This window comes from Lysinibacillus sp. NPDC097195, from assembly GCF_044762075.1.
Taxonomy (GTDB): Bacteria; Bacillota; Bacilli; order Bacillales_A; family Planococcaceae; genus Lysinibacillus.
The window spans coordinates 1-54269 of the sequence record NZ_JBIWDP010000010.1 but is presented as its reverse complement, the minus strand read 5'-3'; the positions used below and the strand labels follow the sequence as shown (position 1 = coordinate 54269).

Below are 54269 nucleotides of genomic sequence, written 5' to 3'. Positions count from 1 at the left end.
AGGATCAAACTCTCCATAAAAGAAATTTGATTAGCTCAAATTGTTTTGCTGGCATCAATTTTGATGTCCAAAATTTTTGTTTCGTTCACTAACCGGAGTTAGCTCAGAAACTATATTGATTACGTTTTGCTTGTTCAGTTTTCAAGGTTCATTATGTTTCAAGTTATTTTCAGTAACTTTTATATAATAACATTTTCGATTTTCTTTGTCAACAACTTTTTTGAAATATTTTTTCTTTAAGAAGTGACAACTTTTATATCTTATCACTTTGAAATGTTGATGTCAACATTTTTTGTGATGTTATTACTAGTTTGTGATACTTATGTTGTGTCATCTTAGCGACAAGTAATAATTTATCACGATTCTACAATCTACGCAAGTGTTTTTTCTATAAAAATATTATTTTATAAAAAAAACGTCATTAGTAAGCTATATATAGCTTATTCAAGTTTCAACGCTATTGTATTTGTTGTTGCAATAAACATTGTTATTACTATACCGCTGTTTTTGTCTTTTCACAATAAAATAAAGAGACTCTTCTATATAGAGTCTCTTTATTAAATATTATTTTGAAGTGTGGCGCATTGTAGGGAATAATAATACGTCACGAATTGATGGAGCGTTTGTAAGAAGCATGATTAATCGGTCAATCCCTATACCTAAACCACCAGTTGGCGGCATACCGTACTCTAAAGCTTCAATAAAGTCATTATCCATTTCGTGGGCCTCATCATTGCCAGCTTCTTTTTCAGCTAATTGCGCTTCAAAGCGTTCGCGTTGGTCGATTGGGTCGTTTAGTTCCGTAAAGGCATTGGCATGTTCACGACGTACAATAAACAGCTCAAAACGATCTGTGAAACGCTCGTCCTCCGGATTTTTCTTCGCTAAAGGAGAGATTTCAACCGGATGTCCGTATACAAATGTTGGTTGCACAAGAGTTTCTTCAATCTTTTGTTCGAAGAATTCATTGATAATATGACCGACTTCATGTGTCGGCTTCACTTCAACACCGTGCTCTTTAGCAAGTGCTTGCGCTTGTTCTTTTGTCATTGGCTGCCAGAAATCGACGCCTGTAGCTTCTTTAACTGCATCTACCATATGAACACGTCTCCAACCTACAGCAAGGTTGATTTCATCTTCACCGTATTGCACTGTTGTTGTGCCAAGTACTTCTTGTGCTACATGAGCGATTAAATTCTCTGTTAACGACATTATATCTTGGTAATCTGCATACGCTTCATACAACTCAATCATTGTGAACTCCGGATTGTGACGAGTTGAAATACCTTCGTTACGGAATACACGGCCAATCTCATAAACTTTTTCTAGTCCACCCACGATTAAACGTTTTAAGTGCAACTCAATCGCGATACGCATATATAGTTCCATATCAAGCGCATTATGGTGCGTAATGAACGGACGAGCCGCTGCACCACCAGCAATCGTATGCAACATTGGTGTTTCCACTTCTAAATAACCTGCGTTATCTAAATAGTTGCGAATAGCACGAATAATTTTAGAACGTGTAATAAATGTTTTTTTGCTATCTTCATTCGTCATTAAATCTAAATAACGTTGACGGTAACGTTGCTCGACATCTTGTAAGCCGTGGAATTTCTCAGGCATAGGACGTAGTGCTTTTGTTAGGAATGTAAATTCTTCAGCCTTCACTGAAAGCTCTCCCACTTGCGTACGGAATACGTTACCACGTATACCTACGATATCACCAAGGTCAGCTTGTTTAAATAACTCATAGGCTTCTTCACCAACATGGTCCTGACGAACGTAGATTTGAATTTGTCCACCTAAATCTTGAATATGTGCAAAGCCAGCTTTCCCTTTACCGCGCTTTGTCATAATACGACCTGCGATAATAACCTCTTGTAGGTTTTCTTCTAGCTGTTCTTTCGTTTGATCTGCAAATTGTTCACGCACTTCTGTAGATAAATGCGTACGCTCAAATCGACTACCGAATGGATCTTGACCGTTCTCTTGAATCGCAGTCATTTTTTGACGTCTCACCAAAAGCTGATCATTTAACTCTTCTATGTTTGACACTTGTTTCACTCCTTATTAAATTGTCCGCGTTTACGTCCATAATATTTCTATTGTACACAATTTTAATGCTGTATTCATCTGTTTCGGTTTAATTTCCAAAAGACTTAAAATGATTAATAATTCCAAAAATTAAAGTTGGCTGTAGTAGATTTATACTTATATTCACTCTATCGCTCCATTTTCACCTTTCTATATCACCATATAAAAAAAGAGACGCTCTATTTTAATCGAGACGTCTCTTTTCACATTATATAATGAGTTGCTTCTGTTCCGGAACAATAATTCCTGACGCAATTTCTTCATAGTCTTCTACAATACCATTTAGTATAGCGCGTAGCTCTACAGCAGTTTCTGTTTGGTTAATAGCACTACGAGCTTTACCGTTACCACGAATTCCTTTTAAATACCAAGAAGCGTGTTTACGCATTTCACGCACTGCTACACTCTCACCTTTTAGTTGTAAGAGGCGTTCAAAATGTAATAAGCAGACATCCATTTTTTCGCGAACGCCAGGCTCATCTTTTAATTCACCCGTTTCCAAGTACTGAACTGTACGATAAATCATCCACGGATTACCTAGTGCTGCTCGTCCTATCATAACAGCATCTACACCTGTTGTATCAAGCATACGTTTTGCATCTTGCGGTGTTTCAACATCCCCATTGCCGAGCACCGGAATATTAACATTTTCCTTTACTTGACGGATAATATCCCAATTTGCTTTTCCTTCGTACATTTGCACACGAGTACGACCATGGACTGCCACCGCAGAAGCGCCTGCTCGTTCAACAGCCTGCGCATTTTCTATAGCAAAGATATGTTCATCGTCCCAGCCAATACGCATTTTTACACTGACAGGCTTTTTTACAGCATCTACTACTGCTGCTACCATCTCATATACTTTACTTGGATCTAATAATAAACGAGCGCCGGCTTCACATTTAATAATTTTATTAACTGGACAGCCCATATTGATATCAATAATATCAGCTGTTGTATTTTCATCTACATACTTCGCCGCTTCTACTAATGTTGTTTTATCTCCGCCAAAAATTTGTAATGAAAGAGGGTTTTCACGCTCATCGATGTAAAGCATACCTAATGTTTTTTCATTTTTATTAACGATCCCTTTATCACTAATCATTTCGGCGTATACAAGCCCTGCTCCGAATTCTTTTACGGTTAAGCGAAATGCAGAGTTACAGATGCCAGCCATCGGTGCTAAGACGACACGGTTGTCCATAACAATATCGCCAATTTGAAACGGCTTTTCAGTTGTCTGACTCAACGTCAATTTCCTCCTTCTATGGGCTTCCACCCGTCATTGCTAAAAATCTATTATCACTGCTTTGGCAGTTATTATTACGCTCACCACAAAGACCAACTCAAAGCATTACTTAAGAGACGGCATAAATTTCGTATCCACTGATTCCTTCCAGAGGGTTATGCCCTCTTCTTGGCAATTCATCTGTTGCAGTGTCTCATGTGCAAGTTGTAATTGCTCACTGTTAGGTACAGGGGTAATTTCGATTAGTGGTACTAATACGAAAGCCCGTTCATACATTCTTGGATGTGGCACAAGCAAACTCTCTGTTTCAATATTTTCGTGATTGTAGAGTAGAATGTCAAGGTCAATGATTCGAGGACCCCATCGAAATTCCCGAATACGTCCTAGCTCATTCTCTACCGACTGACAAATCTTGAGCATTTCAGAAGATGAACTACTTGTTCTAACATGAACCGCAATATTTAAAAAATCTGCTTGGTCAGTGTAGCCTACAGCCGCTGTTTCATAGATAGAAGAAATCCGAATAACTTCTAGCCCTTCTTTTTCCATCAAAAGCTCAAGAGCACGCTGGAGATTTTCGTAGCGTTCCCCAATATTTGTGCCAATAGAAAGATATACATCATTCATTAGAAATCACCTCTAGTGACTTCAACTGAAACCTCTTTATAATAACCATGGATTGGAGGATCTGGTTTGATTAGCTCGACACGTACACCTTTCACTTTATCAGGATATGCAAGGAGTATGCTGTTAGCAATTTTTGAAACAAGTGCTTCGATTAGCTTAAACGGCTCACCCTCTACAATATCACGACATAGCTCATACACTTCCGCATAATTTACTGTGTACGTTAAATCATCTGTTTCCCCCGCCTCGGTCATATCAACCGCAAGTGAGACATTGGCACGGAAGCGTTGACCAAGTGTTGTTTCTGCTGCCAAAACACCGTGATAACCATAAAACTGCATGTCCTTTAAATGAATATAGTCCATCATGCTTCCTCCTTGTAAATACGTTTCCCTACTAATACATCTGCCATATGCGAAGCACGTGCCATTTCTTTCACATCATGTACACGAATCATATGACACCCTTTTTCAATGCCATAAACAACTGTTGCACTTGTACCTTCTATCCGTTCTTCCACAGGTAGTTGCAAGACATTGCCAATCATCGATTTGCGTGATGTAGCTAAAAGCACTGGGTAACCCATATCTACTAAATCAGCAAGGTGCTGCATCATTGCAATGTTTTGTGCCGTCGTTTTGGCAAAACCAATACCTGGATCCAATATAATATGTGCATCTGGCACACCCGCCTTTTTAGCAATCGCAATACTTACTTCTAAATCTGCTTTTGCCGATGCCCAAAAATCAATTCCATAATCCATGTTTTCACGATTATGCATTAAAATAATAGGCACATTTAGTTCCGCAGCGACTTCTGCAATTGCAGGTTCTGATTTCGCACCCCAAATATCATTAATGATATGGGCTCCCGCTTCAATCGCCGCACGTGCCACTTTCGCTTTATACGTATCAACCGAAATAATAGCCGGCACTTCTGCTACTAATGCCTGAATAACCGGTACAATGCGCGCAATTTCATCTTCATCTGAAATACGCTCATAACCAGGGCGTGTGGATTCGCCACCTACATCAATAATCTTCGCACCATCAGCTACCATCTTTTTCGCTTGTTCGACCGCAGCCTTGACGTTATTGTATTTTCCCCCGTCTGAAAAAGAATCTGGCGTGACATTTAAAATACCCATCACGAATGTTTCGCTTGTATAATCTAATGTTATCCCGTTAATCGTTAACGGTGTTGTATATTTTTCTAGCATTTTGACGCTCCTTCTATTCTTGTTCCACTTCTTTGATAAACGCTTCCTGTAAACGCAAATAAATAGGTCCTTTATTGCCTAAAAACCACCTATCTTCTAATCTACAAATTGGAACAAGCTCTTGCACAGAGTTTGTAATAAAACATTCGCATCCTTGCTCTATATCTATTTTAGTAAAGAGACCTTCTTGCACTTCAATTCCTAGTGTTTGGGCATGTTCAATTACCCATGCACGCATTATTCCAGGTAAAATACCCGTTGCTAAAGAAGGCGTATATAGTATATCATTTTTCACCCAGAAAATATTTGATGTCACACCTTCAGCCACATAACCGCACTCTGTTAAAAAGAAACCTTCCTGCACAGCTAATGACGGCATTTCAAATCGGCCTAGCACGTTATTGCCATAGTGATGCGATTTTACTCGAAAAGCGCCTTCAGGAGTATTGCGCTTTGTCTCTAACCATTGTGCTGTTTTTTCTTGTCCACGAGATATATCTGGTAGCTCTTTGCGAAAGACAATAACATTAGGTTGTCTATACTCCATCGGTTGCAAACCGATACCATGCTCACCCGCAGATACATTGACACGAAAATAACCATCTTTTCCACCCGCAGCTACATCTAATTGTTCAATTACTGCAAGCAGGTCTTGTCTAGTATACGGCATATATATATGGTATTGAGAAAGTGCAGATTGTAACCTTTCCATATGCGCATCCCAAAACAGTACTTTGCCGTTGTAAGTGCGAAACGTTTCAAAAAAACCTAATCCATATAAAAAGCCATGGTCAAAAGGTGAAATTCGCAAATCCTCTGCTGCTACGTAGTTGCCGTTAATCCAACACTGCATGCTTCTTCGCTCCTTCTACGTACAATTCGATAAAATGACGCAGAAGCTTTTTCCCTTGTTCCGTCATAATAGACTCTGGATGGTATTGCACACCTTCAATTGGATAGTCTTTATGACGGATGCCCATTATTTCACCTTCTGCTGTCCACGCTGTAACCTCAAAGCATGCCGGTAAGGATTCTTTCTCCACAATAAGCGAATGATAGCGCGTAGCTTGAAACGGATTGGGCATTCCTGCATGTAACCCTATTTCTGCATGCAACACAGGCGACGTTTTACCATGCATTAATCGCTCAGCCCGAATTACATGACCACCAAATACTTGGGCAATTGCTTGATGTCCAAGACACACTCCTAAAATTGGAATATTTCCCGCGAAATATCGAATAATATTTAAACTTTCTCCGGCTTCGTTCGGACTACAAGGGCCTGGAGAAATAACAATCATATCCGGTGCAAGTTTTTCAATATCTGCAATCGTTAACGAATCATTTCTTTTCACCATTAATTCATGTCCAAACTCCCCAAAATACTGCACAAGATTATATGTAAAAGAATCATAGTTATCAATCATTAATATCATTTTGCTCGCTCCTCCGCCATAGCTTTTGCTTGCCACATTGCTTTTGCTTTATTTAGAGACTCTTGGTATTCTCTTTCTGGAACAGAATCTATCACAATCCCTGCACCAGCTTGTATATGAGCCATGCCATCTTTAACAAATGCCGTTCGAATCACAATATTGAATTCCATATCCCCTGTAAAGCCAAGCCAACCAATAGAACCCGTATACAATCCTCGACGCACTGGTTCCAACTCTTCAATAATTTCCATCGTACGAATTTTCGGTGCGCCAGTAATCGTACCGCCTGGGAACATCGCACGCACAACATCTGCATTCGTCTTCCCATCAGCTATCTCCCCGCGCACATTGGACACAATATGCATGACATGCGAATAACGCTCGATGACCATAAACTCATCCACTTCAACCGTACCGTATGCTGAAGCTCTGCCTAAATCATTACGCTCTAAATCTACTAGCATTACATGTTCAGCGCGCTCTTTCTCGTTATCAATTAACTCCTGCGCCAAAGCCATATCTTCCTCTTCAGACTTTCCTCTAGGACGTGTACCTGCTATCGGGCGTGTTGATAACTCTTTTCCATGACGCTTGACCAACAATTCAGGAGATCCAGACACAACAGCAAATTCAGGTGCTTCAATATACGCCATATACGGAGAAGGATTAAAGGCACGTAAAGCCTCATACACATCCATTGCCGTAGCCGTTAATTTCTTCGATTGACGCACGGATAAATTGACTTGAAAAACATCACCTTGCGCAATATATGTTTGAATTTTACTGACCGCGGCTTCAAAGTCTGTTCCAGCGAATGACACTAGTAATTCACTTTCATCATTTACCACTTCAACAGCACTTGTCTTTTCAAATTTCCGTAACTGTAAACCTTCTTGAGCCGCTTCTTGCCAAGCTTGTGCACGCTCTTCTAAATTGACATTACAGTCCGCTAACTTCATAAGTGTCACTTCATTTGTCGTGACATCATGCACGGCCCAGCAATCAAATAAATAAAAATATATATCCGGCACTTTTAAATCATCTGTTGCCACTATAGGCAGTTTTTCAATCTTTCGAGCATAATCGTACGACACAAAGCCGATTGCCCCTCCTTGGAAAACGGGTAGCTTAGAGTCATAAACCAATTGATAAGTCGCGATTAATTGTTCTAATAAATCAAGTGGCTCACCGTATAACTCTTCGCTATGCCCATCTCTCCAATTAATAAGCAAACCACCCTCAATTGATTGTGCAGTCGCTAATGGGTGCCAAGCAGCAATTGAAAAATGCCCACCCCGTCCACTTTCTAAAAACACATGGGCTTGTTCATGTTGTGTTTGCTTTTTATAACTATAATAAAACGCATCTGCGTCCATCTTCACGGTTGTAGTCGATAATGTATTCACGTTGCACTTCCCCTTTGAATCATATGATGTGATTCCATCTTAACTAGAAAAATGAAAAGATGCGAATGTTTTTGCTAATAAAAAATAACATCCCACTTACTACATCCGTTTGCATGCAGGCGCATATATAGTTCATGTGCTACTGCATCTTCTTACTCTCAAAAATCGCCAAAATAAAAAGGCTCCCACAATAGAGGGAGCCTGTCATGTTATGTTTAATTAGTCTTCAAATTGATATAAAGGTGTAGATAGGTAACGTTCACCATTTGAAGGTACGATTGCAAGAACATTAGAACCTTTGCCCAAACGTTTAGCTGTTTCAATAGCTGCATAAATTGCCGCACCTGAAGAAATACCGCATAGGATACCCTCTTCACGCGCTACTTTACGCGCTACATCAAAGGCAACTTCATTTTCTACAGGAAATACTGATGAATAAACATCTGTATCTAATACAGCAGGTACAAAGCCAGCACCAATACCTTGAATTTTATGTGGGCCTGGCTGACCACCTGAAAGTACTGGAGAATCTTTTGGCTCAACAGCAATAATTTCGATTTCTGGGTACTTCTCTTTTAATACGGCACCCGCACCTGTGATTGTACCACCTGTACCAACACCTGCTACAAATGCATCTAATGTTAAGCCATCAAATGCTTCCACGATTTCCGGACCCGTTGTTAGACGATGCACAACTGCATTTGCTGGGTTTGTGAATTGTTGTGGTAAAAAGTAGCCGTGCTCTGCAGATAATTCTTCTGCCTTGGCAATTGCACCTTTCATTCCTGCTGGTCCTGGTGTTAACACTAAATCAGCACCGTATGCACGCAATAGGTTACGACGCTCTATACTCATTGTTTCTGGCATTACTAAGATTGCTTTATAACCTTTAGCAGCTGCGATCATTGCTAATCCAATCCCCGTATTACCAGAAGTAGGTTCAATAATAGTGCCGCCTGGTTTTAATGTACCGTCTTTTTCCGCTGCTTCAATCATCGCTAATGCCAAACGGTCTTTAACAGAACTGCCTGGGTTAAAATACTCTAATTTAACATACACAGTACCTTCGTTCTCACCTGTTGCATGATTTAATTTAACAATTGGTGTTTTACCAACTAATTCAGCTACCGAGTTCGCTAATCTACTCATCTACTCATCCACTCCTAATCCCTACTATTTTTATAGGTTTTACTTATTTTGTATTTTACCAATTTTTTAGTTGAATTGTCAATCAATAAACTTATATTTTCAGAATATTTATTAGAAGCCAGAAAGTATGCTACTTTCTGGCTTCCATTTATCATTTCTTTTCTTCACCATAATACCAAGTTGCCTTAAACTCCGACCAAAATGCTTCCGGTGTTATCGATTGTTGCAATTGCTCCAGCGCAAGCTCTCGTTCAATATGTTCTTTCACATCGTCATATGTAAAGGATTGACCTTCTATTACCTCTTGAACTTGCACAATTCCGTAATGTCCGTTATCCAACTTAAATACTTTACTCACTTCATTTGCCGACAAAGCCTTAGCTGCCTTCACAATAGCTGGATCTATATTGCTCTGCTTTTCAGTTAAGAAACCAATATCCCCACCTAGACTAGCTGATGCACTATCAATTGAAATTTCGCGTGCCAACACAGAAAAATCAGAACCATTTTTCAGTTCACTTAATGCTTCATCAGCAGCCTTCTTAGAATCCACTTCGATGAAATTCGTACGATAGCTCGTTTCAGTATTGTATAACGCTTTATTTTCTTCATAGTATTTTTGAATACTATCTTCTTTGATGACTACATCTTTTGTCAGTACTTTATCTAAAATAAGGTCTGAGCGGATTTTCTGCTTCAACTGATCGGCAGAAAGATTTTGCAATGCTGTATCAAATTTATCTTGAGCCGAGCGCATTAACGCAAGCTCTAGATTAATTTCTTTATCCGTCACTTTTAATTTATATTTTTTAGCTGCCTTTTCCATTACAGCTTCATTCACTAAATTTTGAAGTGTTTCTTTACCATAGCGTTCTTCCATAGCAATCATCCACTCCTGGCGTGTGATAACATCATCACCAACGGCAGCGACTTGTTCGTCGCTACCGATTTCCTGACCGTTATTTGGTAATAACCAGGCAATGAACCACAAAAGATTCCCTAGTAATAATACAGAGAAAACAATTAAAGCCGGCTTCGTTTTTAATCGGCGTTGCAATAAGGGCGTTTGGTTGGGTGTTGCAGATGGCTGCGGTCTTCGATTACGCGTTGAGCTCATCAATGAATCCTTCTAATTCTTCTTTTGAAAAATGGTATGTTTCTAAGCAGAAGTGACATTGCGCTTCAGCCTCACCATCTTCATCAATCATTTCTTGTATTTCTTGTGAACCCAAACCTAAAATTGCTGCACCAAATCGCTCTTTTGAACATTGACATTTAAATTCAACCGGCATTGAATCTAAAATTTGGACTTTTCCTTCACCTAATACAGCTTCTAAAATTTGCTCTGGTGTAAAGCCTTTTTCAATCATTTTCGAAACGGGCTCGATTGTTGCCAAATGCTGTTCAATTGCGTCAATCGTTTCATCTTCACAACCTGGCATAAGCTGAAGAATAAAGCCACCCGCTGCAAGTATTGTATTATCCGGATTTACTAATACGCCAAGCCCAACAGATGAAGGCACCTGTTCAGATGTAGCAAAATAGTAAGTAAAGTCTTCTGCAATTTCACCTGACACAATCGGCGTTTGTCCAGAGAACATATCTCGTAAGCCAAGGTCTTTAACAATCGTTAATGCGCCTTCTGTACCAACACCAGCTCGCACATCTAGTTTACCTTGTTCATTTAAATCAAAATGCACATGAGGGTTTGTTACAAAACCACGTACTTCACCACGAGCATTACTATCAATTACCATAGGACCGATCGGACCATTGCCCTCTACTTTAATCGTAATTTTTTCTTCACCTTTAAGCATAGCGCCCATCATTACACCAGCCGTCATTGAACGACCAAGTGCAGCTGATACAACCGGCCATGTATTATGACGACGTTGCGCTTCTCCGACTGTCGCTGTTGTGCAAGCTGCAAAAACACGCACCTGCCCATTAAATCCTAAACCTCGAACTAAATAATCTTTCATAAATGAAAAGTCCCTCTTTTCCTATTGGTTACGTTTATATAATTTATATAAACCTTTTAATGTTAAAAATGGATCGACCACATCAATCGCTTGTGTCTCCCCAGCAATTAAATTTGCTAATCCACCAGTTGCAATCACTAGCGGCTCTTCTTTACTTTGTGCTTTCATGCGATTAACAATGCCCTCAACTTGTCCAACAAAACCATAAAAAATGCCCGCCTGCATGGCAGAAACGGTTGTTTTCCCGACAATATGTGTCGATCGCAATATTTCAATACGTGGTAAACGAGCTGCTTGTGTATACAGCGCCTCTGTTGAAATCGAAATGCCTGGAGCAATAGCACCACCCATGTAATCGCCTTTTTCATTTAAATAACAATATGTTGTCGCCGTGCCGAAGTCCACAATAATTAACGGTGCTTTATAAGCATCCAAAGCTGCTATTGCGTTGACGATACGATCCGAACCAACCTCGCGTGGATTCTCATATTTAATATTTAAACCGGTTTTCACACCTGGCCCAACAACCAGTGGTTTTTTGCGAAAATACTTTTGACACATCGATTCTAATGAAAACATAATTGGCGGTACAACCGAGGATATAATAATGCCCGTAATTTGTTCAAATGAAATGCCTGCATGATTAAAAAAAGCTAATACTTGCATTGCATACTCATCTTCTGTTTTATGAAGATCTGTTACCATTCGCCAGTGGAAGGCTAGCTGGTCATTGCTATCATAAACTCCTAATACGATATTTGAATTTCCTGCATCTAATACTAATATCATGGTTGATGCCTCCATATCAAATTCGCCCCTATTCCTGCAGTAGAGGCACTACCTTTATTTTAAGAAGGCGCTGCGATGAACACCAATTAAAGTTTGAACACTTTAGAAAATGATACCACACTTTTAAGGCAATGAAATAGCATTCCTACTCACAACAGAAGGAGCTACCTACATTTGAGAAGGTAGCTCCTAAAACATTATTTAAAATTGAATTTTTCTGGATCTGGTCCACATCGCAGACCGTCGTTCATCGCGTCTAACTGTGCCATTTCTTCATCCGTTAAAGTAAAATCAAAAACCTGTAAGTTCTCTGCCATACGTGCTGGTGTCATTGTTTTCGGAATCGTTACAACACCATGTTGCACATCATAACGTAAAACAATTTGTGCAGGTGTTTTACTGTATTTAGTTGCTAATTGTTGAATCAACTCTTCCTCTAACAGTGAACCATTCATTAAAGGTGACCACGCTTCCACTTGAATACCGTGTTCCTTACAGTATGCACGCACTTCTTCTTGCGTCAAATGGGGGTGAAATTCAATTTGGTTAATAACCGGGATAAGCGTCGTTTCTTTTAGCAAATGTTCTAAGTGGTGTACATGGAAATTGCTCACACCTATTGAACGAACACGCCCGTCCTGATAAATTTTTTCAAGCGCTTTATAGGCCTCGATATAGTTTGTATCTAAACCTGGCCAATGAATTAAATACAGATCTAAATAATCTAAACCTAATTTCTCTAAACTGCTATCGTATGCAGCAAGTGTCTCTTCATAAGAAAGTCCGTCATTCCACACTTTAGAAGTGACAAAAAGTTCATCACGCGAAACTAACCCTTCCGCAATTGCTGCGCGAATTCCTCGTCCAACACTTTCTTCGTTACGATATACTTGTGCAGTATCTATGCTACGATAGCCTTTGGCAATCGCCGTTTTAACAGCTTCTGCTAAATCATCTCCATCTGGCACTCGGAATACACCATAGCCGACTAAAGGCATCTCTAAACCATTGTTCAATGTTACTTTTCCCATGTTCAACACTCCTATCCATTATGCACATACATAATATTCTATTTATATCCTAATGCTTCACACTAAATAAAGGCAAAGAAAAAGACTGCTTATGAAAATCCATAAGCAGTCTTTCAAGTAATTACTGACGTTTTTCGTCAATACCTTTAGGCGCATCATTTTGCTCTAAACCTTCTTTTGGTAACTCCGCTGTTGTCGGATTCGGCTCATCGCTTAGCAATTCTTTTTCAAGAACAGGTTTACCAACCTTTTCTAATGATGGTTGTGCTTCAGCTTTTGGCGCATCCTCATCAACGTTTTCTACCGCCTCAGGTTCTGGTAAAACACCATGATCACGTAAATGTTCGATTTCTTGCGCATTTAATGTTTCTTTTTCCATTAAAGTATTCGCAATTAAATCAAGTAAATGACGTTTTTCTGTCAGAATACGTTTAGTACGTTCATATTGCGTATCGATAATTTTTTGCATTTCTTTATCGATTTCGTAAGCAATTGAATCTGAGTAGTTTTGATCTGAATTAAAGTCACGACCAAGGAATACATTCCCACCTTGACTTGACCCAAACTGCATCGCACCAAGATTTTCACTCATACCATATTCTGTAACCATTGCACGTGCAATGCTCGTTACTTTTTGGAAGTCATTGTGAGCCCCAGTAGATACTTCGCCTAGCACAATCTCTTCTGCCACACGTCCACCAAGAAGTCCCGCAATACGGTCTAAAAGCTCTTGTTTCGTAGTGAAGAAACGTTCTTCCTTCGGTAACATAATTGCATAACCACCCGCTTGACCACGAGGTACAATCGTTACTTTATGAACAGTATCCGCTTCATCAAGTTCTAGACCAACAACAACGTGACCAGCTTCATGGAAGGATACAAGCTTTTTCTCTTTTGCTGAGTAAACACGGCTAGCTTTCGCTGGACCTGCAATAACACGGTCAGATGCCTCATCGATATCTGCCATATTAATTGACCGTTTACTTTTACGAGCAGCTACAAGAGCAGCTTCGTTTAATAAGTTTTCTAAATCGGCACCCGAGAAGCCCGGTGTACGTTGTGCTACAGCTGCTAAATCGACTGAATCCGAAAGAGGCTTATTGCGTGCATGCACTTTTAAAATTGCTTCACGACCTTTTACATCAGGATGTCCTACTGTAATTTGACGGTCAAAACGACCTGGACGTAATAACGCTTTATCTAAAATATCTGGACGGTTTGTTGCAGCGATAATAATAATCCCTTCGTTTGCACCGAAGCCATCCATTTCAACTAGTAATTGGTTCAATGTTTGCTCACGTTCGTCATGACCGCCGCCAAGACCAGCGCCACGTTGACGACCAACTGCATCGATTTCATCAATGAAAATGATACACGGAGCATTTTTCTTCGCATTTTCGAATAAGTCACGCACACGTGAAGCACCTACACCGACAAACATTTCTACGAAGTCAGAACCTGAAATCGAGAAGAATGGTACGCCAGCTTCACCTGCTACCGCACGAGCAAGTAATGTTTTACCTGTACCTGGAGGACCTACAAGTAAGATACCTTTTGGAATACGAGCACCAATTTCAGTGAATTTACGGTGATCTTTTAAGAAATCAACGACTTCTACAAGTTCCGCTTTCTCTTCATCTGCACCCGCTACATCAGTAAAACGAACTTTTTTCTTTTGGTCATCGTAGAGCTTAGCTTTACTTTTACCAAAGCTCATTACTTTATTGCCGCCACCTTGAGATTGACTCATTAGGAAGAAGAATAAGAAGATGATAATGATGAATGGAATAATACCTGTAAAGAACTGTACCCATCCACTCGTTTCTGGTGCTTTCAAGAATTCTATATTGCTATTCTTATCCTTAGCAGCTTCATCGATTCGGTCCATTAATAATTGGTTTTCACGCGGAAGATTTACTGTGAAACTTTCGCCTTTTTCATAACCTTTCATCTTACCTTCAGCGATGTATACTGATTTATCAGGTTGAATTTTTGCTTCTGTAATTTCATTCTTATCTAGAGCTTCTAAAAACTCTGAGTAAGTAATTTCTTTCGTCGGTGACTTACCACCATTGAAAGTACCAAATATACCAATGATCACTAGGAAAATCAGTAAATAGAATATGGTATATCGAAATATTCGATTCATCTCCAGCCTCCTCATTACAAACAGAAAAATTATAAGTAAAATCTTAACATATCATGATTTCATCATACAACGAAAAGCCTTACTTAAAAAAAGTTTCGTTTGAATTTTGTCGAAATCTAAACATATTTATTCCTACTAATTACATTCCCAGCGTATTTGCACTCGGTGATTATTTTTAGGCACAGCTAATAATGCTGTCATGGCCTATATCACCCGCTGGAGGCTTTACCTGATAACCAGTCATTTATTTAACTGGTTATTTTAGCATTAAAACGAATAAACTTCTGGTTTTAAAATACCGATATATGGTAAGTTACGGTATTTCTCAGCATAGTCTAAACCATAACCAACAACAAAGCCATCTGGCACTTTGAAGCCAACATAATCAGCTGCAAGGTTTACTTTGCGGCCTGAAGGTTTGTCTAAAAGCGTAACAATTTTGATTGATTTTGCTTTACGGTATTTAAATAGGTCTACTAGGTAGCTAAGCGTTAATCCACTATCGATAATATCCTCGATAATTAAAACGTCACGCCCTTCCACACTTGTATTTAAATCCTTTAAAATCTTTACTTCACCAGATGAAACAGTGGCATTACCATAGCTAGATACATCCATAAAGTCTAGCTCAATAAAAGAATCGAAACGTTTCATCAAGTCTGTCATGAAAGGCATCGCACCTTTCAGTACACCGACAGCTAACGGGAATGAATCTTGATATTCCGCTGTTAATTGGGCACCTAATTCAGCGATTCTTTCTTGCAGTTGTTCTTCTGTAATCATAATTTTTTCGATGTCATTTTGTAACATATCGATTCCTCCTCGTGTTGTTTCAAAAATTTTCAACCTGTATGTAGGTGAAATATTTTACAAAGACCATTAGTCTACGATGAGCACTGTATCATCGCCTGGTTGCGGTGTAGTGGAAAAGTAAATCCCCATACGCACACCAATTACCGCTACGACCTCGTCAGATTGAGAAATCAGTAACGGCCAGCTATTTCGCTCATTCAAAGGAATCTTTTCATCTATAAAAAGGCGCGATAAACGCTTTGGCTTATCCATTCCTTTTAACAGCATTCGGTCTCCTTCCTTACGTGCCCTAATAGAGAGTGGAAGTGTAAGTTTATTAGCGTTAAAGTAAAAAAGATGTGCAGTATCCGTAAGCAATTCTGTTGCTAATTCAGATAGCTTAACGACAGCTAGACTTATACCATTTGTCAATATTGTCTTCCCATTAGCAGCTAAAACAAATCCATTTTCCGGATATATTTCACTTTCTAATGTGTCGCTTTTCTGAATCGTTAATTTGCCGTAACGGCGAACTGCTATAAAACCTTCTGGCAAGTGAATTTCAGCATACCCAGATGTTGTTTCACAAAGCTTTAAAAGCGAGGTTAAGATTGCATAACTTTGTAGCGTATTTGAATCTTTGTAAAGATAGTTTAATAGTATTAAAATGAGCCTCCTTTGTAAAGCAGGTGCTACCATTTCCAATGCTTCTATCTCCATACTATACATATTTTCATTGCATTTTTTGACTGTTTTTGAAAATATGTCTTGCGCAAGCGTCATTAAGAAAGCATCATCCTCTTGCAAATGCTTTGTAAAACGACTCGTCTGCTCTGCTACACGTGGGTTTTCTGCCTCTAGCAGTGGTACTACGTGGTGTCTAAAACGATTTCTTGCGTAGGAATCTTTCGTATTACTCGCATCTTCACGATAATTCAAGCCCTGCTCCTGTAAATATTCCCTTATTTCGGACTTTGTAACCGTTAAAAACGGACGAATTAATGATTTTCCTTCAAAAAAACGCTGCGGGCGAATGCCTTGCATGCTATTCATCGTGGCATTTTTCGTCAGGGCCATTAATACTGACTCCAGTTGGTCATCCGCATGATGTGCAGTTACAAGCTTGGTGGCCATCGTTTTATGTATGACTTCTCCAAAATAACGATAGCGCTCTCTGCGGCAAATCAACTGCGAGTTACCATTTTCCTGCGCTATAATTTCAGGAATTGGAATCGCCGTTGCATGCAAAATAATGCCGTATTGATCACAATACCTTTGCACAAAAGCTCTATCTTCGGCTGATGCCTCTCCTCTTAACATATGATCGACATGTACTGCCTCGATTTTAATGCCCCACTGTTCTTTGGTTGTCACAAAGTAATGCAGGAGTGCCATTGAATCTACACCACCCGAAACGGCGATGAGAAGATGATCGTCTTGCTGTAATAATTGCTCTTCATCAATAAATTGTTTAACCTTTAATTCAAATGACAAACGCTTCTCCTCCCCTTTTCGTTTTCTGTTAAGAAGATTTACTCATGGAATATTGAACCGGTTTAAAAACGGCCCAAGTTGGTACGACGTGGGTAACCTCTAACATCAATACAGTACAGTCATCCTCTATTTCGTAATATGTTTGGAAGGACTGCATAATGGTTGTTAATTTATCTTGTATTGTTTGATTAGTGCTGGCCACCTGCTGCGCAAAAGTTAAAAATGCTTCCTCCTGCTCATCCCAATCTGCGACACTTGAAAACAGACCATCTGAATGCATGAGAATCACATCGCCCGCTTTTAATTTTCTTTTTTCAGCCTCAACCGCCGATATCGACAAAAAGCCAACTGGCGCTGCGTTACTTTCAACTTTCAACACTTCTTTACCTCGTAAAATATAGGTGGACATACCTCCCGCTTTCCACGACCATAAATCACCATGTTGTAAATCGACAAGTGCAAAATCAAGTGTTGCATACATATCGTCCTGTTGCTTCAGTGACATCACATAATGCAAAGTATGCATCGCTGTCTCGGGATTCATATTAAAATTCAAGCATTCGCGCATTAAATGAATTAATTTTCTACTCTCATGCTGTGCTTCTTTACTCTGTCCCATACCATCGGACAATAAAACCGCAAACAAACCAGGATGCAATTGGAATAACGCATGAGAATCCCCAGAATATAATGTTGCATCTTTTGACATGCTATATATATCATACTCTACTTCAAAGCTAATAGCTGATCTAAAGCTTACTTGAATGTGACGAAATGGTACATCACACGCCACGACCTTTTCAATCTCAAATGGTTCATCGAAAGTATCATATAAAATCGGTAAAATCATACGTTCCGCTACTGTCGTATCCTCTTCCCAATCGACACGAGCAGGTGCGAGCGCACATACAATTTTTCTTGCGCCTGCCTTATTGCTTAGCACATCAAGTTGAAAACATTCTATATGCGCGTCCTTCAAGCGTTGAATAATATCCTTCTCCACACTGACGAAAGAAATTGTTTCTTCTTTCATTTCCGCAATTAACTGATTCAGGTGATTACTCATATCGCGTAGCTGGAGTGCAATCATCTTTTTGCCGTGGAAATACTGCCCATTAATTTTCTCTCGATAAAGTTCAGTATCCAATTCCTCGAATATTTTCGTTGATTTCACACATTTATAGCGTATTTGTTCTTCCACCCGGTGGATAGCCGATTCCTTCCCTACACCTTTCATATGGAACCAATCTGTCATAAGCTTGTCCATACCATTATTTTGCGCGCCCCAGCACCGATCATGGCGAAAACAACTTAAACATGTATTCATAGGCGATACTTCTTCTTTCGACGCTACAGGAGCCGTCATAAAACGTTCGAATACAAGTTCTTTCATGAAATGAACAAAGTGCTGAAAATGCTCTAGCTTAAATGTCACATGATCTGTTAACCAATGTTGCCTTGCTAATAGCACTTCTTCCCGTTGTGGAAAAAGCTTATTTCGCACTTTCTCGGAATAACTCTTCGGTATCACTAAGAAAAGAATACTGCCTATGGCAATGGAAGTGAAGTACACGCTATCTAGCGGTAAGGTCGCATCGTAAAATAAAAAAAACACACTAGGCAAAATACTACCTATTGCCACACCTATTCTCCCTGCACGCGCCCCCATACCTGCACACAGCCCTGTTAAGGTGGCCACCGATAGCATTCCAGTAAACGATAACTTGGCTACCCCAATAAGAGCGCCAAGTACTGCTCCGATTACGGTCGCTAGTGGTACACTTCCTACTAATGCGCCAAAACAAATGAATAACTGCAATAAGAATATTGGCAGCGAAAAATAGCTGATAACTACCGCTTGCATCCCTGTTAGCATGGCTGCAAATACTACTAATGCGGAGCCAAGTCTTTCATATGTCCAATGGCTTGTAAACCACTCATACGAGTTGACGAAAAGCCCTTGCATAAATAACGTCATAATGAGTGCTAATGCTACCTCGCAACCTACATAAAATTGCACAAGTACCGGTGGAAGCCCTTGATACATAATGCCCTGCCATAAAAATTGGACACTTAAAACAGCAAGAGAAACGGCAATGCTTTGGGGTAGCCGCCAATATCGAAAACGCATAATACATTCATACATGCCTATTTGTAATGCTAATATGAGGACTTGTCCAAAACCTAGGAAATAGCACCCTATTAGGCTTCCTAATAATACGAATTTCGCATATTCTTTATATTTACTGCGAATAATTGCCCAAAAAGGGACAGAGAAAGGTACAGCTGCTTCAAACACAACAGATTGAGCTAAAAAAAAGGCTGTGAAAAAAAATAGGGAACCTATAAGCAATTGCCTTTTTCTCGCCCCCGATTTTTGGTCGTCTACATTTGCTGCTTCATACCATTCAACACTAGTCATTCCATAATCCCCTTTCTACACTTTTTCGTTATTATAAGAAATTATGTGTGGAAAGATTGTCTGACGATGGCAAAAAAAAATATAAACATTTCGACGAATACATATGCATAAATACGATAAATGTCAGTAACTACTAAAAAAAGTGGGCTCCGGTGCAAATGACCATGATTAGTTTTCGCAATATTCCACTATTAACAGTATTTTATGGAGTTTACGTCTATTTACATGTTCATTTGAATACGAAGCATGTCCTTTTATATAACGCCAAAAAAGGTTTTTTCATTTTTATAAGATTTTTATTAAACTTTTTTCATAAAGGTGTTGACACTATACGCAATGGATTGTATTATTTAACTTGTCCTTAAAAAAAGACATGCGGAAGTAGTTCAGTGGTAGAACACCACCTTGCCAAGGTGGGGGTCGCGAGTTCGAACCTCGTCTTCCGCTCCAATCATATTTTGGCGGCCTAGCTCAGCTGGCTAGAGCGTACGGTTCATACCCGTAAGGTCGGGGGTTCGATCCCCTCGGCCGCCACCATATCGGCCCCTTGGTCAAGCGGTTAAGACACCGCCCTTTCACGGCGGTAACACGGGTTCGAATCCCGTAGGGGTCATACTTGCAAAAACGTCTCAGAAACATTTCTGAGACGTTTTTTTGTTGTTTGATGGTGCAATATAGAAGTGGTGGTCCTTTTAATATGACCATGCCCTAAAATTGTGGCATACTTATTGTAAAATGCACATGTTATTAGGAGGTTTACTTCTTTGGGTTCATTAACTAAAGCGGCTTTAACATGTGGGAGTGGCTCAATGATCATTCTCATATCGATACTTATTAACTTACCATTAGCAATACAATTTATTTTACTACTAATTGGTTTAATACTAAGCGTATACGGTGTGTACTTACTTGTAAAAATGGTGACTAATCCTGTGGAGAAGATACCCGAAGCACCACCAGAGCAACCCGTATCTGCTCCTAAGAAGAAAAAGGGACCTTCCTCCACATTATAGGTACACCCCCTATTGTCGAGTGAAAATAAATCGGTAATTTCCATTCTAGCCACTCCCTTTGTAGCCGGAACGACTCCGATGAACTTCTGCAATGAGTGACATCAGGCATCTCAAGCGGGAGAGGTCACCGTTCGTTTTTTAATTAAATTCTGCTCGACCAGCTTGCGTAATTTCAAATACATGAAATTACGTTTTTTTACGCCTGGTCTTTCACAACTAGCAATAATTGTGCAAATAAAAACAAAAAGATTAGCCTTTGTTATAAACAAAAGCTAATCTCCACTCTATTTAATACACTTTTTCTACGATTAAAACAGTCAGCAAACTACCCTCTTCTAGCCCCGCGACCACCACGTTTTGACTCAGTAGCACGTTTTAATGTTGCTAGACGTTCATCACTATCTTTTAAGAAACGTGCCATTTTTTGCTCAAAGTTTTCCTTCGGCTGATGGCGTTCGTTACGATCATTAGAACGATTGTCACGACGCGGACGTTGAGGACGCTCTGGTCTCTCAACTTGAGGCTTTGCTTTACGGATTGAAAGACCAATCTTTCCATCCGCTTCAACATTCATCACTTTTACTTCAACTTCATCTCCAACTTTTAGATGCTCATTGATATCTTTTACATAATTGTCAGCAACTTCACTGATGTGTACTAAGCCTGTTTTGCCGTCTGGCAGCTCAACGAATGCTCCAAAATTTGTGATTCCTGTTACTTTCCCTTGTACCTTGCTGCCTACTTCAATTGACATAAAAAAAATGCTCCTCCTTAAAAATTAAGCGACTCTTTCGAGCCATGTAATCAATTTAATCAAACTTTTTACTGCAATAAGTTTCTCTTTTCATTATATATAACTAAAAAAGTGTGTCAACAATACATAGCTTATCAGTTGTCTTTTTTATCTTCCTTGTCAGGAATGATGAAAATAATCTCACCTTCTTCAGATAAAAAGTACTCTTTACGTAATAGTTTGGCAATATACTCATCATCTTCTAATTGTTTAATTTTAAGATTGAGTGAGTCCTGCTCTTCTTTTACCTTCGCCAAATGCTGAGTTGCTTCTTGTTTTTGCTTTTCTTTTACTGCTAGCGTCTCAGACTGATGGACAAGGATATTTATGAGAAAGGCGATAATGACTACTGGCACAATCGCAAAAAAGACAATACGGCGCATCTTTCGTTTACGCGATTGCACTTTACGATTTATAGCTTTATCCGTGCTACGGACATAGTCATTATCAAGCTTGGTGTAGTTTTGCTGTTCATCATTTGATGAATGACGTCTAGTCATGCCCGCACCTCCGAAGTTATTGTTGTCTTTTATTATACTTGATATATCGAATTTTTTTTAATAAAGTGTAGGACAAATACGAATAAATTTTGACAAAAGGTCTTAAGACGAATGCCCCAATATTCATAAATAGTTGTAATATTTGTCGAATTATGGCGATTATTAATCGGACAATAAACCAAAACGGTCTCCATGTTATATTCACTATTACGCGTGCAACGAAACGTAAAAAGGATTGAAAAAAGGTTTGATATAAAAAAATACCGGCAATCTGCGCTAGCGGGTCATAAGCCCGCCATGCGCCATCTTTTAGCCAAAATAATAAATAATACGTTAACCCACCAAGTAGAATCCATGTTAAAAGTTCTAACATCATCATCCACTTGCGGAGGCTTGACCTTTTTGGAGTTGAAAAAACAATGAGCCTTACACTATCAATAATAAATCCAACTGCTATACCGCTCACAACCATGACTAATAGCTGAATGAATTGCTGGCTAACAATCATCCAAACAATTTATGAAGGAAACCTTTCGAGAAGCCACTTTCCTCCTCGTCGTACTGTAAAGTTTTTACAGTTCCTTCAAGCGTCAATAACCCTTTGTCAACATCTAAGTGAACGATATGCAGTTCCTCTCCACGAATCAATAAATGCCCTTGGGACGTCTTAATAAAAAACTCTTCCTGATCAAAGCGTTCAATTGATTTTACAGAAGTCATGTCCATTCTTTTACGATTACGAATCGTTAAAATATGCTCTCCAGATGGAATTGTGTAACGATTACTTTCTTGATGTAGCGTCATTTTTTTCCTCCTTTAGTCGTCCTAGCTTCTGTTCACTTTATGCGGACAACCTTCAAAGCATGACAAACTTTATGAAAGTTCTCATACTTTTATTAAGAAAAAAATGCACATCGTTATTTAAAGAGCCATAAAATCAATCTTCGTCATCGATAAATTCAGGCTCAACCTTTTCAAGTCGCTCTTCTTTTAATATTGTAAACATCTTCGCTGCATCTTCTTTTTTCACTGTATCGCGTAATTCTTCCACACGCGCTGTGACAATTTTCTGTCCAAAACGAATAGCTAGTACGTCACCAGCCTTCACACTACTACTAGCCTTTGCTACTTTATCATTAATGGTAATTCGACCTTGATCAGCTACTTCTTTTGCTAATGTACGTCGTTTAATTAAACGTGAAACTTTTAAATATTTATCTAATCGCATTTTATTACTCCTTTTCTAGCTGTTTAGCTTCATCCCAAAAAGCATCTAATTGTTCTAGTTTATAATTCGAAAATGACTTACCGCTAGCCTTCACCTTCGCTTCAACATAGCCAAAACGTCTTGCAAATTTTTCATTTGCATGTACCATTGCTTCTTCAGGTGATATCTTGTAAAAGCGCGCTAAATTAATGAGCGTAAATAATACATCGCCAAATTCATCGAGTTGGGTCTTGTTAGAACCTTTCGCCACTTCATGACGGAATTCCTGCCACTCCTCTGCAAACTTATCCCACGCGCCTTCTACATCAGGCCATTCAAAGCCAACTTTTGCAGCCCTGTTTTGATAGTTGAACGCCGTTTGTAGCGCAGAGGACGCACGATACTCCGCTTCTAATAAGGGCTTATCACTATTACCTTTCTCCTCAGCCTTAATCGCTTCCCAATTAGCTATCACACCGTCTGCATCTTCCACTGAAACATCGCCAAACACATGCGGATGACGGCGAATCATTTTTTCACTAACAGAAGCCAAAACATCCTCTAACGTAAAGTAGCCTTGATCTTCTCCGATTTGCGCATTTAAAAATACTTGTAATAACACATCCCCAAGCTCTTCAATCATCGCAAAATCATCTTCTGCATCGACAGCAGCCAAATATTCGTGTGCTTCTTCTAACAAATATTTCTTTAATGATTCATGCGTTTGTTTTTGATCCCATGGGCAACCATCTGGCCCTCGTAGCGTAGCTATGATTTGGCGGAAAGTTGTCCAATCACGTAACGCTTCCTCTTGCGATTTTACCGGAGGCACGTAAACGGTTGTTAAATTATTTACTTCAACGCTCTGATCGAGTTCATACAAAGGTACGGTTACAAGCTTCTCTTGTGAAGAACCTGCCGCTGTAACAACTGTTACTGGATATTCATCATCATATTTCTCCATTAACGTCAGCTTCACTTCCGATGCACTAAATGTATCATATACTTGTGCGATTAAAATGTGCTGTCGCATATTAATATCGTGCATCGAAAAGCTTGTACCATCTAGTAATTGAAAACCTTCAATTGGGTCGATTTTTAACGCCCCAAAAATAGGATCTAAAAAGCTTTGTCCACCTTCGATTACTAAATTGACCTTATTTTCTTCCGCCGCTTGAATGAGTAGTTGCACCGTTTGCTCTGCAACGAGCGGATGACCAGGTACTGCATACATCACATCCTCCGAATCAGTTGCTTCGATTAAGCGTTGTGCAATTTCTTCATACACTGGCTGGAATGTACCATGTTTTTCATATACAGCATCAAAGCTTTCATACTGTAAACCTTCGTTAGCTAGCTCTTCTAATACCGGATGATCAATCGTCCGAACAAATAGTTTTTTTGCTGCTTTTAATTTTTTATAAACGCCCATTTGTAACTGATCAAAATCACCAGCGCCAAGGCCAATTATTGTTAATGTATTCAAAAACTCCACCTACTTCTTTCTATTTAACCATAGTTGATAAACCGCCATTCTACGCCCAAAAGGCAGTAGATACCATTCTTTTTCTGCCAGTACGCGTAGCTTTGCAATGCTCGTAATCATCACAATTGCACCAACACAAACCGCACTAAAGCCTGCGACCACCGCAACCAACCGTTCCGATAATAAGCCATTTAATAAAGATGGGGTAAATTGTAGCCATAGCATGACGACCACAGCCATACATACTGATGAAATGCCTAGTTTTCGATAAAAGCTAGCAGGCGCCAACTGGATGCCCGTTATTTTTTTCAAATATAAAACGAGTGCTATAGCTGTGCATAGAAGCCCCACATTATTAGCAATGGCAGCACCTAACACCCCTAACGGTCCAATTGACCACACATTTAATACTACTTTTAGTAAAAAACCTATAGCTAAAAATAGCGCTGGCATTTTTAATTTCCCATAACCTTGCAAAATGGCTGTAAAAGTCAAAATAATAGATAACGGTACAATTTGTAAAACATATAACATCAGCACTTCGGATAGTGCATCTGTTTTAAATAACATAGCATTTATATAAGGCATGACGAGGATTAATCCGAGTGAAGCTGCCCAGCCAAATAATACAGAAGCTCTATATGTAAGCTGTATAAACGGCATTGCACTGCGTCCATTTGGCTTATTAGACATATGTGCAACAAGAGGCACTATGGCAAGGGATAAGGAGGATGCAATGACCACCCCTAGCTGTACTAATGGTTGTCCTCGATCATAAATACCCTTTGTTTCCTTAGCTAAAGTCTGATCTATTCCGCTATCAATAAGGATCGAATAGATGGTAAAAGAATCGACAAGCTGATAGCCAAGCAATAGCAAACTGCTCATGCTAACACTTAAACTGAGCAACGTCACCTCTTTTAACACAGGGAAACTCGCTATTCGTTGTTGTTGTTTACCGATAAATGAACCGAAACGTTTTCTAAAGAGATACGCTATTAATAACAAACCCGTAATTTCTCCAATAACCGTCCCGATAATCGCCATCTGACCGGCCCCGTATAGAGATTTTGTGGTGGCCATAATAATAAAAGTACCAGCCAAAATAACAGACACTCTTACTGTTTGCTCAAGCACCTGGGCATAAGCAATAGGCTCCATAATACCTCTCGATTGAAAGCCACCTTTAAAAATAGCAAGCGCTGGCATTACCAATACAATAAAAGATCCTGTACGTAGTAAAGGAGCAAGATTCGCATCACCCATCATTTTTGCCAGACTATCTGCTCCGGCAAATAGTACAACAAAAAATACGAACGACAGCATCGTTAAGTAGCGGAAAATAATGCGCATAATACTTCGTCGTTTCTGCGTACGTTCTCCCTCATCGACTACACAATCATTATCTGCCAGCATTTTTGAAATAGCTACCGCAAAACCACTTGATGTCCACACAACAAAAATGGATATTACCGGATATACTTGCTGGTAAATATAAAAACCTTCATCACCAACAAGATTTTGAAAAGGCACACGATAAATTGCGCTTAAAATCTTCACAATAAGAGCTGCAATAGTAAGTAATGCCGCACCCTTCATGTAACTTTTCATACCAAATCGTTCCGACATACATTGTCCTCTTTCCTTCATTTAACAATGCCAATAGTATAGCATACCTGAAAAGTGTGACGCTCACGTTAACACCGTCTTTGCTATATGTACAGCATTATGTAAACAAAAAAAGTTATTGTTTACCCTAAAAAGAGTCATGACAATAACTTTCGATGTGCATTAATTATTCATTTGTTTTGATAAGAAATTAGCAGCTGTTTCCACTACTTTTACTTCTACTTCACCAACAAAATGTACTTTTGATAGAACAATGATACAACCAATCGGATCACCATTCACCATGATTGGTGTTGCACAATACGATTTCACTTGCTCATATTGTCCAGGTACAATTTCAATTGTTGTTTCCATTTTCTCGATTTTTGTTGAACGCTCGTCCATAAAACCTTCCGCAAAAGATGTAATGCGGCGATTAATGTACTCTTTTTTGCCAATTCCTGCAACAGCGATTACTTCGTCTCGGTCTGTCACAAACGCTGGAGTGCCAAGCGTTTCATACAATGTTTCCACGTATTCACGTGCAAATTCTCCTAAATCATTGATTGGAGAATACTTTTTCAAAATGATTTCACCTTCACGGTCCGTATAAATTTCTAACGGGTCACCTTCGCGAATACGTAGCGTTCTACGAATTTCCTTCGGTATTACCACACGTCCTAAATCATCTATACGACGAACAATTCCTGTTGCTTTCATGCTAAACTGCCTCGCTTTCGTATTCATTAAAATTTTTCTACAACCACAGTATGGTTTTTCTTGAGACAATCTATGCAAAAAATGAACGAAAAGGATTATGAATCCAACATTAATTTTTTTGATAAAAATTTGTCTTTTCATACAATAAGGCTGAACTTGGTAATTTGTCAACAAGTTCAGCCTTTTTTCACATATTTTTTTTCGAATTTGCAATAATCTGCATTATTTCTTCTAAAATATCAAAATGATGGTATTTATTGCATTTTCGCTCATCAATTGTTAATATCAATTGTTTATTATCCATACCGAAGCCAACCGCTCGCTCAAATTTCATCGTCTCCGATACAATTTTACTGCCATCTACTTTTGCCGTCCCTTCTTCCGATAGCAAAATAGAAATAACCTTTTGCTTTTCTTTAATAGAAGTAACGCCCATTTCCAAGCCCCATACCTTCATCCGCGCAATGCGCAGTAAACGTTCTGTTTCAATCGGTAAATCGCCAAAACGGTCTTGTAGTTCTTCCATAATTTCTTCGTATTCATCGACTTGGTCCATCGCTTTTATGCGCTTATACATTTGAATTTTTTGGTATCCGTCTGGAATATACGCATCAGGAATATAGGCATCGACATTCAATAAAATTTCGATTTCTGGTTTTTCTTCTTTTTTCACGCCTGTTTGTCGCTCCGCAATGGCCTCTTCCAGCATTTGCGAGTATAAATCAAAGCCGACTGAATCGATAAAGCCATGTTGCTGTGCGCCTAATAAATTCCCGGCTCCACGAATTGATAAATCACGCATTGCAATTTTAAAACCAGATCCAAGCTCTGTGAATTCTTTAATAGCTTGTAGTCGTTGCTCTGCTACATCTGTAAGCACTTTATCCCGCTGATACATAAAGTAGGCGTAGGCAACTCGATTTGATCGACCAACACGACCTCGTAATTGATACAGCTGCGCTAAACCCATTCGATCTGCATCATGAACAATTAGCGTATTCACATTAGGAATATCTACACCTGTCTCGATAATTGTAGTCGTTACAAGGACGTCGTAATCCCCATCTATAAAAGCTAAAATAACCGATTCTAATTGTGATTCCGTCATTTTCCCGTGTGCATGTCCAATACGCGCTTCAGGAACAAGCATTTGAATCTCTTCCACTTTACGCGCCATGTCCTCTACTCGATTATATAAGTAGAATACTTGGCCACCACGCGCCATTTCGCGCTCAATTGCTTCGCGTACTAGTGCGCCACTATGTTCCATAACATACGTTTGTACTGGGAAACGGTTGGCAGGTGGCGTTTCAATAACCGATAAATCACGCACACCTACCATAGACATATGCAATGTTCTTGGAATCGGCGTAGCGGTTAACGTTAACACGTCCACATTCGTTTTCAGTTGCTTAATTTTTTCCTTATGTGTTACACCAAAACGCTGTTCTTCATCGACAATGAGTAGGCCAAGATCTTGGAACGTTAAATCTTTAGATAAAATTCGATGTGTCCCTATAACAATATCAACTTGCCCCTCTTTTAAGCCTTTTAATGTGGCAGTCTGTTCTTTTTTCGTACGGAAACGAGATAGTAAGCCGACATTAATAGCGTAGTCTTGGAAGCGCTCTTGAATGGTTTCGTAGTGTTGTTGGGCTAAAATAGTCGTCGGTACTAAAAAGGCAACTTGCTTGCCATCTTGAATCGCTTTAAAGGCAGCACGAATAGCCACCTCTGTTTTACCATAGCCTACGTCACCACATACTAGGCGATCCATCGGTCGTTCGCGCTCCATATCACGCTTTACTTCAACTATCGAGCGTAACTGATCTTCTGTTTCTTCATAAGGGAACGACGCTTCAAAATTACGTTGATCGTCATTATCGGGTGCAAAAGCATGCCCTTTTTCCGCTTCACGCTTGGCATATAGCTTTATTAAATCATCAGCAATATCTTGTACGGCAGAGGATACTTTCGCTTTTGCTTTTTTCCACTCTGCTCCGCCTAGTTTATGTAGCTTCGGTTCGCGATCTTCAGATGCCACATATTTTTGAATTAAATCAATTTGCTCCACTGGTACATATAACTTATCGTCCGCGCGATAGCGTATATGTAAGTAATCCTTATGCGTTCCATTGACCACCAAAGTTTCTACACCGATATATTTCCCAATCCCATGGTGCACATGCACGACATAGTCACCAGGTTTAATTTCTGTATAGCTTTTAATGCGCTCTGCATTGGTCATTTTTTGAGGCCGCGATTTTTTCTTTGCTTGCTGTTTAAATAATTCATCCTCTGTTACAACCGCCAAACGTTGTAAAGGTAATTCAAAGCCGCTTGATAAGCCGCCTTCCACAATATAAAGACCAACTTCAGTCGGTTCTCCGATTGTTGTATGGATGTCATACTCCTCGAGCATTTGCTGTACACGCTTCACGCGCTGTTGATCCCTGGCTACAATAAGCACTGTAAATTTACCAAGCTGCCATCGTTCCACTTCACTTTGTAATAACGCCATTTGTCCATGGAATTGCTGCATCGGCTTACATGAAAAATTAGTCGTCTTATTAAAGGTAATGCCTGAAAACGTACGTGAAAATAATGAGAAATATAGCTTCTGCTGTAAAAGCATTGCCAAAATTTCTTTGAGAGAAAACGCTGGCTTCACATCATGAACCATTTTCCCTTCCTCAATCAGTGATAAAAACCATTCTTCCTCTTCACGTTCCCACGCATCCATCACTTCTTGAATGCGTCCTAGCTCATCAAATAATATGATGCCATCCTGTGCAAAATAATCACCTAAAAAAGCCGTTTTATCATATAACAACGAGCCATATTTGTTAACAAAGTCAGGAAGATTCCCTTGTTGCAGCAATTCAATATCATATTGAATATGTTGGTAAAGCAGTTCCTTCGTTTCTTGCTTCTTAACCTTTTTCAAGCTAGTTGCCAGCGCTGTTTCTAAACGACCTGCCAAGGCCAGTCGTTCTTCTTTCGTCAAAATGACTTCTGAAGCCGGCAAAATACGAACCTTTTGCAATTTATCTATTGAACGCTGATCATCTGCAGAAAATGTACGAATCGAGTCTACTTCTGTATCAAATAGCTCAATACGAATTGGAGCCTCTAAGTACGGAGGGTAAATATCTAAAATACCTCCACGTAACGCAAATTCGCCAGGTGTCGTTACCATCGAGTTACGAACATACCCCATCGCAACAAGCGTTTGTAACCATTCCTCTATTTGTACTTCCTCACCTACTGCCGTTTGTAAAAAATAATGTACCCAATGCTCTTTCGGGGCCATCATTTTTCGTAAACCAGCAACTGGAATGATGTAAACAGCTTTTTCACCTCTCGCTAGGCAATCCAGCGTTGCGATGCGCTCTGCTCGAAGCTCTGGAGAGGCAACTGATAAGTCTGCCGCAATAAACTCATCTGCTGGGTAATAGTGAACATGTTCCTCACCTAACAACCCGACAAGCTCATCCGCCATCTTTTGTGCCTGTAATAAATTCGGTGACACAATATAAATAGGTTTTTGTACACGGTCAAATAACGCATCAACCAGTATTGGTCGTGCGCTCCCTGTTAAACCTGTAATAAGCTGAGATGCTGTATTGCCGCTCTGAATCTCCTGTAAAAATGAAGTGATATGTTTGTCCTGCGACACAAGCTGTCGTAAAACTTCCACAGTCAAAAGCTCCTTTCAGCGCGAAAATTGTAATTATTCAATGTGCTTCATACTATCAATCTAGTACATTCTTTCACATTTCAATTGTCTAATTATCAAGTTCACCTTTGTGTAATTGTCCTAGCCATTTCACTCTCGGTTCAGCAAATACTTACCGAGTATAAACTAGCTACTACTTTAAAAAATTTAAACGGAAAAAGCTTTGGACGCACACAAAGTGCGCCAAAGCATCTTTCCAATTATTGTATCCATTTATTGAGTGCGTGATAATCTGGATATTGTCTAAGCGAATCCTCACATTGCTCACAAATGCAGTGTACAGTCGTTTGCCCATGTTGATCCTTTTCAACATAATCATCTGCCTCACCTAATTCAAAAGTATGCAACTTTCGAATTGTATCATCTGCATCAAATGGTAGTGTTCCTATTTCTACTTCACAATGCCTACATCGATAGCGAATTGACATCTCCAAATCATCCTCCTTTAAGCAACTTTCTACTTAAAGTATAGACATTTTGGAAAAAGATTATGCACCATTAAAATGGTTCATCACGTCAAGAAATGGTTTGGAAAGAGACGCTTCTATTGCATTTACACTTTTATGAACAGCATCTGCCATGACCACATCTTCTTCTTTTGAAAACTTCGATAGCACATAATCCGCTACCTTCATACCAGCAGGTGGTCGACTTACGCCAATACGAATACGATTGAATTCCTGTGTTCCTAAATGCTGAATTAACGATTTAATGCCATTATGTCCACCAGCACTGCCTTTTTGACGCAAGCGTAATTTGCCAGTTTCTAAATCTAAATCATCATAAATCACAATTAAATCTTTTACATCAACATCAAAATAGTCCATGAGAGGTCTAACACATTCTCCTGATAAATTCATATATGTTAACGGCTTAACAAGTAGAACCTTTCCTTCTGGACGATGTACAGTGGCATACATGCCATTAAACTTTGAATTTGTTAATGGCGCATCCCACTTTTTAGCTAATGCATCTATAACATCAAAACCAATATTATGTCTCGTATGCTCATAAGGTTTACCTGGATTTCCTAAACCAACGATAATTTTCATAAGTACCTCACTTCTTTCAATCTAATAGTCATTATTTTACCATACTGCGCTCTAAGAAAACATTTCGTTCAATCCACTTTATGCACGAAAAAATTCTTCGCCATTTTGGACCATCGTTATTTTTAGCGCAAAAAAAGCTATCAAGTCGGTCTGTTACGACTTCCTCGATAGCTTTCCCTTCTAGCATCTATTTAACCTTATGATTCAACGCTTTCTTCCGCTTCTTCTTGCTCGTCTACTGAGGCAATTGGCGCTAAAATCGTTGCGATAATATGGTCATCTTCATTAACAATTTCAAAATCAACTTGATCGCGTATATCCGCTACCATAATCGATTCGCCAATTGCTAGTTTTGTAATATCAAGTTCTAGTGAATCTGGAATATCGGTAGGTTTAACTTTTATTTTAACTTCTAAATTCGGCTGCATTAAAATACCGCCTTCACTTACACCAACAGATTCGCCAGTAAGTGTTACTGCTACATCTACTTCTAACGTTTCGGACATATTAATTGCTAATAAATCCACATGATTCACTTCATCTTTCAGCGCACACTTTTGTACTTCTGAAACAACAACATTTACCCTTTCACCATCTAACTCCACCGGAATAACACCGTTACGTCCATTTTTTTGAACGAACTGTCTAAATTCTTTCGCTGAAATAGAAACTGGGGTTGAATCTAGTTTGTAGCCATAAATAACAGCAGGAATGGCTCCCCCTTTTCTAAGTTGGGTTAATGTCGAACGATGCCCAGTTTCGCGCTTATTTACACTTAACACTGTACTCATATCTATACCTTCCCCTTCCAAGAAAATGATTTATATCTTCCACAGAAATCCTTTTATAAAATCTATGAAATCTGCGAAGAGCTTTTATAATATTTACAGCTCATTGGTATAATAAACGTAAATATTAAGCACTAACACTACTATTATACCCCTTGTTTTGAATATTCACACTTAACAGCTATATAAAAAAGACAAATCTACTCACAAACGTAGATTTGTCCTTTTTTTGTCACATATTTCGCTCATTACAAATATGTTTCATTCATTTCATAAATCGTATCGTCGGACGTCCCTTAGCCGTCTCTCATGCAATGAAACGTAGACGTTTTTTCCTTCACAATACTTTTATAAAAATATTATTCAAATAAAAATTAATCAAATAAAGTACTTACTGATTTGTTTTCATATACGCGAGAAATTGCATCTGCCATTAACTTCGCTACAGAAAGCTCAGTAATTTTTGGTGATTTTTTCTCTTCAGAAAGCTGAATTGTATTTGTCACGACTAATTCTTTAATCGCAGAGTTTTCAATACGCTCGATTGCTGGACCAGAAAGTACTGGGTGAGAACAGCAAGCATATACTTCTTTTGCACCAGCCGCACGTAATGCGTCCGCGCCAATAGTAATTGTACCAGCAGTATCGATAATATCATCAATCAAGATTGCCACTTTACCGTCAACATTACCAACGATGTTCATCACTTCTGCAACATTTGGTTTTGGACGACGTTTGTCAATAATTGCAATCGGTGCTTTTAGACGTTCTGCCATTTTACGCGCACGTGTTACACCACCGTGGTCAGGTGAAACAATTACGATTTCTTCTGAAGGGATACCTTTAGATTTGAAGTAATCTGAAAGTAAAGGTACCGCCATTAAGTGGTCGATTAAAATATCGAAGAAACCTTGGATTTGAGGTGCGTGTAAGTCTAAAACGATCACACGTGTTGCACCAGCCGTTTCAAGTAGGTTTGCCACTAATTTAGCTGTAATTGGCTCACGCGCTTTTGCTTTACGGTCTTGACGAGCATAACCATAATAAGGCATTACAACGTTAACTGTACGAGCAGATGCACGTTTTACAGCATCTACCATAATTAAAAGCTCCATTAAATGTTCGTTTACAGGTGCAGAAGTTGATTGCACGATAAACACGTCACAACCACGAATACTTTCTTCAATGCTAATTTGAATCTCTCCATCGCTAAAGTGCTTAACTGAAGATTTCCCTAATTCAACGCCCATTTCTTGCGCAATTTCTTGGGCAAGTGGGTTATTAGAATTGAGTGAAAATATTTTTAATTGTGAGTTTGCATATTGATACGGCATGATGGCCTCCTGTTTAGTTGATAATTATTTTGAATTTAATTTACTTACATAATTCGGCTTGTTTTCTTGTCTTGCACGAGCAATTGCTAGCGCGTCCTCAGGAACTTCTTTTGTAATTGTAGATCCTGCTGCAATAAATGAACCTTTTCCAACTTTCACTGGCGCTACTAAGTTAGTATTACATCCTACAAATACATCGTCTTCAATAATTGTTTGGAATTTATTTTTCCCATCATAGTTTACTGTAATGGAACCACAGCCAACATTGACGTTATTACCTATTTCAGCATCTCCAATATAGCTTAAATGAGATACTTTTGTATCGTTGCCTAGCTTACTTTTCTTTACTTCTACGAAGTTACCGATTTTCACATGGCTTCCGATATCAGAAAGTGGACGTATATGTGCAAAAGGTCCAATTGCTGTATCTTCCGCTATCGTGCTTTCTCGTACAACAGATGAATGCACAGAAGTACGGTCGCCTACACGACTATCGATAATTTGTGTATTTGGACCAATTGTACAATCCTCACCTATGACAGTAGCTCCTTCAATCATAGAGCCTGGTTGAATAATTGTATCACGGCCAATAACTGCATCTGCACTAATATAAGTAGCAGTTGGGTTAACGATTGTTACACCATTACGCATATGACGTTCATTAATGCGTGCACGCATTAACTCTTCGGCTTGCGACAATGCTACACGATCATTGACACCGAGTGTTTCTTCAAAATCATCTGTTACATATGCTTCTACGATTTCGCCTTGTTTTTGTAAAATTTCAATGACATCAGGTAAATAATACTCTCCCTGTGCATTATCATTTTTCACAAGCTTTAATGTCTCAAACAATGCTTTGTTATCGAAGCAATATGTCCCCGTATTAATTTCTTTCACTCGTTGCTGTTCTACAGTTGCATCTTTTTGTTCAACAATTTGCTCCACCTGTCCGTTTTCGCCACGTAAAATACGACCATAGCCAGTTGGATTATCAGCAACAGCTGTTAAAATTGTTGCTTTTGCATTGTTTGCTTGGTGATGCTCAAACAAAGCTTTCATCGTTTCAGGGCGAATAAGTGGTGTATCACCGCACACAACGAGTGTTGTGCCTTGCTCGTTACCTAAAATGGACTCTGCTTGTTGTACTGCATGTGCTGTACCTAATTGTTCAGCTTGTAAAACATACTCGCTCTTATCTCCAAGTTGTTGTTTTACTTTTTCTGCCCCATGTCCTACAACCGTTACGATGCGATTCACATCTAACGTTTGAATGTGATCCACTACATGCTGTACCATTGGCTTCCCACATACTGGATGGAGCACTTTATATAATTTGGACTTCATACGTGTACCTTGACCTGCAGCCAAAATGACAGCAAAAATATTGCTCATCAGTAAGTCCTCCAATACGCTCATTTTCTCTTATGACTATATAGCAAAATTCATCTATTTTCAAGGCATGTAACATTGACTAAACGGTGAATTCCTAAATCGAATACTCCATATGCTCGAATGGTATGAGCTATGTACTGAAATCTGCTCTTTTTCTCTTTTTTGAAAAATAAAAAAGAACTCCTTAGTCATTGAGGAGTTCTTTTTGCTTGCATCACCAAAAGGATACTATTTTGTAAATAACCTTTAAATGACCATTTATTTCTAAAAAATTATACGCCAATTCCTTCTAATTCCGTTGCTTGTTCTAACTCTGGCATATCGCTAGAGTTATGGTACGCGTTTAAAATAATCTCTTGAATTTTGTTACGAGTTGTTGAATTGATAGGATGTGCAATATCTCTAAATTCGCCATCTGGTGTACGTTTACTCGGCATAGCGACAAATAAGCCTGTATTCCCATCAATAACGCGGATATCATGTACCACAAACTCATTGTCGAGTGTAATGGAAGCAATCGCACGCATGCGACCATCCGTTTGTACATGACGTAATCTTACATCAGTAACTTCCATTTTCTCACCACCTCTCATCTTAGATGCCTAATTGAAAATATTATCTTTCTATTACCGAATATTTTCCTTTTTATAGTCTACCAAATTTTCTAAAAAATTTGAATACTTCACTTTTATTTCTTTATAATAATTTCTTAAGTTGACGGCAAATATGACAATTGTTTGTCAAAATTATAAAAACTAATCTATTATCCGTGAATTAGCATACTTCACCCTACTCGAAATCCCCTATACAAATCTTTACTTTCCCATGCATGCGGATTCAGTTTGCACACAGTGCCGCTGTTTGCCAAAGCACCGCACGTCAAAATGTTAAAGGAGTATCTATTTATAATTAAAAAAGCCCTTTAAAAGAACTTTTACTCTTTTAAAGGGCTTGTACTTATTTTTACTTAACGATGGCGATAACTTCTATTTCTACTTTCACATCTTTTGGTAGACGTGCTACTTCTACTGCTGAACGAGCTGGCTTATGCTCTCCAAAGTGACTAGCATATACTTCATTCATTGCAACGAAGTCATTCATATCTTTCATAAAGACTGTTGTTTTTACAACATTGTCTAGTGATGAGCCTGCAGCTTCTAGTACTGCTTTTAAATTAGCAAATATTTGATGCGTTTGAGCGACAATATCACCTTCCACTAGTTCACCTGCTGCAGTTAATGGAATTTGACCTGAACTATAAAACATCCCATTTACGACGATTCCTTGCGCATATGGACCAATTGCTGCTGGTGCATTCGTTGTAGATACTACATTCATTTGTCATTTCTCCCTTTTTGTAAAATAGTTGCCTTCACTCAATGCGATTGTTCGATCTTTTTCATTGACCTCATGAAGCTTTACAAGTGAATAGTAATCATCTACTAAAGTTTCATCTGCATGTTCTGCTTCAACAAGCACCGCGATGCCTGCTAATTGACAGTCAAACTCTTCTAATAGATTTTTCATACCGTTCATCGTACCGCCGACTTTCATAAAGTCATCGGTAATCAGTACACGTTGTCCACTTTTCATGCTTCTTTTAGATAATACCATTGTCTGAATTCTTCGAGAAGAACCAGATACGTAGTTTATGCTGACTGTAGAACCTTCTGTTACTTTGCTATCTCTACGGACAACAACAACCGGTACATTCAAATGCCTTGCAATCGCGTGCGCAATAGAGATACCTTTCGTTGCTACTGTCATAATGACATCAATTTGTTGGTCAGCAAATGCTGATGCAAAAACCTTTCCAACTCGGTTAATTAAGTCTGGATTGCCCAATAAATCCGTCATAAATAAATAGCCACCAGGTAACAAACGATCTGAATGTTCCAGCTCTGCCTTTAAATCCTGTATGACTAAACGAACTTCTTCCTTGGACATTTTAGGAATATACTTTACACCACCTGCAGCCCCTGGCACTGTTATCAATAACCCGATTCCTTTTTCTTCGAAAGTTTCTTTTACAATCGTTAAATCTTCACTAATAGAAGACTTTGCTGATTGATATAATTCTGAAAAATAAGTTAGCGGGATCAGCTGATGTGGATGTTCTAGTAAATAATACGTCATATCAACTAGTCGTTCACTACGCTTCCATTTCATGCGACCCTCTCCTAAACACGAATATTTATAGGTAAAATTAACACAATTATGCGATTTTAAGCAAGCGTATTCCGCTCACCTAATATACGTACAGCATATACTTCTTCACAAAAACCTCTTAAACCATTGTAAATGCGGCTAACACGCGCCTCACTATCCACAAGACCAAAGACCGTTGGACCGCTTCCGCTCATTAACGTAGCATCTGCTCCAAAACGTTTCATTTGTTCTTTTAGCATAATCACCTCTGGGTGTAGCTTAAATGTTACAGTTTCCAAAACATTACCTAAAGATGCACATAGTAGTTCATAGTTATCAGTTTCAATTGCCTGAATCATTTGCTTAGTATTAGGATGCTCTAGTCCTTCAACTTTTAAGCCACCATATACTTCTGCTGTCGATACACCGATTTTTGGTTTAGCTAATACAACCCAACAACTTGGCGGTGCCGGTAATTCTTGAATCTTCTCTCCTCGCCCTGTTGCTAGTGCTGTACCTCCGTACACACAAAAAGACACATCTGAACCTATTTTAGCACCAAGCTCAGCAAGCTCGTCTATCGATAGCTTTAACTGCCAAAGCTCATTTAATCCTTTTAGTGTCGCCGCAGCATCACTACTACCACCAGCAAGACCTGCTGCAATCGGTATTTCTTTTTCAATTGTAATGGATACACCCTGTCTAATGCCGTATGTATCTTTTATAAGACGCGCTGCTTGATAAGCAAAATTGCGATGATCATTTGGAACGAAATTATCTGTTGAAATAATTTCAATTACCCCATCTTCTCGAGATTCTAAGCTAATTCGGTCTGCCAAATCGACAGTCGTCATGACCATCTCCACTTCGTGATAATTATCTGGTCGTTTATAAAGAACATCTAATGTTAAATTAATTTTTGCAGGCGCCTTTACATAAAGCATCTTACTTCCTCCCTCATAACTACACGCAGAAACAGCCATTCATTTTTCGCGCAAGATAATTCATTTTATTTTACCATAATGAGAAAGCAAACTGAAAAAAGAACCGTTTTAGAACGGTTCTCTTTCGTCAGTTGTTGTTTTGTTGTGTTCAGCAGAGAATCACTTCTTCGCTAAATGAAGTAAAAATGTAAGCAATCTATTTTATGCGCAGTACTTTACTTACGCTCTTGCTCGCTGCTTGCAGCTCTTTCAGCCATTTCAATGGCACGTTTCACCATATTACCAGCATCTCGAGCTTTAATGCCGCCCCAACCTTCTTTTTGCACAACATCATAAAATCCAAGTTCTTTGGCGATCTCTTCTTTTAAACGAGGTGACATGATACCTTTTCTAGGCATATAAACTCCTCCTTTAACAACTGACGACATTAGTATGTCCGATAAAACGAAAAACACTCATGTAGTTTTTAACATACATGAGCGCTTCAAAATATAGAAATAAGTACTAGAAACTATTTCGCGACAGCAGCCTGTGCTTCGTCTAAAAATGTAATCTCTACTGCCTCAGTTAAAATATCTGTGTAGCTATACGATACGCGCTTGCACGTATTGTCTTCTTGATCAAGCTCTACTACAAAAATTGCACGATATGTTTCACGCAATATCCCTGCACACTCGACCGTTTTCTTGCGACCACCGTTTGCTTTTAATTGCAAACGTTTACCCAAATGACAATCCAACGACTTTTTAATGTCCGCTAAAGTTTTTGGCATTTTCGCTTACACCTCACTAATAATTAGTATAAGTGATAAGCCCAAAAATGTCAACAAAATATAATATTTTATCAGCCCTTTATAAATGTTGTCAACTTATTTTTTTTGAAAAAATACGTTTTTTTTAAATTTAGAATGAAAATGTAACATTTTTTTACTTTGCAAAGGTTGGATATAAGGCATCCGCTAACTTTCCAAACTCCTGAATGGAGAGCGTCTCACCACGACGAGTCGGTTCAATATTTACTGATTCTAATGCTTCAATGATTTTATCTTTATTGGCCTTGCCATTTGGTAGACCTGATTGTAAGTTATTTAAAATGGTTTTACGGCGCTGTACAAATGAAGCGCGAGTAACTACGAAAAGGAAATCTTCGTCAATCACCTTTACCGGTGGCTCATCATGCTTAATAAGGCGAATAACGGCTGAATCTACATTTGGTTGTGGCATAAATACCGTTTTCGGCACGGTCATCGCAATTTCAGCCTTGACATAGTATTGAATGGCAATGGATAGTGAGCCATATTCTTTTGTTCCTGGTTTTGCTGTAATACGATCAGCAACTTCTTTCTGCATCATCACGACAAAACCTCGAATTGGTAAACGATCATTTAACAATTTCATTAATATAGGCGTCGTAACGTAATAGGGTAAATTTGCAACGACCATAATATCTTCAATACCTGGCATTTCTTCTTCAATTACTTTTGCCACATCCGCCTTTAAAATATCGGAATGGACGATAGACACATTATTATATGGACTTAATGTATCTGCTAGTACTGGTAATAAGCGCTGATCAATTTCAAATGACACGACCTTTTTTGCACTACGTGCTAAATGTTCTGTTAAAGCACCAATACCAGGTCCTACTTCAATTGCACCACTATTTTCTGTTAAATTTGCATGACTAACAATATTTCTTAAAATATTAGGATCGATTAAAAAGTTTTGCCCTAAGCTCTTTTTAAACGAAAATCCATATTTCTTTAAAATTTCCTGTGTTCGATTTGGTGTTGCAATATCCTTATGCATTATTTTCCTCCTGATCTACCTGTGCGACAGCTGCTCCGAATTGCTGTTCTGTTATTTGAAACATTTTTAATCTTTTATGAAGCTGTTTACCATTTGTTGCACCTATATTTAAGATTTCTCCTAGACGATCACGGCGTCTTTTCGCCGATGGATGACCAATTAAGCGAGCAGTCATTAAATCTTCTAGCGTAATATCATCCGTAATGGATTCGGTGCTATTTGGCGTATAGACGAGACGCAATGCTTCACGAATATCTTCATCTGCCGCATGTTCAATACCTAAACCTTTACCATTTTTCGCAATAGTTTTAGCCTTTGGTAAGAAAGCATGTTTTACACCTTCTACACGTTGTTCAATAATGGCACGTATTCGCCGTCCAGGATAATCCGGATCAGTAAAAACAATGACACCTCGTTTATCTTGTGCATGCTGAATACGTTTAAGCGTTTCTTCAGAAATAGCCGAACCATTTGTTTCAATAGTATCTGCCTGAACAGCCCGCTTAATCGCCGTTGTATCATCTTTTCCTTCTACGACTATCACTTCTTGTATTTGCAAAAAGGCTCCTCTTTTCTACCTTATCTTCAGACCATTTTACAACTGCCCTGAACGATTGTACAGAAATACAAGGCTCAACTGTTATATACATGAAAAAAGCTTTCCCGCCAGTCAATACAGGAAAGCCAATGCTTAGTGAAAACATTTTGTTATTTTTTACATTTTTTTTAATTTAATACTTTAATGCGCACTTTCTTACGTCCCCATTTACGCGCTTGGGCATCTGATTGTACTAGTATGTCGATCTTATTACCCTTAATTGAACCACCAGTATCTCCAGCAATCGCTGTTCCATAGCCTTCAACCCATACTTTTGAGCCAAGTTTAATAACAGATGGATCTACTGCGATGACCTTTAAGCCAGAATCCGAACGTAAGTTAATGCCAGTAGCTGATTTCCCTGAACAACCGTTACAATATGGTGTATACGCTGTTGCAGTTACATAAAATTCTTTCCCACTAGCAGGCTCCGCTGAACCACGAGATACAGTTGTCGCACTCGCTACTAATTTTTTAGTACCAACAGCAACTACTTGTTTCTTTGGCTCATTTATGACTTTTTCAGTTTGTAAATTTTTTGTCACAATTTTGCCGTTCTCTTTCACGACTTCATACGTTCGAGAAATTTTGCCTTTCTCGCCCGTCGTTACGATTTTTTCTTTACCTTTTTGCAATGAAGCATCCTGCTTCTTTTCAATTGTGAAATCTAAAGAGTCTTCCACTACATCGATAACCTTTTCTACGCGAACTACTGCGATTTTACTCTCTGGAGTGATAACGTCCTCCAGGTTATTCTCGACACGATCGAATTCATTAAGTTGAATTCCTTGTTGTTTTAAAAAGTTAGCGACCGTAGTCGAAGTGGACCAAACTTGTCTGTTCTCTAACCCATCGACAAGCGTTACCTGAAACGCTCTTTGAATATCGATTTTGTTATCTGCTCCTACTTCTGTATCTAAACCTTGCACTAATGCATCATGCTCTGATACTTCGATATTTGCTTCCTTCAAAATGTCCTTCACTAGTTTTTCAGTTGTCCAAACTTTTGACTGATTTCCATCAACTGAAATTGTTACTTCTTTTGCCTGTTCCCAATTAATTGCTAAACCATTAACAATTTTGGCATTCAGAGAGGGTGATATTTTGTCATGCGCTGCTACGTCTATATTTTGATTTTGTAATAGTTCTTCTACAGTTTTAGCATGTGTTGATACTTCAATTGTTTCTCCGTTAGCGTTAAGCGTTACGGATTTTTTAGTACCTTGGAAAAGTACGAATGAAATTACTGACACAAACAGGACAAGTGAAACAATTCTTATCACTGTTTGCTTACTCCTCAATGATCCTAAGAACAAGTTTTTCATGGAATTATTTGACATGAAAAAACGCCTCCTTAATACAAAGTTGGATTATACGGACTAGATTTAGCACTGTCAACCCGAATGTATTTCAAAAAAATTTGACCATGCTATTTTAGCCAACCGCAAACACTGTATTGGAGGCACTTTAGCTAGTTAAACGTCAATCCTAAAAAATTTTTTTGCATTGGCAGTCGTTACTTGTGCCACTTCCTCGATTGGTAATTCTTTTAAACGTGCAATTTCTTCTGCAACTAATGGCACCAATGCTGGTTCATTCCGTTTACCGCGATAGGGATGCGGCGCTAAATAAGGCGCATCTGTTTCAATCATTAAGTGCTCTAAAGGTATCTCTGTAGCCACTTCTTTCGGCATACGCGCATTTTTAAATGTCACTGGACCGCCAAGACTTATCATAAAATTCATCGCAATGCATTGTCGTGCAGTCTCTACACTACCACTGTAACAATGCATGACGCCTCCAACAGAAGCCGCATTCTCTTCACGCAAAATATTGACAACATCTGCAGTTGCATCTCTGTTATGAATAATTATTGGTAAATTTACTTTTTGGGCTAAATGAATTTGCTTACGGAAAAGAGCTTGTTGAACTTCCTTTGGTGACTTGTCCCAATAGTAGTCTAATCCTGTTTCTCCAATGCCAACGACCTTGGGATGTGCCGCCAATTCCTCAATCCATTGTAAATCCTCTTCAGTACAATCAATGGCGTCTACCGGATGCCAGCCAATGACACCGTAAATAAAATCGTATTGTTCTACTAATTCCATCGTTTTTTCAATCGTTTTACGATCAAAACCTACCACTACCATGGTTTCGACCTTTGCTTCAAGCGCACGATCAATGACTTGTTGTAAGTCATCTTGATACTGCTCTGCATTTAAATGGACATGTGTATCGATAAACATTGTCATTCCCCTAACATTGATTTTATTAAAAATTATTATTTCATATTTTTCATACGCATTACAAATTTGTTACAAACAATTTAGTATTGTGACAATACACTTATAAAATTCCGTCAAAACTATTACCATTTACCTAAAATTCGTCAAAATATGCATAGACTAAATTATCTCAGAATAATTAAATGCCCAGTTTTAGCCCAAATTTACAATGGCCTGCTGAATATTTTCTACTCAACAGGCCATTTTCCATTTTTATTTTACTTTTGCACCATTTTCAAGTTTTGGATCAACAGATGCTAGCTTTAAAATTCCATCTTTTTCGCCTGCTAATATCATGCCTTGTGATAATTCACCTCGTAACTTAACAGGTTTCAGGTTGGCAACTACAATTACTTTTTGCCCGACTAATTCCTCAGCTGAATAGTACTTGGCAATTCCCGAAACCACTTGTCGTTGCTCATACCCAAGGTCAACTTGAAGCTTTAATAATTTATCTGCTTTTGGGACTGGCTCACACGCTGTAACCGTTGCCACACGTAAGTCAACTTTCATAAAATCATCAATAGAAATTTCAGGAATTTCTGGAACCTCTACAGCTTTCGATTCTACGCTAGGTTCTTCTTCTTGAGAAGTTTTTACAGATCCACGCATTTCCTCACGAATGTAAGTAATTTCAATTTCACTATCTAAACGAGGGAAAATTGGTGTCCCTTTTTCTTCCACTTTAATGTTTGCTGGAATAGTATTACCGAATGTTTCAATTGTTTCCCATGCTAAAAATTTGTCATCTAGACCCAATTGTTGCAAAATGCGTGTCGGTGTAGCTGTCATAAATGGTTGTAACATGACTGCAATATGATGTAAGCTCTCTGCCAAATTTCGCATAACAGACCCTAATTTTGGTTTGTCCGCTTCATCTTTAGCAAGCACCCATGGTTGTGTTTCATCAATGTATTTATTTGTGCGTGAAACTAGTGTCCAAAGGTCAGCTAACACAACACTAAATTGCATTTTTTCCATACTTTCTTCATATTTAATACGAACTGATTCAGCATGCTCTTTTAATGCCTCATCAAATTCTGTCGATTGAAGATTTTCTGAAGGAATTTGCCCATCAAAATATTTGTTAATCATGGAAATTGTACGGTTTAATAAATTGCCTAAATCATTCGCTAAGTCGAAATTTGTACGTTCAACAAATGACTCTGGAGAAAATACACCGTCAGAACCAAATGGAAGCTCTCTTAATAGGAAGTAACGCGTTGCATCTAGTCCATAACGCTCGATTAGCATTTCAGGATATACAACATTTCCTTTTGATTTAGACATTTTACCGTCCTTCATCATTATAAATCCATGTGCAAAAACCTTTTTTGGCAATGGTAAATCAAGAGCCATTAAGAAGATTGGCCAATAGATTGTATGGAAACGTACAATATCTTTTCCAACAACGTGCACATCTGCCGGCCAATATCTGTTAAATAGCGTATCATCTTCTGATAAGTAACCTAATGAAGTAATATAATTTGTTAATGCATCTACCCAAACGTAAATTACGTGTTTTGGGTCTCCAGGTACTTTAATACCCCAATCAAATGAAGTACGTGATACTGATAAATCTTCAAGTCCTGGTTTAATGAAGTTATTAATCATTTCATTTTTGCGAGACTCCGGTTCAATGAATTCCGGATTTTCTTCATAATAAGCTAATAGACGATCTGCGTATTTCTTCATATTAAAGAAGTAAGATTCCTCTTTCACTTTATGAACAGCGCGCCCACAGTCCGGACAATTACCGTCTACTAATTGTGTCTCTGTAAAGAATGACTCACATGGTGTACAGTACCATCCTTCATACTCGCCTTTATAAATATCGCCGTTATCTAAAAACTTTTGGAAAATCTTTTCGACAGTTTTCGTATGACGTTCTTCTGTCGTTTGAATAAAATCATCATAAGAAATGTCCATTAATGCCCAAAGCTTTTTCGCTGCATCTGCAATTTCATTTACATATTCCTGAGGATGCTTGCCAGCTTCTGCAGCTTTTTCTTGAATCTTTTGTCCGTGCTCATCCATTCCTGTTAAGAAACGCACATCATAACCACGTAAACGTTTATAGCGTGCTATCGTATCAGACGCCACCGTTGTGTACGCAGTACCAATATGAAATTTTCCACTTGGATAGTAAATCGGGGTTGTTATATAGAATGTTTTGTTTTGTTCGCTCACGAGAACTGCCTCCAATGTTTCACAGTATAATATCTATTCTAACGAAGTACGAAATTCGTTTCAATGAAAGTTTATTAAACGCGAAAAATGTCGAAAATTATTCTAATCCATTTAATGTATTTTATAAGAAGCTTTTTTACTATAAAATAAAATCTATAATAAAAACCTTTTAAAAAAATGAATATAACAGTTTTCTTCTCAAAAATTTTTAGAAATCAGAGATTATTACTGTATTAATTAATTGACGTTTATGGCATTACTTGGTATGATAACTATCAGACAAGGAAATAATGTCGAAATTTGACGAAACACAATATAACTTTTACTTATAGGAGGAAAAATAATTATGAAATCAACAGGTATCGTTCGTAAAGTCGATGAATTAGGTCGTGTGGTAATTCCTATCGAACTTCGCCGTACATTAGGTATCGCTGAAAAAGACGCTTTAGAAATCTACGTTGACGATGACAAAATCATCTTAAAAAAATATATGCCAAATATGACATGTGCTGTAACTGGTGAAGTTTCTGATGATAACTTCCGTCTAGTTGGAGGCAAATTAATTTTAAGCCCAGAAGGCGCAGAAATGTTAATGAATGAAATCCAATCTAGCTTAAAAAAATAATTTCTTTAGAGCACCTAAATCGAACAGCGGTTTAGGTGTTTTTATTTTTTGATAAAAATTTCTTTTTATAATGGAAAAATAATAAACTTTCTTCCCTTATAATGTCCATGTCAGACTTCTTTTATTAAGATTACTCTTTTTTACCATTATTATCAATTTTATTTTAATAAAGAAAATAGCAGGAAGTTGTATAAAAGCATTAAAAAAAGTTGCCTCCATGGAGACAACCTTCGCTATTGATGCTTACTCACTATGGTAGGCATTATAAATATCTCGCTTAGCTACTTGACGTAGTTTTGCGACTTCTTTTATTGCTTCTTTTGATGTCATACCTGTTTCTGTAATAATATAATCAACATGTTCTATAACGCTCATAGCTATCCAGTAGGCTTCTTCTTGTATGTCTTCTTCTGCATTTTGATTTCCTTCTAAGACAATGCAAAATTCTCCTCGTATTTCCTCTGACTGTGACCATGTCACCGCTTCTGTTAATGTACCTCGGAGAAACTCTTCAAATTTCTTTGTCAATTCACGTGCTAACACAATACGACGATTGCCAAGAATCATTTCCATATCCTTTAACGTTTCTTTTAGGCGATGGGGCGCCTCGTAAAATAAAATCGTTTCTTGTCGCTTTTTTAATTGCTCTAATTGTTGGCGTCTCTCTTTTTTTCCACGGTTTAAAAAGCCGTAAAAGAAAAATGGCTGTGGTGTTAAACCAGAAGCAATTAAAGCCGAAAGGGCCGCATTGGCGCCTGGTACTGGTACGACCGCAATTCCTTCGGCTATTGCTTTGACAACAATATCCGCTCCAGGATCAGAAATGCAAGGTAGCCCTGCATCACTTACTAATGCTACCGTTTTCCCTTGGCGTAAAAACCCTAATAATTTCTCTCCCCCAGCATCGATATTATGTTCATGATAACTCACAAGAGGTGTTTCAATTTCAAAATAATTGCAAAGCTTTTTTGTATTACGTGTATCTTCAGCAGCGATTACATCTGCTTCCTTTAAAAGACGTAATGCACGTACACTCATATCTTCTAAATTCCCAATGGGCGTAGCTACTAGATATAAGCAGCCTTGCTGATCGTGCATTGTACTTTTTTGTGATTTCACGATTTATCCCTCCCCATATATTTCGTTTTTTGCATCCTTGTTAACTGCTTAAAAGCATATTCTGCCCGCATCGCTTCTTGTTTTGTGTCGAAAGCTTCGACATAAATACATTCCACTGGTCCACGTGCTTTTGTATATTTTGCCCCTTTACCTGCATTATGTGTCGCCACTCGCTTTTCTACATTATTTGTATAACCAGCATAGTACGACTTGTCCGCACATTCTAATACATAAAAGAAATGGCTATTGTTTTTTTCCATAAAGCATTTCTCTCACTTCGGCTGTATATTCATTGTTGGCATCATAAACATAAAGTGGGGGTAATATTTTTAAATCCGGTTTACCATCCTTTATTCCTTCTATTAATAAAGTGTTGGCTTCCTTTCCTTCTTTTGGATAAATCAATTGCATACGCTTTGGCTCTAATCGATTTGCTCGCATCGCTGTGACAATATCTAATAAACGGCCTGGACGATGAACAAACGCAGCCTTGCCACCTTGTTTTAATAACTTACTTGCAGAGTGGACTGCTTCATCTAGTGTTAAATGTAGTTCATGTCGTGCAATCGCATGATGTTCACTTAAGTTTTTATCACTTGCTTCATGTGCTAAAAAATAAGGCGGATTACATGTTACCACGTCATATTTTTCAATTCCTAATTGTGCGGGAATTTCTTTTACATCGCCAAGTACCATTGCAATTTGTTCTTCTAGGTTATTGTAACGAATACTGCGCTGTGCCATTTCAAATAATCGTGGTTGCAATTCTACCCCTGTAATATGCCCTTTCGTTCTGGCACTTAAAAATAATGGAATGACGCCATTACCCGAACATAAATCAACTATCTTCCCTTTATAATATGGTACGTTGACAAATTTCGAAAGTAACACTGCATCCAATGAGAAAGAAAAGACAGATGGGCTTTGGATAATTCGTAAATCCTCTGCTAACAAATAATCTAGCCTTTCATCATCCTTTAACCAATTTTCCATGAATCTTCCTCCTACTATACAAAACAAAAGACTGACACCACCGAAGCGGGAATCAGTCTTCTATTACACATTTTGCTTATTTAAAAATGATAGACAAAACAGACAGTCTTCACCTTTACGTGAGCTCCCAAAGTGAACATGACAAACGTGGAAGCCCTCTTGGTATAGACGCGCTAAGTTATCATATCCCTCGCCAATATCTAATGGAATCTCTTTCTTCTCATCTGCAGCCTGTACGGTGTTTTCTTTAGAAAGTAGTTCTTCTAGACGTGTACGAAGGTGATGATTTTCTGTTTCGAGTGCCTTATGTTCTTCCATCATTAACGCTACAAATTGCTTCAATGCACCAAATTGCTCCTGCATTGCTTCGAGCTGTTGTTCGAACTCCATAACGGTATCTAAGAAATTACGGTCCTTCACCCAAGCCACCTCGTTAAATTCTCTATCTTATATAAGATTTTTTTCGCATGCTAGCAGTTCCTCTAGTGTATACTCAGCCGTGCGCTCCTGCTCTTGTAAATATACTTGAATAAGTCTTTCCAGCACATTTAAACCTACAACTCTACCACGACCATCTGGTGTCATTGTCATTTCACCAACATCGGGCATACCTTCTTTTGCTTCTTCATATTCATCGTTTTCATACTTCAAGCAGCACATTAAACGACCACATAACCCCGAAATCTTTGACGGGTTTAAAGATAAATTCTGATCTTTTGCCATTTTAATAGACACTGGATCGAAATCACCTAAAAATGTTGAACAACAGAGCATACGACCACATGGACCTATACCACCTAATAATTTTGCTTCATCTCGTACACCGATTTGGCGTAGCTCGATTCGCGTTCTAAAAACAGAGGCTAAATCTTTTACTAAATCCCTAAAATCAACTCGTCCTTCTGCTGTAAAATAAAAAATAATTTTATTACGATCAAATGTATATTCAACATCAACAAGTTTCATCTCTAGTTTATGTTCGATGATTTTTGCGCTTGCTAGTTCAAATGCCCGCTTTGACTCGATTGCATTTTCTTCAACTTGAATACGATCACGTTCATCTGCTGGTCGTAGAACTTGTTTAAGTGGTAATACGACATCATTTTCTCCTACTACTTTTTGAGGGACAACTACTTTACCATATTCTATACCACGAGCTGTCTCTACAATGACATATTGACTGTCCTCTAGTAGAAATGATGCTGGATCAAAATAATATATTTTACCCGCTTTTTTAAAGCGGATTCCTACTACATTATACAAATGTATATCCCTCCTGCAGATTTAGCATTAGCTGCTCCATCATTAACGTCCTATTCATGTTACGCTGTAAAGATGCGCGCGCCTGTAAAATGGACTCCATTTGGCTAGATAGGCGTTCGAAAGTCGAATGTAACGCGATTTCTTTAAAAGTCTGTAACATGTCTGGATAAGTACATGCTGCTTCGGGATTAGCTTTTATTGACACTATATCACGGTAAGCAAATAGTAGTAAATCCAATGCTTGCTCCATTTCGCTTTTTTCCTTAAACAAAGGCAACCATTCCTCATGTACAACAATCATCGCTTCATGTACATTTTGGCGTATCGCCTCTACTAATTTTAACACTGTTTTTCTAGCCTGTGCAAACTGCTCATCTTTTGCTAAAAAAATAGCTGTTTCGAGCTCATTCGTCATCATGCTAACAGTAGAAGCCATCGAATGAGAAATATCGTTTTCTTGCAAATGCTTTAACAATACTTGTCTAGGCAATTTTTGAAATTTAATATGCTGACAGCGCGAACGAATTGTAGGCAATATCGATTGCATTTGCTCTGTTAACAAAATAGCCGTAACTTCCCCATCCGGTTCTTCTAAAAACTTTAATAGCATGTTGGCAGAAGCTATATTAAGACGGTCTGCATGATGAAGTACATAAATTTTACGTCCTTGCTCAACACCCATCATTTTCATTTCAGCAATTAGTTCCCGTATTTGATCAATTTTTATAAATTGACCCTCAGGATAAATTTGATGAATATTCGGATGATTGCCCGAATCAACACGTCTGCAATTTCGACATGTTTCACATGGAACATTTTCATGTGGTTGTTCACATAGCATTAATTTTACAAAAAAATGCATAATATCCACTTTGCCTGTCCCTTTTTCGCCATCAAAAATGTATGCATGGGCTAATCTATTTTTGTCAAAAATCGTTTGAAGCTGCTTCATTACAACTGGCTGTAGTGTGAAAAGCTCTTCAACATTCTTCGCCATTTTTTATTAAATTCCTTCCTATATCAATAAAGCCTTCTGGACTTGTAGTTTTAATTTTTTGGAGATCAAACGCTCCACCTAATATGTTTTTGCGGAATAAACATCCTACTGATCAAATTTGAAAAAAGCCCGCGCCTACAAGTGAACAAGACACGGGTTTTACATATATAGATTAATTAAAAGACCTTTAATCTCTCCGATTTTATCGAGAAGGTCAATCGCTTCCTTTTCTTCATCTAAAATATCTTGTGCAAGTTCAACAAGACGTGAATCAATTGTTTCAATAATTTTTAAACGTCTTCCTTCACCAAAGCGATTCCATGTATGTGATTGTTTTAATTCCATTCCATGTTCTACAGTTTCCTGTAAAAAACGCTTCACAAGCATTTTAAAACGTGCAAGCTCTCGCAAATTACGCGATCTTGCAACACGGTCACCAGCAGTAGAAATATCCCCCAACAATCGTGTTAATTGTTCGGTTTGCAATTTAGAACCTTGCTTTACGACCATATCACCAAATCGGTTGTTTTGATTTGTATTTTGTAGAGGCTCTGTACGATTAGTATTTAACCCGACCCGTATATCTTGATTGATCTTCAAGCTGCTTTCGCCTCCCAATTGCTTTCTTCATCAAATTCTTTCTTTGCGAATTTGTACTGCCTGCTTGGCACCTCTTACTAAACAACATAGTCATTGACTATGCTGCAAGTTTATCAACGACTGTTAAAAATGGTGAAATTGTTCAATCGGTAAAACAAATACAGTTGCTCCCCCTACCTCAACCTCCACTGGATAAGGTATATAGGAATCTGCATTACCACCTAATGGTGAAACAGGTGCCACCAATTGTTCACGCGCTCGACAATTATCACGGATAATATCTAAAACTTTGGGTATAAGAGAGTCCTCTGTTCCAATTAGAAACGTCGTATTACCTGAGCGTAAAAAGCCCCCTGTACTCGCTAATTTTGTTGCGCGAAACTGATTTTTCGTTAAAGCATTCGATAAGCGGCTACTATCCTGATCTTGTACCACAGCTACAACTAACTTCATTCGCACTCACCCCTTTTATATAATTGGCCTTGATAGAATTTATTGAAAAACAGTAATCAATCAATGCAATTTCCATTGAGTATGGATTGCCTCAGTAAAATCCACTGCTTTTAACATAATGCTTTCTAACTTCGGTTATCGTCACCGTTAATTGCTAGGCAAGTTACATTCTTCTTAGCACCTATATGGAAAAGTTTCTTCTATCCGATACAGTTCATCTGTCATTGGATGTTACCATTATATCACAATATGGTGGCCAACTTCATGTTTTTACTGTATTGCTTCACATAATAATGCCCATACATCCTCAACTACACGCTCAATACTTTGGTCTGCATTGACGACATTTATACGCTCTGGATATCTGTTTACTAATTGCAAATATCCTTCACGCACCTTTTGATGGAATGCCAAGCTTTCTACATCGAGGCGGTTTACTTCTCGATCCCCATGAGCGTGAATACGTGCTAATCCTACCTCTGGCGAAATATCAAATAAGATTGTTAAGTCAGGTAATTTTTTTCCGATGGCAAATTCATTAATAGCTAGTACCTCGTCAACACCAATGCCACGTGCATGGCCTTGATAAGCTAATGATGAATCGATAAATCGATCACAAATGACCATTTTACCGGCATCTAAAGCAGGTCTTACTTTTTCAAAATAATGCTGACTTCTAGCTGCAGCATATAATAATGCTTCTGTCCGTTCATCCATTGCTGTGTGCGCTGGGTTTAAAATGATTGTGCGTATTTTTTCCGCGATCTCAATGCCGCCGGGTTCTCTCGTTGCTAATACATCTATATTCTGCTGTGCTAATCGTTCAGCGATTTTTTGGATAATCGTTGTTTTACCAGCACCTTCTGGACCTTCAAAAGTAATAAATAAATTGCAATTCATGCTGTTATTGCCTCCAACTATTTAATGACCTCAATCATTTTCTCTTCTAACCGGTGATTTCCTTGGAACGTTGCACCTGTTGCAAGTAATTCCTCTAATTGACTAAGTTTAGCCACTGTAATTTTTTCACCTGGAACAAGCAATGGTATACCAGGTGGATAAGGAATAATCATACTTGCAGCCGTACGTCCCATTGTTCGCATATAAGGTAGCCATTCCTTCTCCATATTTGCTATTTCATCAAACGAATACATCGGTTCTGTAATGGCTACAAAATTGTATGCACTTTGTGATACAGCTTGAATCGCCGCTTTTTCCGTGTTTAATAATGCTGTAACAGCTTCTTTAATTCGAACACGTATATCTGCAAACGGATAACTATGGCCCTGCTTTAAAAGTGGCAATACAAGTAAAACTTGATGTGCATCAGCAAGCTCTGCATAAACCTGCTTAGTTTCTAATGCCTCTTGTAATTGATAGCCGCTATAACCGTTTACACGTAGCAATAACTTTATCGGATCATCTACTTCAATAACTTCCAATGAGCCAATTGCACGCAATGCTTCAGCCCATTGATTTTTTTTCTCTATTATATATGCACCATCACTCTCCATATATGTCTGTATATAATAGCGTGCATCATCTAAAGAAGCTAACAATATATATGAAGGACTGCTGGACTGTAACATGCGTAAATAGTGATGGATGCGCTCAACATTCACTATTTCTGAATTCACATGCATAAAGGAAGCCATTGTCATAGCGGGCAACGTTTTGTGTGCAGACTGTACAACCACATCAGCCCCAAATGTCAGTGCAGATGGCTGAAATAAAGAGCAGGCGCTAAAATGAGCCCCATGAGCCTCATCCACCAACACAGGTATGCTTTTCTCATGACAATATGCTACTTGCTGTGCTATCTCTTTAGAAGTCATACCGTAATATGTAGGATACGTTAAAACTACTGCCTTAGCATCTGGATAACAATCTACCGCCTGTTTTAAATCGTGATAGGAGACATGTGTTGCTGTTAATGTTCGTTCATCCCACGCTGGAGATACATATACAGCTTTCGCACCCACTAGTTCAATTGCGTGAAATATAGATTTGTGTGCATTACGTTGTACAATAATAGTATCGCCGCGTTTACATGTAGCATAAATCATTGCCAAATTTCCTACCGTAGAGCCACCTACTAAGAAAAAGCTTTTCATCGCACCGTATGTATCTGCTAGCAAATTTTCTGCCTCTAAAATCATTTCTTCAGGATAATGCAAGTCATCTAGTCCTGTTAATTCGGTAACATCATAGCGCATAATATCTTTAAAAGCTTGTGGTAATTTTGATAATTCCCCATGCTTATGTCCTGGCACATGAAAGGATATATTTTGTTGTTGTCGAAAACGCTCTAAACCTTCTACAATTGGCTTTTTCTTTTGCAAAACAAGACACCCTTTTTTCGTTTTATTATTCTTTAATTATACGGGAATTTGGCGGGATAAAAAAGCTATCCTATAAAATAGAATAGCCTAGAAGCGTTTTGACAAAAAATTCTTTTATTATCGTATCATCGACAAGCTTCTTTACGGAACGGCTTTGGTAGACTGATATTAGAAACGGCATCCTATCAAATGCGTCTCCATTTATCTACTGCTTATTTATATATGCTTCAAATTTCAAGAGTGTCCGTCTAGCCCTTCGAATTACGCTGAATATATACCTATGCAAATACAAAATAAAAAAGACTGAAGAAATCTCTTCAGTCTTTTGCTTGTGCCTAGCGACGTCCTACTCTCACAGGGGGAAGCCCCCAACTACCATCGGCGCTAAAGAGCTTAACTTCCGTGTTCGGTATGGGAACGGGTGTGA

General features: G+C 38.5%; 54 protein-coding genes, 3 tRNA genes and 1 rRNA gene. 4 read left to right on the top strand and 54 right to left on the bottom strand.

What is annotated here, in order from left to right:
- Positions 1 to 564 precede the first annotated feature (564 nt).
- The 17 genes from lysS to ACIQXI_RS21460 form a co-directional block, all read right to left on the bottom strand.
- Positions 565 to 2067 (bottom strand): lysine--tRNA ligase, encoded by a 1503-nt coding sequence (gene lysS, locus ACIQXI_RS21540; RefSeq protein WP_402928502.1) that lies wholly within the window; start codon positions 2065 to 2067, stop codon positions 565 to 567.
- 238 nt (positions 2068 to 2305) lie between these two features.
- Positions 2306 to 3346, bottom strand: coding sequence for a tRNA dihydrouridine synthase DusB (gene dusB, locus ACIQXI_RS21535; protein WP_402928500.1), 1041 nt, complete (start codon positions 3344 to 3346; stop codon positions 2306 to 2308).
- A 105-nt stretch (positions 3347 to 3451) separates the two neighbouring features.
- Positions 3452 to 3973 (bottom strand): 2-amino-4-hydroxy-6-hydroxymethyldihydropteridine diphosphokinase, encoded by a 522-nt coding sequence (folK, locus tag ACIQXI_RS21530; protein WP_402928498.1) that lies wholly within the window; start codon positions 3971 to 3973, stop codon positions 3452 to 3454.
- On the bottom strand, positions 3973 to 4338 hold the full coding sequence (folB, locus tag ACIQXI_RS21525; protein WP_402928497.1) for a dihydroneopterin aldolase: 366 nt from the start codon (positions 4336 to 4338) through the stop codon (positions 3973 to 3975). The genes folK and folB overlap by 1 nt, the downstream gene beginning before the upstream one ends.
- On the bottom strand, positions 4338 to 5192 hold the full coding sequence (folP, locus tag ACIQXI_RS21520; RefSeq protein ID WP_402928495.1) for a dihydropteroate synthase: 855 nt from the start codon (positions 5190 to 5192) through the stop codon (positions 4338 to 4340). Before folP ends, folB begins: the two co-directional genes overlap by 1 nt.
- Before the next feature lie 13 nt (positions 5193 to 5205).
- On the bottom strand, positions 5206 to 6045 hold the full coding sequence (gene pabC / locus ACIQXI_RS21515; RefSeq protein ID WP_402928493.1) for an aminodeoxychorismate lyase: 840 nt from the start codon (positions 6043 to 6045) through the stop codon (positions 5206 to 5208).
- A complete protein-coding gene (gene pabA / locus ACIQXI_RS21510) occupies positions 6029 to 6628 on the bottom strand; it encodes an aminodeoxychorismate/anthranilate synthase component II (RefSeq protein ID WP_402928491.1) in 600 nt (199 codons plus the stop codon). Before pabA ends, pabC begins: the two co-directional genes overlap by 17 nt.
- Positions 6625 to 8004, bottom strand: a complete 1380-nt coding sequence (locus ACIQXI_RS21505) for an anthranilate synthase component I family protein (protein ID WP_402928506.1) — start codon at positions 8002 to 8004, stop codon at positions 6625 to 6627. Before ACIQXI_RS21505 ends, pabA begins: the two co-directional genes overlap by 4 nt.
- 249 nt (positions 8005 to 8253) lie before the next feature.
- Positions 8254 to 9183, bottom strand: a complete 930-nt coding sequence (gene cysK, locus ACIQXI_RS21500; protein ID WP_402928490.1) for a cysteine synthase A — start codon at positions 9181 to 9183, stop codon at positions 8254 to 8256.
- Positions 9184 to 9334: 151 nt separating this feature from the next.
- Entirely contained in the window at positions 9335 to 10300 is a 966-nt protein-coding gene (locus ACIQXI_RS21495) for a peptidyl-prolyl cis-trans isomerase (protein ID WP_402928489.1), read from the bottom strand.
- Positions 10284 to 11165, bottom strand: coding sequence for an Hsp33 family molecular chaperone HslO (gene hslO, locus ACIQXI_RS21490; protein WP_402928488.1), 882 nt, complete (start codon positions 11163 to 11165; stop codon positions 10284 to 10286). Before hslO ends, ACIQXI_RS21495 begins: the two co-directional genes overlap by 17 nt.
- 21 nt (positions 11166 to 11186) lie before the next feature.
- A complete protein-coding gene (locus tag ACIQXI_RS21485; RefSeq protein ID WP_402928487.1) occupies positions 11187 to 11954 on the bottom strand; it encodes a type III pantothenate kinase in 768 nt (255 codons plus the stop codon).
- A 197-nt stretch (positions 11955 to 12151) separates the two neighbouring features.
- On the bottom strand, positions 12152 to 12985 hold the full coding sequence (locus ACIQXI_RS21480) for an aldo/keto reductase (RefSeq protein ID WP_402928484.1): 834 nt from the start codon (positions 12983 to 12985) through the stop codon (positions 12152 to 12154).
- 121 nt (positions 12986 to 13106) lie between these two features.
- Positions 13107 to 15134, bottom strand: coding sequence for an ATP-dependent zinc metalloprotease FtsH (gene ftsH / locus ACIQXI_RS21475; RefSeq protein ID WP_402928481.1), 2028 nt, complete (start codon positions 15132 to 15134; stop codon positions 13107 to 13109).
- Between the two features lie 267 nt (positions 15135 to 15401).
- Complete coding sequence (gene hpt, locus ACIQXI_RS21470) at positions 15402 to 15944, bottom strand: hypoxanthine phosphoribosyltransferase (RefSeq protein ID WP_402928480.1); 543 nt, start codon at positions 15942 to 15944, stop codon at positions 15402 to 15404.
- 69 nt (positions 15945 to 16013) lie between these two features.
- Positions 16014 to 17420: a tRNA lysidine(34) synthetase TilS gene (tilS, locus tag ACIQXI_RS21465; protein WP_402928478.1), complete on the bottom strand. Its 1407-nt coding sequence runs from the start codon at positions 17418 to 17420 to the stop codon at positions 16014 to 16016.
- 28 nt (positions 17421 to 17448) lie between these two features.
- Entirely contained in the window at positions 17449 to 19842 is a 2394-nt protein-coding gene (locus ACIQXI_RS21460; protein ID WP_402928476.1) for a SpoIIE family protein phosphatase, read from the bottom strand.
- A gap of 375 nt (positions 19843 to 20217) precedes the next feature.
- Between ACIQXI_RS21460 and ACIQXI_RS21455 the strand changes: the two genes are divergently transcribed.
- From ACIQXI_RS21455 to ACIQXI_RS21445, 3 genes are all read left to right on the top strand, one after another.
- Positions 20218 to 20292, top strand: a tRNA-Gly gene (locus tag ACIQXI_RS21455).
- Positions 20293 to 20302: 10 nt separating this feature from the next.
- Positions 20303 to 20379: transfer RNA gene (locus ACIQXI_RS21450), tRNA-Met, on the top strand.
- A 4-nt stretch (positions 20380 to 20383) separates the two neighbouring features.
- A tRNA-Glu gene (locus ACIQXI_RS21445) sits at positions 20384 to 20455 on the top strand.
- On the opposite strand, the gene ACIQXI_RS21440 is transcribed toward ACIQXI_RS21445, so the two are convergent.
- The 26 genes from ACIQXI_RS21440 to metG form a co-directional block, all read right to left on the bottom strand.
- Positions 20453 to 20899, bottom strand: coding sequence for a hypothetical protein (locus tag ACIQXI_RS21440; protein WP_402928475.1), 447 nt, complete (start codon positions 20897 to 20899; stop codon positions 20453 to 20455). The two genes, ACIQXI_RS21445 and ACIQXI_RS21440, sit on opposite strands and share 3 nt — an antisense overlap.
- 281 nt (positions 20900 to 21180) lie before the next feature.
- Positions 21181 to 21609, bottom strand: a complete 429-nt coding sequence (locus ACIQXI_RS21435) for a S1 domain-containing RNA-binding protein (protein WP_219363866.1) — start codon at positions 21607 to 21609, stop codon at positions 21181 to 21183.
- Between the two features lie 134 nt (positions 21610 to 21743).
- Positions 21744 to 22148 carry an FtsB family cell division protein gene (locus ACIQXI_RS21430; RefSeq protein ID WP_402928474.1) on the bottom strand — a complete coding sequence of 135 codons (405 nt, stop codon included), beginning with the start codon at positions 22146 to 22148 and terminating at the stop codon, positions 21744 to 21746.
- Positions 22149 to 22164: 16 nt separating this feature from the next.
- Positions 22165 to 22656 (bottom strand): spore cortex biosynthesis protein YabQ, encoded by a 492-nt coding sequence (gene yabQ, locus ACIQXI_RS21425; protein WP_402928473.1) that lies wholly within the window; start codon positions 22654 to 22656, stop codon positions 22165 to 22167.
- Positions 22653 to 22952, bottom strand: a complete 300-nt coding sequence (yabP, locus tag ACIQXI_RS21420) for a sporulation protein YabP (RefSeq protein WP_004229167.1) — start codon at positions 22950 to 22952, stop codon at positions 22653 to 22655. Before yabP ends, yabQ begins: the two co-directional genes overlap by 4 nt.
- 133 nt (positions 22953 to 23085) lie before the next feature.
- Positions 23086 to 23376 (bottom strand): RNA-binding S4 domain-containing protein, encoded by a 291-nt coding sequence (locus ACIQXI_RS21415; protein WP_402928472.1) that lies wholly within the window; start codon positions 23374 to 23376, stop codon positions 23086 to 23088.
- A 4-nt stretch (positions 23377 to 23380) separates the two neighbouring features.
- Positions 23381 to 24841 (bottom strand): bifunctional methyltransferase/pyrophosphohydrolase YabN, encoded by a 1461-nt coding sequence (yabN, locus tag ACIQXI_RS21410; protein ID WP_402928470.1) that lies wholly within the window; start codon positions 24839 to 24841, stop codon positions 23381 to 23383.
- A 9-nt stretch (positions 24842 to 24850) separates the two neighbouring features.
- Positions 24851 to 26470: a putative polysaccharide biosynthesis protein gene (locus tag ACIQXI_RS21405; RefSeq protein WP_402928468.1), complete on the bottom strand. Its 1620-nt coding sequence runs from the start codon at positions 26468 to 26470 to the stop codon at positions 24851 to 24853.
- Between the two features lie 162 nt (positions 26471 to 26632).
- Positions 26633 to 27169: a stage V sporulation protein T gene (gene spoVT, locus ACIQXI_RS21400; RefSeq protein ID WP_024362596.1), complete on the bottom strand. Its 537-nt coding sequence runs from the start codon at positions 27167 to 27169 to the stop codon at positions 26633 to 26635.
- A 187-nt stretch (positions 27170 to 27356) separates the two neighbouring features.
- Positions 27357 to 30869: a transcription-repair coupling factor gene (mfd, locus tag ACIQXI_RS21395; protein WP_402928467.1), complete on the bottom strand. Its 3513-nt coding sequence runs from the start codon at positions 30867 to 30869 to the stop codon at positions 27357 to 27359.
- A gap of 239 nt (positions 30870 to 31108) precedes the next feature.
- A complete protein-coding gene (locus tag ACIQXI_RS21390) occupies positions 31109 to 31336 on the bottom strand; it encodes an anti-sigma-F factor Fin (protein ID WP_402928504.1) in 228 nt (75 codons plus the stop codon).
- A 60-nt stretch (positions 31337 to 31396) separates the two neighbouring features.
- On the bottom strand, positions 31397 to 31960 hold the full coding sequence (gene pth, locus ACIQXI_RS21385) for an aminoacyl-tRNA hydrolase (RefSeq protein ID WP_402928464.1): 564 nt from the start codon (positions 31958 to 31960) through the stop codon (positions 31397 to 31399).
- 197 nt (positions 31961 to 32157) lie between these two features.
- Positions 32158 to 32751: a 50S ribosomal protein L25/general stress protein Ctc gene (locus ACIQXI_RS21380; protein WP_402928462.1), complete on the bottom strand. Its 594-nt coding sequence runs from the start codon at positions 32749 to 32751 to the stop codon at positions 32158 to 32160.
- 371 nt (positions 32752 to 33122) lie between these two features.
- Positions 33123 to 34082, bottom strand: coding sequence for a ribose-phosphate diphosphokinase (locus ACIQXI_RS21375; RefSeq protein WP_340821447.1), 960 nt, complete (start codon positions 34080 to 34082; stop codon positions 33123 to 33125).
- Positions 34083 to 34106: 24 nt separating this feature from the next.
- Positions 34107 to 35477, bottom strand: a complete 1371-nt coding sequence (gene glmU, locus ACIQXI_RS21370; RefSeq protein ID WP_402928460.1) for a bifunctional UDP-N-acetylglucosamine diphosphorylase/glucosamine-1-phosphate N-acetyltransferase GlmU — start codon at positions 35475 to 35477, stop codon at positions 34107 to 34109.
- Positions 35478 to 35749: 272 nt separating this feature from the next.
- Positions 35750 to 36052 (bottom strand): septation regulator SpoVG, encoded by a 303-nt coding sequence (gene spoVG, locus ACIQXI_RS21365; protein ID WP_402928458.1) that lies wholly within the window; start codon positions 36050 to 36052, stop codon positions 35750 to 35752.
- Positions 36053 to 36440: 388 nt separating this feature from the next.
- Complete coding sequence (locus ACIQXI_RS21360) at positions 36441 to 36815, bottom strand: RidA family protein (protein ID WP_402928457.1); 375 nt, start codon at positions 36813 to 36815, stop codon at positions 36441 to 36443.
- A 3-nt stretch (positions 36816 to 36818) separates the two neighbouring features.
- Positions 36819 to 37646: a pur operon repressor gene (gene purR, locus ACIQXI_RS21355; protein ID WP_402928455.1), complete on the bottom strand. Its 828-nt coding sequence runs from the start codon at positions 37644 to 37646 to the stop codon at positions 36819 to 36821.
- A 56-nt stretch (positions 37647 to 37702) separates the two neighbouring features.
- Positions 37703 to 38569, bottom strand: a complete 867-nt coding sequence (gene ispE, locus ACIQXI_RS21350; protein WP_402928453.1) for a 4-(cytidine 5'-diphospho)-2-C-methyl-D-erythritol kinase — start codon at positions 38567 to 38569, stop codon at positions 37703 to 37705.
- A 215-nt stretch (positions 38570 to 38784) separates the two neighbouring features.
- Positions 38785 to 38967, bottom strand: a complete 183-nt coding sequence (locus ACIQXI_RS21345; RefSeq protein ID WP_402928451.1) for a small, acid-soluble spore protein, alpha/beta type — start codon at positions 38965 to 38967, stop codon at positions 38785 to 38787.
- A 113-nt stretch (positions 38968 to 39080) separates the two neighbouring features.
- Complete coding sequence (veg, locus tag ACIQXI_RS21340; RefSeq protein ID WP_010857021.1) at positions 39081 to 39341, bottom strand: biofilm formation stimulator Veg; 261 nt, start codon at positions 39339 to 39341, stop codon at positions 39081 to 39083.
- Positions 39342 to 39495: 154 nt separating this feature from the next.
- Positions 39496 to 40377 (bottom strand): 16S rRNA (adenine(1518)-N(6)/adenine(1519)-N(6))-dimethyltransferase RsmA, encoded by an 882-nt coding sequence (gene rsmA, locus ACIQXI_RS21335; protein ID WP_402928449.1) that lies wholly within the window; start codon positions 40375 to 40377, stop codon positions 39496 to 39498.
- The gene (gene rnmV / locus ACIQXI_RS21330) at positions 40370 to 40936 is read right to left on the bottom strand and encodes a ribonuclease M5 (protein WP_402928448.1); all 567 of its coding nucleotides are present in this window, start codon (positions 40934 to 40936) and stop codon (positions 40370 to 40372) included. The genes rsmA and rnmV overlap by 8 nt, the downstream gene beginning before the upstream one ends.
- A 167-nt stretch (positions 40937 to 41103) precedes the next feature.
- Positions 41104 to 42315, bottom strand: coding sequence for a resuscitation-promoting factor (locus ACIQXI_RS21325; RefSeq protein WP_402928446.1), 1212 nt, complete (start codon positions 42313 to 42315; stop codon positions 41104 to 41106).
- 135 nt (positions 42316 to 42450) lie between these two features.
- The gene (locus ACIQXI_RS21320) at positions 42451 to 43221 is read right to left on the bottom strand and encodes a TatD family hydrolase (protein WP_402928444.1); all 771 of its coding nucleotides are present in this window, start codon (positions 43219 to 43221) and stop codon (positions 42451 to 42453) included.
- Positions 43222 to 43473: 252 nt separating this feature from the next.
- On the bottom strand, positions 43474 to 45450 hold the full coding sequence (gene metG / locus ACIQXI_RS21315) for a methionine--tRNA ligase (protein WP_402928442.1): 1977 nt from the start codon (positions 45448 to 45450) through the stop codon (positions 43474 to 43476).
- A gap of 346 nt (positions 45451 to 45796) precedes the next feature.
- Between metG and ACIQXI_RS21310 the strand changes: the two genes are divergently transcribed.
- Positions 45797 to 46075, top strand: coding sequence for a transition state genes transcriptional regulator AbrB (locus ACIQXI_RS21310; protein WP_402928440.1), 279 nt, complete (start codon positions 45797 to 45799; stop codon positions 46073 to 46075).
- A 243-nt stretch (positions 46076 to 46318) separates the two neighbouring features.
- On the opposite strand, the gene rsmI is transcribed toward ACIQXI_RS21310, so the two are convergent.
- The 11 genes from rsmI to rrf form a co-directional block, all read right to left on the bottom strand.
- Positions 46319 to 47194, bottom strand: a complete 876-nt coding sequence (gene rsmI, locus ACIQXI_RS21305; RefSeq protein WP_402928437.1) for a 16S rRNA (cytidine(1402)-2'-O)-methyltransferase — start codon at positions 47192 to 47194, stop codon at positions 46319 to 46321.
- Positions 47191 to 47454 carry a GIY-YIG nuclease family protein gene (locus tag ACIQXI_RS21300; RefSeq protein WP_402928434.1) on the bottom strand — a complete coding sequence of 88 codons (264 nt, stop codon included), beginning with the start codon at positions 47452 to 47454 and terminating at the stop codon, positions 47191 to 47193. Before ACIQXI_RS21300 ends, rsmI begins: the two co-directional genes overlap by 4 nt.
- Positions 47438 to 48187 (bottom strand): tRNA1(Val) (adenine(37)-N6)-methyltransferase, encoded by a 750-nt coding sequence (locus ACIQXI_RS21295; protein WP_402928432.1) that lies wholly within the window; start codon positions 48185 to 48187, stop codon positions 47438 to 47440. The genes ACIQXI_RS21300 and ACIQXI_RS21295 overlap by 17 nt, the downstream gene beginning before the upstream one ends.
- A gap of 63 nt (positions 48188 to 48250) precedes the next feature.
- The gene (gene yabA / locus ACIQXI_RS21290) at positions 48251 to 48607 is read right to left on the bottom strand and encodes a DNA replication initiation control protein YabA (RefSeq protein ID WP_228134245.1); all 357 of its coding nucleotides are present in this window, start codon (positions 48605 to 48607) and stop codon (positions 48251 to 48253) included.
- Between the two features lie 27 nt (positions 48608 to 48634).
- Positions 48635 to 49450 carry a PSP1 domain-containing protein gene (locus tag ACIQXI_RS21285; protein ID WP_402928431.1) on the bottom strand — a complete coding sequence of 272 codons (816 nt, stop codon included), beginning with the start codon at positions 49448 to 49450 and terminating at the stop codon, positions 48635 to 48637.
- Positions 49443 to 50447, bottom strand: a complete 1005-nt coding sequence (gene holB, locus ACIQXI_RS21280; protein WP_402928429.1) for a DNA polymerase III subunit delta' — start codon at positions 50445 to 50447, stop codon at positions 49443 to 49445. Before holB ends, ACIQXI_RS21285 begins: the two co-directional genes overlap by 8 nt.
- Positions 50448 to 50606: 159 nt before the next feature.
- Positions 50607 to 51047: a YaaR family protein gene (locus ACIQXI_RS21275; RefSeq protein WP_402928428.1), complete on the bottom strand. Its 441-nt coding sequence runs from the start codon at positions 51045 to 51047 to the stop codon at positions 50607 to 50609.
- Positions 51048 to 51170: 123 nt separating this feature from the next.
- Entirely contained in the window at positions 51171 to 51500 is a 330-nt protein-coding gene (locus tag ACIQXI_RS21270) for a cyclic-di-AMP receptor (protein WP_024362572.1), read from the bottom strand.
- A gap of 270 nt (positions 51501 to 51770) precedes the next feature.
- A complete protein-coding gene (gene tmk / locus ACIQXI_RS21265) occupies positions 51771 to 52400 on the bottom strand; it encodes a dTMP kinase (RefSeq protein WP_402928426.1) in 630 nt (209 codons plus the stop codon).
- Between the two features lie 17 nt (positions 52401 to 52417).
- Positions 52418 to 53842 carry an aminotransferase class I/II-fold pyridoxal phosphate-dependent enzyme gene (locus ACIQXI_RS21260; RefSeq protein WP_402928424.1) on the bottom strand — a complete coding sequence of 475 codons (1425 nt, stop codon included), beginning with the start codon at positions 53840 to 53842 and terminating at the stop codon, positions 52418 to 52420.
- A 333-nt stretch (positions 53843 to 54175) separates the two neighbouring features.
- A 5S ribosomal RNA gene (rrf, locus tag ACIQXI_RS21255) occupies positions 54176 to 54269 on the bottom strand; the annotation flags it as partial.

What these genes read in the sequence shown, in the direction of transcription:
- folK (WP_402928498.1), bottom strand. Translation starts at nt 3,973, where the DNA reads ATGAATGATGTATATCTTTCTATTGGCACAAATATTGGGGAACGCTAC.
- folB (WP_402928497.1), bottom strand. Translation starts at nt 4,338, where the DNA reads ATGGACTATATTCATTTAAAGGACATGCAGTTTTATGGTTATCACGGT.
- folP (WP_402928495.1), bottom strand. Translation starts at nt 5,192, where the DNA reads ATGCTAGAAAAATATACAACACCGTTAACGATTAACGGGATAACATTA.
- pabC (WP_402928493.1), bottom strand. Translation starts at nt 6,045, where the DNA reads ATGCAGTGTTGGATTAACGGCAACTACGTAGCAGCAGAGGATTTGCGA.
- pabA (WP_402928491.1), bottom strand. Translation starts at nt 6,628, where the DNA reads ATGATATTAATGATTGATAACTATGATTCTTTTACATATAATCTTGTG.
- ACIQXI_RS21505 (WP_402928506.1), bottom strand. Translation starts at nt 8,004, where the DNA reads ATGGACGCAGATGCGTTTTATTATAGTTATAAAAAGCAAACACAACAT.
- cysK (WP_402928490.1), bottom strand. Translation starts at nt 9,183, where the DNA reads ATGAGTAGATTAGCGAACTCGGTAGCTGAATTAGTTGGTAAAACACCA.
- ACIQXI_RS21495 (WP_402928489.1), bottom strand. Translation starts at nt 10,300, where the DNA reads ATGAGCTCAACGCGTAATCGAAGACCGCAGCCATCTGCAACACCCAAC.
- hslO (WP_402928488.1), bottom strand. Translation starts at nt 11,165, where the DNA reads ATGAAAGATTATTTAGTTCGAGGTTTAGGATTTAATGGGCAGGTGCGT.
- ACIQXI_RS21485 (WP_402928487.1), bottom strand. Translation starts at nt 11,954, where the DNA reads ATGATATTAGTATTAGATGCAGGAAATTCAAATATCGTATTAGGAGTT.
- ACIQXI_RS21480 (WP_402928484.1), bottom strand. Translation starts at nt 12,985, where the DNA reads ATGGGAAAAGTAACATTGAACAATGGTTTAGAGATGCCTTTAGTCGGC.
- ftsH (WP_402928481.1), bottom strand. Translation starts at nt 15,134, where the DNA reads ATGAATCGAATATTTCGATATACCATATTCTATTTACTGATTTTCCTA.
- hpt (WP_402928480.1), bottom strand. Translation starts at nt 15,944, where the DNA reads ATGTTACAAAATGACATCGAAAAAATTATGATTACAGAAGAACAACTG.
- ACIQXI_RS21460 (WP_402928476.1), bottom strand. Translation starts at nt 19,842, where the DNA reads ATGACTAGTGTTGAATGGTATGAAGCAGCAAATGTAGACGACCAAAAA.
- ACIQXI_RS21440 (WP_402928475.1), bottom strand. Translation starts at nt 20,899, where the DNA reads ATGGAAATTACCGATTTATTTTCACTCGACAATAGGGGGTGTACCTAT.
- ACIQXI_RS21435 (WP_219363866.1), bottom strand. Translation starts at nt 21,609, where the DNA reads ATGTCAATTGAAGTAGGCAGCAAGGTACAAGGGAAAGTAACAGGAATC.
- ACIQXI_RS21430 (WP_402928474.1), bottom strand. Translation starts at nt 22,148, where the DNA reads ATGACTAGACGTCATTCATCAAATGATGAACAGCAAAACTACACCAAG.
- yabQ (WP_402928473.1), bottom strand. Translation starts at nt 22,656, where the DNA reads ATGATTGTTAGCCAGCAATTCATTCAGCTATTAGTCATGGTTGTGAGC.
- yabP (WP_004229167.1), bottom strand. Translation starts at nt 22,952, where the DNA reads ATGACGCTACATCAAGAAAGTAATCGTTACACAATTCCATCTGGAGAG.
- ACIQXI_RS21415 (WP_402928472.1), bottom strand. Translation starts at nt 23,376, where the DNA reads ATGCGATTAGATAAATATTTAAAAGTTTCACGTTTAATTAAACGACGT.
- ACIQXI_RS21405 (WP_402928468.1), bottom strand. Translation starts at nt 26,470, where the DNA reads ATGTCGGAACGATTTGGTATGAAAAGTTACATGAAGGGTGCGGCATTA.
- spoVT (WP_024362596.1), bottom strand. Translation starts at nt 27,169, where the DNA reads ATGAAAGCAACAGGAATTGTTCGTCGTATAGATGATTTAGGACGTGTG.
- ACIQXI_RS21390 (WP_402928504.1), bottom strand. Translation starts at nt 31,336, where the DNA reads ATGTCAATTCGCTATCGATGTAGGCATTGTGAAGTAGAAATAGGAACA.
- pth (WP_402928464.1), bottom strand. Translation starts at nt 31,960, where the DNA reads ATGAAAATTATCGTTGGTTTAGGAAATCCAGGTAAACCTTATGAGCAT.
- ACIQXI_RS21380 (WP_402928462.1), bottom strand. Translation starts at nt 32,751, where the DNA reads ATGAGTACAGTGTTAAGTGTAAATAAGCGCGAAACTGGGCATCGTTCG.
- ACIQXI_RS21375 (WP_340821447.1), bottom strand. Translation starts at nt 34,082, where the DNA reads ATGCCGTATCAATATGCAAACTCACAATTAAAAATATTTTCACTCAAT.
- glmU (WP_402928460.1), bottom strand. Translation starts at nt 35,477, where the DNA reads ATGAGCAATATTTTTGCTGTCATTTTGGCTGCAGGTCAAGGTACACGT.
- spoVG (WP_402928458.1), bottom strand. Translation starts at nt 36,052, where the DNA reads ATGGAAGTTACTGATGTAAGATTACGTCATGTACAAACGGATGGTCGC.
- ACIQXI_RS21360 (WP_402928457.1), bottom strand. Translation starts at nt 36,815, where the DNA reads ATGAATGTAGTATCTACAACGAATGCACCAGCAGCAATTGGTCCATAT.
- purR (WP_402928455.1), bottom strand. Translation starts at nt 37,646, where the DNA reads ATGAAATGGAAGCGTAGTGAACGACTAGTTGATATGACGTATTATTTA.
- ispE (WP_402928453.1), bottom strand. Translation starts at nt 38,569, where the DNA reads ATGCTTTATGTAAAGGCGCCTGCAAAAATTAATTTAACATTAGATGTT.
- ACIQXI_RS21345 (WP_402928451.1), bottom strand. Translation starts at nt 38,967, where the DNA reads ATGCCTAGAAAAGGTATCATGTCACCTCGTTTAAAAGAAGAGATCGCC.
- veg (WP_010857021.1), bottom strand. Translation starts at nt 39,341, where the DNA reads ATGCCAAAAACTTTAGCGGACATTAAAAAGTCGTTGGATTGTCATTTG.
- rsmA (WP_402928449.1), bottom strand. Translation starts at nt 40,377, where the DNA reads ATGCATAAGGATATTGCAACACCAAATCGAACACAGGAAATTTTAAAG.
- ACIQXI_RS21325 (WP_402928446.1), bottom strand. Translation starts at nt 42,315, where the DNA reads ATGTCAAATAATTCCATGAAAAACTTGTTCTTAGGATCATTGAGGAGT.
- ACIQXI_RS21320 (WP_402928444.1), bottom strand. Translation starts at nt 43,221, where the DNA reads ATGTTTATCGATACACATGTCCATTTAAATGCAGAGCAGTATCAAGAT.
- ACIQXI_RS21310 (WP_402928440.1), top strand. Translation starts at nt 45,797, where the DNA reads ATGAAATCAACAGGTATCGTTCGTAAAGTCGATGAATTAGGTCGTGTG.
- ACIQXI_RS21300 (WP_402928434.1), bottom strand. Translation starts at nt 47,454, where the DNA reads ATGGAAAAAAACAATAGCCATTTCTTTTATGTATTAGAATGTGCGGAC.
- ACIQXI_RS21295 (WP_402928432.1), bottom strand. Translation starts at nt 48,187, where the DNA reads ATGGAAAATTGGTTAAAGGATGATGAAAGGCTAGATTATTTGTTAGCA.
- holB (WP_402928429.1), bottom strand. Translation starts at nt 50,447, where the DNA reads ATGGCGAAGAATGTTGAAGAGCTTTTCACACTACAGCCAGTTGTAATG.
- ACIQXI_RS21270 (WP_024362572.1), bottom strand. Translation starts at nt 51,500, where the DNA reads ATGAAGTTAGTTGTAGCTGTGGTACAAGATCAGGATAGTAGCCGCTTA.
- tmk (WP_402928426.1), bottom strand. Translation starts at nt 52,400, where the DNA reads ATGAATTGCAATTTATTTATTACTTTTGAAGGTCCAGAAGGTGCTGGT.